Genomic DNA, 55483 nt, shown 5'->3' on the forward strand with positions numbered 1-55483 from the left:
TCTTCATGATGCTGGTGGTGCTGGGCCTGTCGCTGCCGATTGGCGTGGCCGCCTCGATCTACCTCGAGGAGTTCGCTCCGCAAAACAGGTTTACCGACCTGATCGAAGTGAACATCTCGAATCTGGCTGCGGTTCCATCCATCGTCTTCGGTATTCTGGGTCTGGCCGTGTTCATCCAGTTCATGCACTTGCCGCAATCTGCACCACTGGTTGGTGGTCTGGTCCTGACACTCATGACATTGCCAACGATCATCATCTCAACCCGCGCCTCGCTGAAGGCGGTTCCACCGTCCATCCGCGATGCGGCGCTTGGGGTAGGGGCCTCGAAAATGCAGGCTGTGTTCCATCACGTACTGCCACTCGCCGCGCCGGGCATCCTGACCGGTACTATCATCGGTCTGGCACAAGCTTTGGGTGAAACCGCGCCGCTGCTGCTGATCGGTATGGTTGGTTTTGTGGCCCGCGGTTATCCCGATGGCTTCCTCGCAGGCTTTACCGAGCCGAACTCGGCCATGCCCGCGCAGATCTACACTTGGGCCTCGCGCGCTGATGTCGGGTTTTACGAGAAAGCCTGGGGCGGCATCATCATCCTTTTGATGTTCCTGCTGACTATGAATATCATCGCAATCATCTTGCGCCGCCGCTTTGAACGCCGCTGGTAAGAGGGGGCAACAATGAACGACATGACACGAGTGGAGAGAGCCGTGGACTCCAAAGATATCAAGATCAACGCCAAAAAGGTTCAGGTCTATTACGGTGACACCCATGCCATCAAGGACGTGGATGTAGCGATCGAAGACAAGACCGTAACCGCCTTTATCGGCCCGTCGGGCTGCGGCAAATCCACGTTTTTGCGGTGTCTGAACCGGATGAACGACACGATCGATATCTGCCGGGTTGAAGGCGATATCCTGCTGGATGGCGAAGACATCTATGACAAGCGCGTTGACCCGGTTCAGTTGCGCGCCAAGGTGGGCATGGTGTTCCAAAAGCCCAACCCATTCCCCAAGTCGATCTATGATAACGTGGCCTATGGGCCGCGCATTCACGGTCTAGCTAAAAACAAAGCCGATCTGGATGATATCGTTGAAAAATCCCTGCGTCGTGGCGCCATCTGGGATGAGGTTAAGGATCGCCTGCACGCACCCGGGACCGGCCTGTCTGGTGGTCAGCAGCAACGCCTTTGTATTGCCCGTGCCGTTGCGACTGAACCTGAGGTTCTGTTGATGGACGAGCCGTGCTCGGCATTGGACCCGATCGCGACCGCGCAGGTTGAAGAACTGATCGACGAACTGCGAGCAAACTATTCGGTAGTGATCGTGACCCACTCGATGCAACAGGCAGCGCGTGTCAGTCAGAAAACCGCCTTCTTCCATCTCGGCAATCTGGTCGAGTTCGGAGAGACTGGCCAGATCTTCACCAACCCCGTAGATCCGCGCACGGAAAGCTACATCACCGGCCGCATCGGCTGAGCACAGGTATTCACAAATGTCCGATTTGACCGAACAACATATTGCATCCGTTTTCGACCGCGATCTCGAAGCGATCCAAGCGCATATCATGAAGATGGGCGGTCTGGTCGAGGCCGCTATAATGAGCGCGGCGCGCTCGCTGGAAACCCGCGACGCGGAACTGGCGCAGCAAGTGCGGCAGGGCGACAAAGCCATTGATGCGTTGGAAGATATCATCGACGAGGAAACGGCCCGCTTGATCGCGTTGCGTGCTCCCACAGCCAGCGATCTGAGATTGGTGCTTTCTGTGCTGAAAGTCTCAAGCAATCTTGAGCGGATCGGAGACTATGCCAAGAACATCGCAAAGCGCACCACGGTGTTGGTTGATGCCGGAGAGATCAACGGTAGCGCCGCAGCGCTGCGGCGCATGGCGCGCGAGGTCGAACGGATGCTGCGCGACGCGCTGGATGCCTATATTCAACGTGATGCGGAGCTGGCCACCGATGTCATCAATCGCGATGAAGATGTCGACCAGATGTACAATGGTCTGTTTCGCGAGTTCCTGACCTACATGGCTGAAGACCCGCGTAACATCTCATCATGTATGCACCTACATTTTATCGCCAAGAACATCGAACGCATGGGCGATCACGTGACCTCTATTGCCGAGCAGGTGGTTTATCTGGTCACCGGCGAACGTCCGGCCGAGGCGCGCCCGAAGGCTGACACCACCTCGCAAACCTTGTAGGAGACAACCAAGATGTCCGCAGAACAACCCACGGTTCTGGTGGTCGAGGACGAGCTGGCACAGCGTGAAGTCCTGGCGTACAACCTTGAAGCAGAAGGTTTTCGCGTGTCCAAGGCCGCAAGCGGCGACGAGGCCATGTTGCTGGTGGATGAAGACTGCCCGGATATCATCGTGCTGGACTGGATGATGCCTAATCTCAGCGGCATCGAAGTTTGCCGACGCCTAAAAAGCCGGCCCGAGACACGTTCGATTCCGATCATCATGCTGTCGGCGCGCACCGAAGAAGTCGACAAGGTGCGCGGCTTGGAAACGGGTGCGGACGATTACGTGGTCAAACCATATTCCGTTGTCGAATTGATGGCACGTGTCCGCACTCAGCTGCGCCGGGTTCGTCCGGCAACGGTTGGCATTCGGCTGGAGTTTGACGACATCGTTCTGGACTCTGAGACCCATAAAGTCAGTCGCGACAGCAAACCTCTGAAACTGGGTCCTACCGAATTCCGGCTGCTCAGCACTTTCATGGAAAAGCCGGGCAGGGTCTGGAGCCGCGAGCAGTTGCTGGACCGTGTTTGGGGCCGGGACATCTATGTGGATACCCGAACGGTTGATGTTCACATCGGACGGCTGCGCAAAGCGCTGACACAACATGGTGGTGAAGATCCTGTGCGTACCGTACGCGGCGCAGGGTATGCTTTGGGCTGAGCGCCATTGGTTCGAGTACAATGAGCGACGGTTCGGTGGAGCGAGGCAAGTACTTTCTCAGCCTGTTGTTTGTGTTCTCGACGGTGCCTTTCTGTCAGTGAGCCTGCGGGTCACAGAACCAGCTGTCCGCTCCGATCCTGCCTGCTCGACAGGGAAGTGTGCCATTTCTACTTTGCTAATGTGAGACATTCTAACATTGCAGCTGCAACTGGGTGTAACGGATAATTGGTATTATGGTAAAGGATTGCAAACTTGATTAACTTCATGCAAGCAGACATTGTTCCTGCACTCAAGCTGAGCGCCCTGGAACGTAAATGGACTTAGAAAACAAAACTGTTGTCGTAACTGGTGCCGCGCACGGCATTGGTCGAGGAATGGCAGAACGCTTTGCCCATGAAGGTGCACAGGTCGTGTGTTCAGATATCGACGATGCCGGCGCGCATACTTTGGCGGATCAAATCGGTGGCCATGCGTTTCCCTGCGACGTGGCCAACGAAGATCAAATCAAAGCACTGATCGACTTTTCAGAAGACACTGTCGGCCCAATTGATTTGTTTTGCGCAAATGCCGGAATTCTGACGCTTGGCGGTTTGGACGTACCGGATGAAGACTGGGAACGGATTTGGAAAATCAATGTGATGTCGCATATTTGGACAGCGCGGCATATGGTTCCACGCATGATTGCGCGCGGCGGCGGATACATTTTGACGACCGCGTCAGCCGCCGGTTTGCTGAACCAACCAGGTGCAGCTCCGTATGCTGTAAGCAAACACGCCGCCGTTGGCTTCGCAGAATGGCTTGCGTTAACATACGGATCGCACGGGATACGGGTCTCGGTTTTGTGCCCACAAGGTGTCCGGTCAAAAATGACCGAAGGACACGAAGTGTCAGTAGCATCGATTGACGGAATGCTTGACCCCAGTGATGTCGCCGAGGCTTGTATAGAAGCTATAAACGCCGAACAGTTTCTGGTTCTGCCGCATCCGCAAGTTTTGGACTACATGCAGCAAAAATCAGCGGATTATGACAGATGGCTATCTGGAATGATCAAGTTAAATCAGAAATTTAACAGCATCTCTTAACGATTTTTCTGAACCTTACGCATTAACCCTTCCTGAGCCACAGAGGCAATCAAAGTGCCGTCTTCAGAATAGATGGAGCCGCGATTGAAGCTGCGCCCCTGCCCCGTCCAAGGTGAATCCATCACATACAGATGCCAATTCTGAAACTGGACGGGCGCATGAAACCAAAGCGCGTGGTCGAGGCTTGCGCCATTGAACTCTCCGGTAAACCAACTCAGGCCGTGTGGTCGCAAGCCTGAGGACATGAGGTTCATGTCGGACGCATAGGCCAATAAAAGATGCTGTGTTCTCGCATCGGCGGAGGCCGCAGCGGCCATACGAAACCAGGTCTGGTTCCGGTCATCAGAGACTTTAGGGGTAAATGGGTCTAAATGGTCCACTTCGCGTACTTCTATTGGTCTTTCGCGCAACAACTCGCCGCGCAGGCGCTCGGGCACTCGGTCAACATAGGACTGCCGCAATTCGGAACGGGACGGATAGTTCTCGGGCGCGTTTACGGGTGGCATCGGATGCTGATGATCCCAGCCTTCATCCTGAACGTGGAACGACGCAGACATGTTCAGGATCTGCTTGCCGTGCTGAATGGCAACGACGCGGCGGGTTGTGAATGAACCTCCATCTCGCGCTCTATCAACTTGATAAATAACAGGTTGTTCAGGATCACCAGGTCGAATGAAATAAGCATGGAGCGAATGGCACAGACGGTCTTCCACAGTCCGGTACGCCGCAGCCAAAGCCTGCGCGATGACCTGCCCGCCGAAAATTCGCGTTGGTGTTTCACCGCCGGACCCCGTTCCACGGAACAAATCGACTTCAAGCCGTTCAATATCCAGAAGATCCAGTAAGATGCGTTCCGCTTCGGTCATGTTGTGCTCGCACAGTCAGTTACTCGACCCCCGGGTATCAGTCCGGTTGCGATCATTCAATCATGGCAGCGTGAACCAACGCCTTTAGCTCGGCCCGAGATGGGTAGGAACTTGACGGCGATAATTGGGTGAAAAACACGGCCGTCAGATCATTTTGCCAGTCGACCCAGAAGTAGGTCGAGGCCATGCCGCCCCAACTGAAATCCCCAATTGAACCTGGCACCCGCACCCGTCCCGGGTTCAAAACAACCGACCCTGCGAGGCCAAAGCCCATGCCCTCCATTGGCTGTTCCGCAAAACTCTTGGGGCCCATCGACGCGATATCGCCTGGTAAGTGATTGCGCATCATAAACTCTACGGTCTTAGGACCCAGCAAGCGGTGCCCGTTCCCAGTGCCGCGATTGCGCAGCATGTCTGCAAACCTGGCATAGTCATCAAGTGTTGAAATCAGCCCGCCGCCACCCGAAAAGGTCGTTGTGCGAATGAATGGCGACCCTTCATAGCTGTCGACCAATCGCAGGCTGTCACCCCCCTGATCAGCCGAATTGAGCGCCATGGCATCTCCTGCCAGAGGTGTGTAGAGCGACGCAAATCGGTCCCCTGCCCCAGATGGCACTGAAAAGCCGGTATCGCGCATATCCAGCAGTTTAAAAATGTGCTGCTGAAAGAACTGCTCCAGCGTCTGACCTGATACTACTTCTATCACGCGCCCCAGCACATCTGTGCCAACCGAATACTCCCAACGCGTCCCCGGCTGAAAGGCCAATGGTAACCTTGCCAGGTCTCGCACGCGATCTTCCAGAAGCCCTCGATCAGGCTTGAACATAAGATCTTGCTCTTCCATGGCTTCGGGCAGAGTTCCGGGGTTGAAGGGATAGCTGAAACCGCTGGTATGTGTCAGCACCTGATGCAAGGTTGGCGACGGCGCATGTTCCGTCTGATCCAAGGCTTCGGCCCTTGGAGCAAGCGCGCGCATGTGTTTGAATTCAGGCAAGAATTCCGATAACGGAGCATCCAGATGGAACGATCCGCGTTCAGCCAGCATCATCAAGGCAACCGACGTGATCGGCTTGGTCATGGAATAAATGCGCACCAGCGTGTCGCGTTGAAATGGCAGGTTGCTTTCCAGATTGCGCAGGCCGCTTTTGTGAAAAAAGACCTCGGACCCGTTTTGGCGCAGCAGAAAAGACGAACCTGCGTATTTCCGTTGCTCAACATAGCGGTCCATCCAGATCCGAATCCGATCCAAACGCGCCTGATCAAACATCAATTCTTGTTGCGGCATTAGACCTTTTCCATCCGGTTGTCCGTGCTGAGTGTGTCGGCTTGAGAGTTGAATTAACAGTGATATCTTACGCCAAAACTGGTTTCGTCTCAGACGAAGCAAGCCTGCCACACGTTGAAATGTTAGACTGTGTTAACCCAGATTCGCAGGGTGTGTTTTGGGACGATCACTCCAGACAACCGGAAAGGTAAAACATGACGCAAAATATCGATTTTGTTTATGACTTTTGCAGCCCAAACGCTTTTCTGGCGCTCAAAATGCTGCCCGATCTTGCGGCGCGGCACGATGTTCAGATCACCTTTGTTCCTGTTCTTCTACCTATCGTTTTCAAGGCGACCCACAACCAAAGCCCTTTTCAAGCCTTCTCAGAGAACCGCCAGAAAACGGCCTATTTGACTCATGACTTACACCGTTTCGCGCGGCGGCGCGGGTTGAGTTTTCATATGAGCCCACATTTCCCGATAAACACGAAATTTGCGATGCGTGGCGCACATTTTGCGCGAGGAAAATCATGGGAAACCAAATATATAAATGCTGTTTTTGATGCTATTTGGGTGCATGGGCAAAAGGCCGGCGAAATGGCCGTGCTTATAGACATTTTGCAGGAAAACGAATTGCCCGCTCGCAAAATCCGTGAGGCCATGACCAATCCTGAAGTTAAACAAGACTTGAAGGCACAAACCAAGGCCAATGTACGGCGCGGGGTGTTCGGTGTTCCCAGCCTTTTTGTTGGGTCTGAGATGTTTTTTGGCAAGAACAGTCTAACGAATGTCGAGATAGAGCTTTCGAAGAATAGTAGTGATTAACATCAGGCTGTTACGGCGTTATTCTTATGTGCCGCGCAGCGCTTTCAAACCATGCTGGGCAAAGAGTGGTACGTAGGCACCATACGCCTTGGCGCGTTCCGGGTCTGAGGCATTTCCGTCCAGCGCCCGCTTGTATACACCCTGCAATATTCCTGCCATGCGGAAGAAATTGAAAGCCAAGTAGAACCCGAAATTGTCGATGCCCCCCAAGCCGCGTTGTTTGCAATATCGGGCGACAAAGTCTTGGTCGCTGGGCAGGCCCAAGCTTTCGCGATCAATTCCCGCCAATCCGCGTCCTTGGTTTCCCGGAGGCAGCTGCCATTGCATGATCACGGCCGCCAAATCCGCATAAGGATGACCTATCGTTGACAGTTCCCAATCCAGAACACCGATGCAGCCAGTTCCATTTGATGCGAACATCAGGTTGTCGATACGATAATCCCCATGCACAAGCGTACGCTGCCCGTCATCTTCGGGTACCGAATTACCCAGCGCGGACACCAGAGCGTCCATGTCTTCAATCACCGAAGTCTCTGACGCGCGATATTGCTTGGTCCAACGTGCGATCTGGCGTTCATAGTAATTGCCCGACGGCCCATAGTCGGACAAGCCCACGGCATCAATGTCGACCATATGCAACTGGGCAAGAACCCTGTTCATCTCATCCATTACAGCCGTGCGCGTTTCGTTGCTTTCGCCTTGCAGGGTTGGTTCCGGAAAGACCCTGCCGTGCAGACGCTCCATCACATAAAAGGCTGAGCCGATAACGCTGTCATCTTCGCACAGCAGGAACATGTTGGGCACGGGCACCTGACTGCCTGCCAGCGCGCTTTGAACTCTGAACTCGCGATCAACTGCATGAGCCGATTTCAGCAGAACGCCGGGTGGCTTTCGCCGCAGCACATAGGTGTTGCCGGGCGTTCGAAGCTCAAAGGTCGGGTTGGACTGCCCAACCGCGAACTTCTTCGCCTCCAGCGGGCCTTCGTAACCGGAAAGATTTGCGCTGAGATACCTGTCTACCGCAGCAAGATCCAGATTGGTGTCAGTGCTCATGGCTTGTCTTCCACTCACAAGGCTTCTGCAAAGATGTTGCCCGCCGTCACCACGTTGATTCCGCCTGAAACCGGGATCACTGCTCCGGTCACATAACTGCCGCCGCGCCCGCACAGAAACAGCATGCAACCTGCAATGTCTTCGTCGCGCCCGACCCGGCCCAGCGGAACCGATTTGCCCACCTTTTCGCGGGTGCCCTCGTCCGCCGTGGCAAATGCTGTCATGCGAGAGACAAACGGTCCCGGCGCCAATGCGTTAACCGTTATGTGGTATGGCGAAAGCTCTTTAGCCATGATCTTGGTCAGATGCAGAACTGCGGCTTTTGAGGCCGAATAGCTATACGCTCCGTCCCCCATAGGCACTTCACCCATCACAGATCCCACATTGACGATCCTGGCAGGATCATCGGCTGTTCCAGATTTCATCAACAAAGGCAAAAGTCGCTGTGTCAGTTCGAAAATCCCTGCGACATTGACAGACATCACCTTACCCCAAGCGTCATAGGGAAACTGACCCAGCGGAGCACCCCAGGACACGCCTGAGTTATTCATAAGAATATCAAGCTTTTCCGTACGCTTTCGAATGTCAGAGACAAGGCTTGCGATACCTTCCTCGCTCCCGATATCTCCGGTAAAACCCTCGGCGCATCCCGGTGCATCCAATGCGTTCAGCTCAGCCGCCACCTCGGCGCACGCATCCCCTTTGCGCGAGGCGATCAAAACGCGCGCGCCAGCCCTGACCAACGCCTCGGCCGCCATGCGCCCGATCCCTGTCGCGCCACCTGTGACGAGTGCGGTCTTGCCCTCAAGAGAAAACAGGGTGTCTGGCGTCATAATTGTACTCCTCGCTTTAGTTTGTGCCTGTTAGAGCCTGTTATGACCCACCTATTGCCGTTACGGCAAACGGCGGTCGTTCACGTTGACAAACTCATCGTCGGCACCAAAACTTCCCAAAGACAAGTTACAGGCAGAACAGAGGTCGTATGCAAGCGTTACTCAGCGTCGCACCGGGCGGACCCGAAACACTGGAACTCACCACCTTGCCCGATCCGCAACCCGGTAAGGGGCAGTTGTTGGTTGCTGTCAAAGCGGCTGGCGTGAACTTCCCGGATACGCTGATTATCCGGGATCTGTATCAGATCAAACCACCTCGACCCTTTGCTCCGGGAGGTGAGATTGCTGGCGACGTGTTGGCGTTGGGTGAAAATGTCACTGGGTTCAAGGTCGGTGACCGCATTCTTGCTCTGACAGGACATGATGGTTTTGCGACCCACGCAACAATCCGGGCCGACAGTGCCATCAAGATACCTGACGCGATGCCCTATGATGAGGCCGCCTGCTTCATCTTCACCTATGGCACATCTTATCACGCACTCAAGGATCGGGCCAATCTGAAGACAGGCGAAACACTCTTGGTGCTGGGCGCAGCTGGTGGAGTGGGATCTGCCGCTATCGAACTTGGAAAAACCATGGGCGCCAAAGTGATAGCGGGTGTTTCTTCAGCGGAAAAAGCCGAGTTCTGCCGCCGGATTGGTGCGGATGAAGTCGTGATTTACCCGCATGATTTGGACAAAGATGCACAAAAAGCCTTTTCGGCGGAGGTCAAAAGAATTGCGGGCCCAAATGGTGTGGATGTGGTTTATGACCCAGTGGGAGGAGACCTGGCCGAGCCATCCTTACGCTGTGTGGCCTGGAATGGAAGGTACTTGGTTGTGGGGTTCCCTGCAGGCATCCCGCAGATTCCGCTGAACTTGCCCTTGTTGAAAGGCTGCCAGATCGTTGGTGTTTTCTGGGGCGCATCTGTCTTCCGTGATCCCAAAGGACATGCCAGGAACGTCAGTGAGCTGTTCGCGCAGTATGCCGCGGGGCTGATCAAACCCCACATCAGTGCGAGTTTCCCACTGACGCGGGCCCCTGACGCATTAGAGCATGTGTCGAAGCGCTCGGTCCTTGGAAAACTGGTTATAACGATGGAATAGATGCGTGTTACCAAGGCTGGCCTTAAAGCCTCAACCCTGGCCTGGTTGCGTTGAGACTGGTGGACATTCTGGCCTTTTGCCGTCTATGAACCATTAATGGGGATTGTGAAGACATGCATAAAGTACTGGTATTAAATGGCCCAAACCTCAATCTTCTGGGCACCCGTCAGCCCGAGGTTTACGGAAGCACGACTTTACACATGATCGAAGAACACTGCGTTCAGCATGGCGTGTCTGTTGGGTTAGAAGTGACGCATCTGCAATCCAACCACGAAGGTGTCTTGCTTGACGCAATTCACGCTGCACGCGGAGTTCAAAGCGGTCTGGTACTGAACGCAGGTGCGTTCACGCATACATCAATCGCGCTGATGGACGCCATTGCGTCAGTAGAATTGCCAGTGGTCGAAGTTCATTTGTCAAACATACATGCCCGTGAGGCGTTCCGTCACAAATCCTATATCGCTCCGGTCGCTCTGGGCCAGATCTGCGGATTTGGCGCGCAGGGTTACATCCTGGCCCTGGATGCGCTGGCCGTGCACTTGAGAGCAGGTGGTGCGGCATGACCCTGAAAGAATACCTGCGGTTTGTCAGCTACACCAAGACTTTGGAAGATCTTTGGGATGCGCACTGCCGACAAATGAATGAGTATGGGTTTGGGCGACTGATCTACGGCTATACGGTTTATAGAACGGCGACGTCCTTGGGCGACCCCGAGGATTTTGTGATCCTGACCAACCACAAACGCACGTATGTGGACGGGTTTCTGAAAGACGGACTTTATTTTCACGCCCCCATGCTGAAATGGGCGCTGAACAATGAAGGCGCTGCAAGCTGGAAGATGCTGCAGGATATGAAGTCCAGCGGCACTTTGACCAACGAAGAGCGCAGAGTATTCGAGTTCAACAAATCTATGGACGTTGTGGCTGGCTATACGGTTAGTTTCAATTCCGTCTCAATGCGTTCCAAAGGTGCGATTTCCCTTTCAGCAAAGAACGGGATGAGCCAGGAAGAGATTGACGCCATCTGGCAAGAGCATGGCGAAGACATCCTATTGATGAACAATGTGGCACATCTGAAAATTTTGACCTTGCCGTTCAACCCGCCAAACCGGGCTTTGACGAAACGGCAACGGGAAGCTCTGGAATGGGTCGGCGATGGAAAAACCACCCAGGACATCGCGCTGCTGATGGGGCTGACATCGGCCACCGTGGAAAAGCATCTGCGACTCGCACGAGAAGCACTGTCTGTCGAAACAACGGCTCAAGCCGTTCTAAAGGCATCGCTACACAATCAGATGTTCATAATGGAAGCCTGATCGCTACATTTTGACGCCATCCCGCGTCAGTTTACCCTAGGTAAGGAAAACACTACTTTTCAAAACTAGCCCAAAAGTTGCAAAGTGAGAGTGTTCCGTGAGTGGTGGCTTTAGCCTGGGAACATTCGGTTGGATCTTTGCAATACCAGAGCTCTCCAATCACTCTGACAAAGGGGCGTCTATTCATCAGCGCATCAGTGTCGGAATTTTGGGGGGCCCCGACCATCCCCATCAAGCGGGGCCCTCCATTTAAACTTCCCAAATCTCAGATCCGATACACAGCTTGTAGAAATCAAAAAAGGGTCACGCTTGGCGTAACCCTATTGTTTTTCGGGAAAAGGCCCCAAGCGGAGCGTTTTCGAAAAACGTTTAGCCTTGAGCGGCTTTTGCAACTTCGGCTGCGAAGTCTTCTTTTTCGACCACGATGCCTTCGCCAACTTCCAGACGGATGAAACCGGTGATGGTTGCGCCAGCTTCTTTAGCCGCGGCTTCAACGGTCAGGTCAGGGTTCACAACGAAGGACTGGTTCAGCAGAGTTGATTCGGCGACGAATTTCTTCATGCGGCCAACGATCATCTTTTCGATTACCTGCTCCGGCTTGCCGGATTCGCGGGCGATGTCCATCTGAACCTGTTTTTCTTTCTCGACAACCGCAGGGTCCATGTCCGCTTCGGACAGAGCCGCCGGGTTTACAGCTGCAATGTGCATTGCAACCTGCTTGCCGATGGCTTCGTCACCGCCCGACAGAGCAACCAGAACACCGATTTTGCCCATGCCGTTGGTGGCTGCGTTGTGGACGTAGGACACAACGGTGTCGCCAGACAGTTTGGCCATACGGCGCACGGACATGTTTTCGCCAATGGTGGCGATCTTGTCGGTCAGAGTGTCAGCAACGTTCTTGCCGCCCAGATCAGCTGCAAGCAGAGCTTCGACGTTGTCCACGCCTTCAGCTGCATACGCGATCTTGCCAACCATTTCCTGGAACTCTGCGTTTTTCGCGACAAAGTCGGTTTCCGAGTTCACCTCGACAGCAACACCATTGCCACCGTTAACGTGAACAGCGACCAGACCTTCGGCTGCGGTGCGGCCCGACTTCTTGGCCGCTTTGGCCAGACCTTTGGTACGCAGCCAGTCAACGGCCTCGTCCATGTTGCCGCCGGTTTCGGTCAGCGCTTTTTTTGCGTCCATCATGCCTGCGCCGGTCGAGTCGCGCAGTTCTTTAACCATTGCTGCTGTGATTGCCATCTTTGGCTCTCCTCAATTCAAACGGAATTGGGGCAGGTCATACCCTGCCCCATATGTCATTTACGTGACGGGCAGCTTACGCTTCGGCTTTGGCTTCCGTAGCGGCTTCTTCTGCAGGTGCTTCCTCAGCAACGGCTTCTTCAACCGGCGCTTCTTCGAAGGCACCCAGGTCAACGCCAGCTGCACCCATCTGAGCGGTCATGCCGTCCAGAGCGGCACGTGCGGCCAGGTCGCAATACAGAGAGATCGCGCGGGCTGCGTCGTCGTTGCCAGGGATGATATAGTCAACGCCATCGGGCGAGCAGTTGGTGTCGACTACAGCCACAACCGGGATACCCAGCTTGTTGGCTTCGGCGATGGCCAGTGCTTCTTTTTTGACGTCGATGACGAACAGCAGGTCCGGAACGCCACCCATTTCGCGGATACCGCCCAGCGAAGCCTGCAGTTTGCCCTGGTCACGTTCCATGCCCAGACGCTCTTTCTTGGTCAGGCCTTCGGCGCCCGATTCCATCGCTTCATCGATCTGGTTCAGACGGTTGATCGACTGGGAAACGGTTTTCCAGTTGGTCAGCGTGCCGCCCAGCCAGCGGTGGTTCATGTAGTACTGAGCCGATTTCTCAGCCGCTTCAGCGATCGGGCTTGCCGCCTGACGCTTGGTACCAACGAACAGAACGCGGCCGCCTTTTGCAACGGTGTCACGAACGGCCTGCAGAGCCTGATCCAGCATCGGAACGGTCTGGGTCAAGTCCATGATGTGGATGCCATTGCGCGAGCCGTAGATGAACGGGCCCATGCGGGGATTCCAACGCTGTGTCTGGTGACCAAAGTGAACGCCAGCTTCCAGCAGCTGACGCATGGAGAACTCGGGAAGAGCCATGCTATTTTCCTTTTCCGGTTTACGCCTCGGCGGGGGTGAAAGAAGCGGATGCTCCAACCGGCGGGCCAGATAGGGATTTCTCCCCTACAAAGCCCAAACCCCGCCTGCGGGTTTGAATGGCGCGCGTATACGGCAGGATTGAAAGCAGCGCAAGGGCCAATTGCCCTTATTTTTCAAGCAAAGCCAAAGCATGGGCGTGCCTGACCGCCTCTTCGCAGTGAGCGGCCAGCGCCTTTCGATTATCAAAGTCGCTGACCCGCGCAGGTGCGTGGTAGATCAACTCGACATACCCTTGTCTGCGCGCCCCGAGCGTCTTCAACAGATGCGGGCCGAACTCCATATCTCCCCACCAGCCATAAAACCGTTTGGGCTGCCCTTTGGGCGCGTGAAAGACGACCGAAACCGGCTGGATATACAAGAAATCGCGCAATTCATCTGCGAAGAACGCGGCAAAGAGCGTTGTTTTAAATGGTAAAACACGCAATCCATCCGTCGAGGTGCCTTCTGGAAAGAACAGCAGCTTGTGACCTGCTTTCAGACGGGTCTCAAACACTTTGGTCTGTTCTTTGGCCTTCGCCCGGTCTCGTTGGATGAACACGGTTCCGGTTGCACGCGCCAACCATCCGATTCCGGGCCATTTTGCAACCTCGGCCTTCGACACAAAATAGACCCTCTTACGCGCGTTCAGAGCGAAAATATCCAACCAGGAAGTATGGTTGGCCACCACTGCCCCCTGCTCTTTCATCAAAACGCCGGAGGTTTTGAACCCCATACCAAGAATACGAAATGCATTCCGGCAGACAAATTGCGAGATGAACGGCGTCACGGGCCGGTGCACCCCGCACAACGGATACTCGATCAACCGGACAGCCAAAAGAACGATCAAGCCGCCAAAAACCAGAAGAGCCAGCGGCACCCCGCGCACAATGACCAAAATCCAAAGGATCACTCCAGGGTCGACCGGATCTGGCGCATCCTCACTGTTCCAAGCCGGATCGTTCACGATTGTCAGGCTCCGCCATACATGCGGCGCTGCCGGTCGTTCATACGAGCGGTGTCTAGGATCAGGCACACATCGGTGGTGTTGAACTTATGATCTATAAAGGCACCCTCACCCACGAAACCGCCGAGTCTCAGGTAGGCTTTTATCAAAGCTGGCACCTGAACCATGGCAGCACGCCGATCCAACGAGTCTTTTGCGACCAAATCCATGGGCTGAAAAACGTCAGGTTGCGCTCTTACCCGCAACTCAGGCGGTGCTAGATGGTTGTGATGCAACATGGACAACGGCTGCGCCAATGCGGTGACATCCGTGCCGTGGAAACTTGCCACCCCGAACAGCACCTCAATCTCGCGCTCGGCGACATAGGCCGCCAGACCGTTCCACAGATGATACAGGGCGGTGCCGCCGCGATAGTCGGGATGCACACAAGACCGACCCAGTTCCAGCAACTTGCGGCCGCTGTTCTTCAGCACCGTCAGATCATATTCATCTTCCGAATAGAATTGACCCAAATCCGCCGCACGTTCGCCCGGCAACATCCTGTAAACACCGATGATTTCGCCCGTGCTGTCATCATAGGCCAACATGTGATCGAAATACGGGTCAAACCGGTCTTTCTCCAACTCCGCCTCGTGATCGACCAATTCGCCGCCTCCACCCAGCTCGCGCACGAAGACGTCATAGCGCAGGCGTTGCGCAGCTTGTATCTCCGCCTCGGTCTCAGCCAGCTTGATAGTGAAGGATGGGCCTGTATCCGGCATAAGGAGTGTGTCCGTTTTTCTTTTCGCCGCTGATACCGCAGTTGGTCAGTCGAAGGCAACAACTGCTGGTTTGGTCACAGTTGTTAACCTTTCCTAAACCAGTTTCACGGATCAAAGACCGGCATCAGGGCGATGCGCGTTCCGTCGATTACCACTTTCCCCTGCTCGCGAAAGTTCACGGTGATCTTGCCTGCGATGTTGGATTGAACCTGTCCAACGCCCCATTCGGGAAAATCCGGGTGGCGGACAAACATGCCCGGTGCAAGAATAGCATTCATGTCTGTCATAGGGGCTCCTGGTTCCGGTGGCAGATACAGCAGGAGGTACGCATGGGCGCTACAGACGTCAACCTGGCCGAGTTGATCGGCTCTCGGATCTGCCACGATCTGATCAGCCCTATTGGGGCCATCACCAACGGGCTTGAGCTGTTGGACATGGTTGGCGCGGTGCAAGGCCCCGAGATGGAACTGATCTCGGGCAGTGTGGGCAGTGCGGGCGCGCGCATTCGCTTTTTTCGCGTGGCCTTCGGCTCGGCCAGCGACCAACCGCTTGGGCGGGCCGAAATCACCGAACTGCTTAATGATGTAGAACGCGCGGGTCGTGTGCGGGTCAACTGGCACCTGACTAAGCCTGTCTCGCGCAATCAGGTCAAACTGGCCTTTCTGGCATTGATGTGTTGCGAAAGCGCCATGCCGCTGGGTGGCACGGTCGACATCACAAGCCAGGGTGAGGCATGGACCGTCACAGGTTCAGCAGACAAGCTGAACGTAGACAGCGACTTATGGAAACACGTAACCACGGGGCGTTTTCCGAACAAACTGACCCCAGCGCAGGTACAGTTTGCCTTGTTGCCGGAAACAGCCAAAGCGGTAGGACGGCGCATCGCGGTGGAAACCGCCGCAACGCGCGTTTCGCTCAGGTTTTAAGCCCGGGTCGTTCCATCCCCACGGACGAGATACTTGAAACTGGTCAGTTGCGCCGCGCCCACTGGTCCGCGCGCGTGCATCTTGCCCGTAGCTATCCCGATTTCTGCCCCCATTCCGAATTCACCGCCGTCTGCGAACTGTGTCGAGGCGTTGTGCATCAGGATGGCACTGTCGAGACGTTCAAAGAAGCGTGCCGCCGCCGAGTCGTCTTCGGTCATGATGCAATCGGTGTGGTTGGACCCAAATTGCCGGATATGTGCAATCGCCGCGTCAATATCTGCTACGGGTTTGGCCGCAATCACACTATCAAGGAATTCCTTACCCCAGTCGTCTGACGTCGCGGCCTGTGTGCCCTCAACCGCCAGCGCACCTTCGGCATGCACCTCGACACCGGCAGCTAGCAACGCCGAGATGACCTCGCGGCCCAGAGTTTCAACGACATCCTGATGTACCAACAGGCATTCAGCCGCACCGCAGATACCGGTTCGGCGGGTCTTCGCATTCAGAACGACATCCAGCGTTTTTTGCGGATCGGCGGCTTTATCGATGTAGATGTGAACAATGCCTTCCAGGTGAGCGAAGACCGGCACACGGGCCTCGCGCTGCACCAGACCCACCAACCCCTTGCCACCGCGCGGGACGATGACATCGACATAATCAGTCAGGGTCAGCAACTCCTGCACCGCCGCGCGATCTCGCGTGGGCACCAATTGAATGGCGTCCTCGGGCAAGTTGGCGGCCTTCAACCCTTCGACCAGGCATTCATGGATCGCGGTCGACGAATGAAAGCTCTCGGACCCACCACGCAAGATGACTGCATTGCCGGATTTCAGGCACAGAGCACCTGCATCGGCGGTCACATTGGGTCGGCTTTCATAGATCACGCCAATGACGCCCAAAGGCGTACGTACCCGCTCAATCTTCAATCCAGTGGGGCGTTCCCATTCGGCCAGAACCTCACCTACCGGATCGGCTTGATCCGCCACGGTGCGCAACCCATCGACCATGCCCTGAACACGGCCCTCATCCAGCATCAGACGATCCATCATCGCCGGGCTCAGGCCCTTTTCACGGCCAAACGCCAGATCCTTCTGGTTCGCTTCGATGATTTTTGCCCGATTAGCCCAAACCGCATCAGCTGCCGCAATCAAGGCGGCATGCTTGCGTTCGGCGCTTGCAAAAGCCAGATCACGCGAGGCCTCTTTGGCGCGTTTCCCAAGATCGGCCATCAGAGCGGGAATGCTGTCGAAATCTTTCATGTCGCGTGCCTTTCAGGTCGTCTTTCTCAGTGCTTACAGGGCCAGATCATCCCGGTGGATCAAGGCCGCGCGGCCCGGGTAGCCTAGCGTCGCCTCAATCTCGGAAGACTTGCGCCCCTTGATCGCGTCAGCCTCTTGCGCGGTATAGCGGCTGATCCCTTGGGCCAGTCTGCGGGCATTGGGATCGAGAACAGCAACCGGATCACCACGCCCGAAATCGCCAGTCACCTCGACAATACCTGCAGGCAGCAGGCTTTTGCCATTGGCCAGAGCATTCGCAGCCCCGTCATCCACTGTGATCTCTCCGCGTGGTTTCATCGCAGAAATCCAACGTTTTCGGGCGGCGTGAGGGTCCAGAGTCGCCGTGAACCAAGTTGAATTTGCACCGTTTACCAGCGATTTCAGTGGGTTCAGAGTCGATCCTTCAGTAATTGCCATTGCGCACCCACCCGCGGTGGCCATCTTGGCGGCCAGAAGTTTTGTCTTCATCCCACCCTTGGACAGGCCCGAGCCTGCATCACCTGCCATCGCCTCAATTTCGGGCGTGATCCGATCAATAGTCTCGAACCGCGTGGCCGAGGCGTCTTCGTTCGGATTGCCCGAATAGAACCCGTCTACATCGGACAGCAGGATCAGTTGGTCGGCCCCAACCGTTACCGCAATCTGCGCGGCCAGGCGGTCATTGTCGCCATATCGGATTTCGTCCGTAGCGACGGTGTCATTCTCGTTCACGATCGGAACAACACCAAGGCCCAGCAACGTTTCCAGAGTGGCTCGTGAATTCAAATAGCGACGGCGGTTCTCGCTGTCTTCCAGCGTCACCAGCACCTGTGCCGTTGTGATCTGATGAGGTGTCAGAGCCTCTTCATACGCCCGTGCCAGACGGATCTGACCCACCGCGGCGGCAGCTTGTGATTTTTCCAAAGGCAGCGCAGCCATCGGTAAGCCCAGCACACCGCGTCCCAACGCAATTGACCCGGAAGAGACCAGAATAACATCTGTCCCTTGCCCCTTGAGCCAGGCCACATCCTGAGCCAATGAAGTCAACCAGTCCGACCGAAGCAATCCGGTGTTGCGATCCACCAGCAAAGCGGACCCGATCTTCACCACCAGACGCCGCGCTGAGGTCAGGGCTGCCAAGACTGCGCCTCCTCAGCAGGTATCTGGCGCACACGATTGTCGTCAATCTGTGACCGCAACGCGCGCAGAACCTCGGTCACACCCAGATGCGCAACGCCCGACATGGTCATGACGGGGCCGCCAACAGCCTCTTTCAGTTCGGCTTTGGCTAATTCACGCTCTTCATCGTCCAGAGCATCGATCTTGTTCAGAACGGTAATTCGGGGTTTCTCAGCCAGTTCGCCACCATAGGCTTCAAGCTCGTGAATAATCGTACGGTAATCTTCGGCAACCGATTCCGAGGTGCCATCAACAAGATGCAACAGCACCGCGCAGCGTTCAACATGGCCAAGGAACCGGTCTCCGATGCCGCGGCCTTCATGCGCGCCTTCGATCAGACCGGGGATGTCGGCCACCACAAATTCCACGTTGTCGACACCCACAACGCCCAGATTGGGGTGCAGCGTGGTAAAGGGATAATCCGCAATCTTCGGGCGCGCATTCGACGTCGCCGCAAGAAAGGTGGATTTGCCTGCATTGGGCATACCCAACAATCCAACATCCGCAATCAGCTTGAGCCGCAGCCAGATGGTTCGGTCGATACCCGCCTGCCCCGGATTGGCGCGGCGTGGCGCCTGATTGGTGGCGGACTTAAAGTGCAGGTTGCCAAACCCGCCGTTACCACCTTTGGCCAGCAGAACCCGTTGCCCAACTTCAGTCAGGTCGCAGATGACGGTTTCTTCGTCTTCATCCAGAATTTCAGTGCCCACAGGGACACGCAGAACGATATCGTCACCGTCCTTACCTGTACGCTGCTGACCTCGGCCTGGTTGGCCGTTCTTGGCAAAGAAATGCTGCTGATAGCGAAAGTCGATCAGGGTGTTCAGCCCGTCCACAACTTCGACCCAGACGGAACCGCCTTTGCCGCCGTCCCCGCCATCTGGGCCGCCGTATTCAATGTACTTTTCGCGCCGAAAGCTGACGCACCCGCCACCGCCGGCCCCGGACCGGATGTAGACCTTTGCAAGATCGAGAAATTTCATGTGTGTCCCCTACTGCAAAGGCCCCATCGGCCACAAGTCAGAGTTTTTTACTGTATGTCCAGGTGGGCACATTCGCATCGCGCGCCACCGAATAGCTTTCTGCATCGCCAAGATACTGGAACCCGCAATGTGTCAGAACCCGAGCTGATGCCGGATTGTCCTGAAATACGCTGGCAAACATGGTGGCGTTCTCCAGCGGGTTGGCGTTTACCAGAGCTTCGACAGCCATCGAGGCAATGCCCGTATTCCAATAGATCGGAGCAACCCAATAGCCGACTTCGGACTGATTCCTATCCAGCCGCTTCAGCGTGATCAGACCAATCAGTTCCGGCCCGCCATCTTTGATGGCATCCATAACCCAGACATCTTCGTCCCGGTCTTCAGCCATTGAACGGGTCACAAAGGCCTCGGTCGAGCCGGGCGCCAGCGGATGTGCGATACTGGTCGTCATGCGCGCCACACGCTCGTCACCGGCGTAGTGCTCGATCAGTCCCATATCCGACCGACGCAAAGGGCGCAGATCGAACCGCTCGGTTTCTATGACCGGCTGATTTATTATTGCTTCAAGCTTCATTGGTGTGTTCCTCCTCCGAACAACACGAAAAGTACGGACGCAACCGTAAGGCCGGCCAACGTCCACATCAGATATTTTTCAACTGGCTGTCCTTCAACCGCGTGGGCAATTCTATCGCCCGCAAAAGTCCAGATTGGATGAAGAACCGCCTGACAAAACAACAAACAGAGAGCGATCGTAATCGTCGCTTCAAAAGTAGGTGTCCCCGCAGCCACAAACCCGGTGAACCCGGCGATGATCATGGCCCAAGCCTTGGGATTGAGCGGATGAACAATCAATCCGGCCAGAAACCCAGGGGCTTTCCCGTCAGCCTGTTGCCGCGACAAGCGCGTATTGGCAATTTTCCAAGCCAGCCACATTATATAGGCCGCCGACACGTATTTGAGCGCCGTAAACACCGCAGGTGCCTGCTCAGCGAGATGCAACAAACCAAAACCAACCGGCCAAATGATCAGCTGCTTGCCCAGAATAACACCGCCAACAAAAGGCAATGCTGCCCGAAACCCATAACGCGCACCTGTTCCTAGCAGGACCATATTGGCCGGTCCCGGCGTGCCGACCTGAGAGGCGGCAAAGATCAGGAAACTGGTGGTTGCGACTGTCATCGGTTTGTTTGATCACGACTTCGTTAAAACGAAAAAGGGACCGGCACTTTGTGCCGGTCCCCCATGAATTTTTCTTAAACCTTCTGGGTTTCGGCTTACTCTGCGGCCTCCGCCACTGGCAGGACCGAAATGAAGGTGCGGTTTTTGAGCCCCTTGTGGAACTTCACGGCGCCATCGACGGTTGCAAAGATGGTGTGATCTTTGCCAATGCCTACGCCTTCGCCCGGCCAGAACTTGGTGCCGCGCTGACGCACGATGATGTTGCCTGCGATGGCAGCCTGGCCACCATACAGTTTCACGCCAAGGCGGCGACCAGCTGAGTCGCGACCGTTACGGGAGGAACCGCCAGCTTTTTTATGTGCCATTCTCTCTCTCCTTAGCCTTTAGCCAGCTCTTTGGCCTGCTCAACCCATTCGGGTTTCACTTTGACCGTTTCGATAGCAGCAATCTGCTCGTCCGACAAGGCGGCCAGAGCGGCAAAGCTCTCGATACCGGCCTCGTTCAGCTTTTTGGCAGCGGCAGGGCCGACGCCGGTCAGCGCGGTCAGATCGTCCGCAGCAGCAGCGGCGGGTGCTTCTGCCTTGGCTTCTGCTTTCTTGGCAGGCTTTGCTGCCGGAGCAGCTTCGCCAGCAGGCGCGGAACCAGTAGCAGCTTTCAGGCCCGACTTGTCTGCGCCAGATGCCAGAATGTCGGTGATCTTGACCAGAGTCAGTTTCTGACGGTGGCCAACGGTACGCTTCGAGCTGTGCTTACGACGGCGTTTGACGAACTTGATGACCTTGTCACCTTTGATCTGTTCGATCACTTCGGCCTGTACGCCTGCGCCTTCAACGAAAGGTGCACCAACAACCGGAGCATCGCCGCCCAGCATCAGAACATCGTTGAATTGAACTTTTTCACCTGCGTCGGCAGCCAATTTTTCAACGCGGAGGATATCACCCGCCTGAACCTTGTACTGCTTGCCGCCAGTCTTGAGGACCGCAAACATGCGTCTTTCCTTTTCATTCCCGCGTTCTGTGGTCCCCTTCCGGGTGTTTCTGGCTTTCGCCACCTCGAACAGCGCGCCCTTTTTCGGGCTGTGTGACAGACCCTTTCGACATGTCTTAAGGGTCAAATAATAACGATACCCGGCGCGGATTACCGGCCGGGATGCGCGCTTATCCATAGATTGAAGGGAAAAGTCAACACCAAAGCAGCGTTACAAGTCCGACGCCCTGAGCGCACGTGCAACCGCTTGCCCCAACTGATAGGAAATATCGTTGAACATGCGATCAAACCCCTCAAATAACGCGTCGTTCAGGGCTTGTCCGGTATCCGTTCTGGAAAAGGCAATATTCTCTCGCATCTGTGTCTCGTCCAACGGGCGATAGGCCAGCAGCAGAAAGGCATAAAGCCAGGCTTCGGTGTCCTCTGCCCTGCTTTCCTTTTGGGACAAAAGCTCGGCCAACAAATCCTGCGTGTCGGCTCTGGACTCAACATCAAGACCGCGAAAGAAGTTGTAATCCGACGTCAACGACCCCTGAACATTCTTCTCAACCAGATCATTTGCTTCGATGTATTCCTCGACCAAAGCAAACCGTATGGTCGTACGCTCGGTCGCTTCAAATGCATCACGGGCCATATCTTCGATCGCGGGGTCCGACATGGCTTGACGGGCCGAGTTTTCCAGCGTCACGACGGTCTGACCAAGATCGCTTTCAAAAAACACGATGGCTTGATCAAGCTGCGCGTCCGACATACCCACCTCAAGCGCATCGGTCAGGTGGTCCTGCATCCAAAGCGGTTCGTAGATGTCGTTGACCTGAGCCTCGAAATACGCGCCACCCGAATTGTTCAGCAGCGTTTCATCCAGATTTTGTCGGTGCAGCTGCCCTTCCAGAACCAGAACTTCCATGACGTCGGACAAATGCATGGCCTGTGCCAGCCGGTCGATCCTTTCATTGGCCAACACGGGCGACCCCAACAGGGCAAAGACCAAGACCGGCGCAAAACTCCGCATCAAATATCCTGAGCGGGATGCATATCAGCCATCCGCGAGGCTAGAATCTCGAACCGTCTGGCCATGATCTCGAATTGTATGACGTTCAGAAGTTCATAGACTTCCTGCATCAATGGCTGTTCAAGCGCTTCGACATAGGCATCCACGTCTTCATCCGAAAAGTCCTGATAGGTGTAAGCCGCCCCTGCAAGGCTGGACAGTTGCAGCGACTGGCGCAACGCAGGCTCATTTCGCTTCAAAAACGCGCGCAACCCGTCTGCATCCAATTGCAGTTCGATCACCCCCGACGCGCTTGCCGCCAGAAGGAAGCGCAGCTGTATCTCCTGCCACGCCCGCACCGCTGTTTCGGTAGAATCGATTGCCGAATTCATCCGCTTGAAACTTTCGACCCGCTGCGACCCGTCTATGATAAGGTCTGAAATGATCTGCTGACCTTCCAATTGCTTGGCCTCGCCGTCCTCAATCATATGTGAAGCATTTTCCACTTCCACCAGACGCTGTCCCAGATCGGACGCATAGAATTCAACCGCATGTGTCAGGGCCTCGCTACTCAGTGTTTCCTCAAGGATGGAAACGGCGGTCTCATGCATGGTCTCAATGTCAAACACCTCATCCGTCAGGCGCGCCCAGTCCGAGCCGAACCCGTTCGGATCAATGCCCAGCATCTGAGGTGCAGAACGAGAGCTGAGCGCGATGCTTTCCAGCGCCACGTCAAATCCGGTTGTGGTCAGAAAAGCCTCGATCCGATCGCGGTTGGCCGCTGACAAAGGAGCAGCAGTAAGCAGAAACGCCAGGACCGGCGCCAAAAGAAGAAACGCAAAGCGATGTGCATGCTGTGTCATATCATTTAGAGTAGGTGTTTTCCGCGCGCAGGCAACGGAAAAACCCGGCTTTGACAAATTCTGGAATTTTCTGCTTGCACCCCTGCCCGTTCCTCACTAAATCCCCCCCTCACAGACCCCCGCGGAGAGGTGCCGGAGTGGTCGAACGGGGCGGTCTCGAAAACCGTTGTGGGTGCAAGCCCACCCAGGGTTCGAATCCCTGTCTCTCCGCCACTATCCCGAGACTAGCATAGTCCCCGAATTCGGTTTCGTAGCCTTAACCACGACCGAGTGCGCTCGTCGTTGAACAACAGACGGGTCTGCTTTCAGATAGATCAAAGTAGTTTTCATATTCTTTTCCCTAAAATATCTACCGAGCCCTGAATCCTCCTTCCCAATGGCTATTTCCGGACCCGAACCGGGCATTCGAAGTTGAGTTTTCTTCTGCAGCGCGGCTTGTTCTGACGTACTATTTTCAGAGTTTATCATTGCGGCACCAAAAGAAGGCAGTCGTACCTTAGGTGCGCCGTTTCTTATTCACTCAAACAGCATTCAGACTCTGGCTTTTTCAAAGGCTGTCCAAGAGGTTTCGAATGCTTCGAAATCAAACTCCGGATGACGGGCTGCATCCAAGACAATACGTTCTGTCGACAACAGCTTTTGCATTGCAGCTTCTAACTGATCGACGACGTCCTCGGGCACGACCAACGCACCATGACGGTCGGCATGAACCAACGCGCCCGGATTGACGGCCAGGCCAAAAACTGAAACCGGTGTATCAATCTCGCGGATGTGGACGAAGCCGTGGCTCGGCCCGACGGAGCCGGCAACAACCGGGAACCCCTCGGGCAAGTCCCCGAGATCGCGCATGACACCATTGGTTACAACACCGGAAATTCCGAACCCCTTGTGGACAGATGTATTGATCTCACCCCAATAGGCGCCGATGCAATCGGGAAAATCCAAGTCCTCAATCACAGCGACACTGGGACTGGTCGATTCGGCCATGTATTTGTAATAGGCCATGCGCCGGGTTTTGATGACGTCAGACGGTTCAGTCGGCGGATTGACTGCCGCGATCTTGGCCGTGCGTGCATAGCCGACGATCGCGGGCTCATCAGGCGCGGAACACAGCATGGTGCCGCGCGTAAAATCGTCGAACCCGCGCTTGCCTTGCGCCACTTCGATGGCATTGCAGACGGTGGGGGTGTCGACCTTGCGCAGCAGGGACAAAAGAGATGGCGTCATGTGTCCTCCAACCAGCGGATCAATGCCGCTGTGGTTAATTGTGGTTGTTCCAATGTCGGGAGATGCCCCGCACCTTCAATGATCTCCAGAGTGCTGTGTGGTAGCAGTTCGTGCATCATCTGGTGGCGCTCAACCGGGCACAACTTGTCTTCGCGTCCACACAGGACCAGAACGTTCCCGGCAAAAGCCTTCAGAGTTGCGCTTTGGTCCGGGCGGTCCATCAGCGCCTGTGACTGGCGCAAGAAAACGTCAGGACCCAAGTCGGAGGCCATCGCCATGCAAAGATCCAGTATAGCGCCCCGATTAGGCCCGTCGGCCAGATAATTGGGTTTCATCTCGTCTTGCATAACCAACCTCAGCTTGCCGTCGCGAACAGCCGCCATTTGGGGCGTACGACGGGCCTTTACCTCTGGAATTTCAGCGAGTGGGTTTGTGTCGAGCAAAGCCAGTCGCGAGACGCGTGCAGGAGACTGACGCAATACTTCCATTGCCACGATCCCTCCCATCGACAAGCCGGTCAGCGCGAAATCGGGTGGCGCATTTTTCAGGATATCATGCGCCATGGCCTGCACGCTGTCGTACCGGGACAAGGGGAATGTCATCACGGGCCTGCTGCCCGACAGAGCATTGATCTGCGGACCAAAGAGGCGGGCATCGCACATCATACCCGGCAAGAAGATTAAGGGTGTCATGCCGAGGCCAGCTTGGCCCCCTCAGATAACGCGGCCAACTTGGCGTAGGCGATCTGAGGGTCAACCGCGCCGAAGCCCGCAAAGGTTCCAAAGCCGCAATCGCTGCCTGCTATCACCCGGTCGGCGCCGACAATTCCCGTAAATCGTTCGATCCGTTGGGCCACAAGTTCGGGATGCTCGACAAAATTGGTGGTGGTGTCGACGACACCGGGGACCAGAACCTTGTCATTGGGTATCTCAGATTTGCGGTCACGGAACACGGTCCACTCGTGGGCGTGACGCGGGTTCGAGGTCTCAAACAGGACATAGCGCGATTTGGTCGCCATCAGGGTGCTGAATACCTTGTCCATCGCAATATCGCAGCAATGCGGACCCTCGTAGTTGCCCCAGCAGATATGCACCCGCACGCGATCCTGCGGGACGTTCTGAAGTGCGTGGTTCAGCGCCTCAACATGCATGTCGGCGATTTTGACGAACGCGTCGTCTGAAAGGTCTGTGAACAGCATATGACGCGACAGGGCCAGATCGGGGCAATCCAGTTGCAGATCCAGACCTGCGGCCACGATGGTTTCGTATTCCTCTTTCATGGCATCGGCCAGCGCCGCCAGATAGGCCTCACGTGTTGGGTAAAATTCGTTTTGCAAAAACAACGAAATCACGCCTGGTGACGCGGCGTTCATAAAGCCGCTCTCTGCCCCGTGCTGCTCCATCGCTGCTTTGAGGTTGGCAATGTCTTTCTGCAACTCACCCTGCCCTTTTGATCGCACCTCGCCGGTGCACATCGGTCGTGCGTATTGTGGCGTGCCACCATCATCGGCCAGTCGCTGCAGAAAACTTGGGAACATCTTCAAGTCTGCAGGCGCATTTCGGGGGCTCTCACCGGAAAAACCGGTGTATCGATCCTTGACATAGGTCGCGTAGGAAATCTTCGAGGTCTCGCCATCGCTGACAACGTCGACACCAGCTTCAACCTGTTTGCGCACTGTCTCAGAGACCGCATCGGTCATGCAGACGTCAAACGCCGCCGTGTCGTAGGTTTCAACATTTTCACGGGCGAATATGAAATCCACCACGTCTTGCGTTCGGGGCAGAGACCCAACATGTGTGGTTTTGATAGTCATCAGAGCCTCCTTAAATTTTGCGCGCCATCAGGATTGTGTGGCTTTGGGTATCTGGGTCTTCGGCAAGATACCCGGTCATATGTAGTCCGTTTTCCTCAAGACACGTCGCGTAGCCGGCCGGGGACAGCGAGGCGTGATAGACAAGCTCTGATCCCACCGTGCCGCTGACTTCTCCGGCCCGAGGTCCGACGGTCAGCATGAGCATTCCACCGGGTCGCAAATGACGCGACATGCGCGCGATACAGTCTTTTTGTTCATCTGCGGTCAGATGAAAAAAGCTATTCCAAGCGATAATGCCGTCGAATTGCTGGTCCAGCTCGAATTCCCGCATATCAGCATGCCGCCAATCCCCATCAGGCCAGCGGTCACGGGCAATGGCCAGCATCGCATCGGCAAAATCGACACCTGTTACTGCGAACCCCTCAGCCATGAACCAGCATGCGATCGGGTCGCCTGTGCCGCAGCCCAGATCCAGCACATGTTCCCCTGGCTTGAGGCTGGCCGTGAAGCGCGCCAGCCAGCGCGCTTCGAACAGGGCCTTGGATCGACGCTTGTCATACTCCGTCGCTTGCCGCTCATAGACGGCATGGGTGTCGTTAGGGTCAGCGTTCATCCTGTCCAGGTCGCTCCTGCCGGGTCATCGGTTGCGGTAATCCGATACAGGCCCGCCTGTCCGGTCATCGAAGGTTGCACGCTATAGGATTCACCGGAAAGAACCAAAGCCGTGTCGCCGTTGGACAAAGTGGTTTCTTGATCGTCGATCGAAACACGCCAGTGTCCGCTGGCTGGCATAAGAACCACAGGTTTTTCTGCCACAACCGGTTCGGTCACAGAGGATCCTCGCCCAAGGAAATCAACCTCGAACCCGGGTTTATCCATGATCATTCCGTTTTCCCCGATCACCTGTGCGGGTTTGTTGGCCGACAGGGCCATCAGGTCCCAATACCGCGCGACGTATTTACCGACGACCTCTTCAACCGGAACCTCGGGGTAGACTTTCAACTGCTCTTCGGTCAGCAAAGGCATCGGTCGGACATTGTGAGGCAGTTCCTGCCCCTTTTTGGAGTCGTAAAGCACGCCATTGTCGCCCAGCATCAGCCCATGTGCCTGCGCATCTTCAATAACTTGAGGTGCCCATGTCACTCCGCCGCCCGCGTCGTCACCGCCCAAGATCGACATGATCATCCCATAATCCTGACCGACGTTTTCAAAACCCCGGAAGATACCGGTCGGGATGTTGAAGATATCGCCCTCTTCGGCGATGAATTCACCGGCGGTACCATAGCGGCCCCAGAAAAAACGCCAACGACCTTTGGCGACAAAGAAGACCTCGGCCGTAGTGTGGCTGTGCAGAGAGTTCCGGCATTTTGGCGGCTGGCCCGCAGCACCGATGTTGAAGCCGATCTTGTCAGTGATATGCACATGCTGATCCGGAGATTCCGAGACCCCCCCGCCGACGATTGTGAAGTTCTCTTTCTGATCGCTGCCCGGCGTGTGGGCGTCGATAAATGCGGTTTGGCACGGCCGGAGTTCACCATAGTGAACAATGCGGGAAGAGATGGTTGATTTCGACATTTTGCAAGTTCCGATACTACGTTTTCAGGAGTGGTGGGTTGCGTGCTTGTACGGCACGCTCTCTCACTCTCCCGGCGGACGCAGGTTCAATCGCCGTGAACGCAGGCTTTGACGGTGCATATGGTAACGCCGAAGGACCCCGGTCTCATTCAGACCATCCACAAGAATGCGATATGCGACCGGGCGCGCCATTCAGACCTCACCGCTCTGCAACAGGATCTGCTTCCAGACCGAGGTTTCATCAAACAGAGTATACTCGCGGCGCAACTGCGGCTGGCCGCCAATCAGGGCGCCAAACTCGGCGTGGCTGATGCCGAGGACATAAACCTGTGCACCTGTCGGCGCACCAAACACGCCCCAGCCGTCATGTTTGCCCCAAAGGCTCCAGCGGATCGCGGCGCGGGGTGGCATATCCGGGTCGTCGCGCCCGATCTGATGCTCGATCTTGAAATCAGCATTCGGGAAGCTCGCCCGCAGACCCATCCAGAAACGGTCGACCGCATCCCAGCCATGACCAGTCATGCCGCCCACATATTCTGACTGAACGGCCCGGTCATACTCGGCGTCGATCGCACCCATATCGGCATTCATGATCCGGGTCAGAATGTCGGCATAGCGCTGCCCCCACTCGTTATCGTTTCCACGGCCCTTGTACGGCCCAGATTGATCGATTTCGGGGGTCAGAGGCTTGACGCAGTTCTCCTTACCTCCTTCGCGGGTAATCAAATCGGCGGCGTATTCCTTCGGGGCCCATCCCATCTGGCGGACGATGGCGCCTTGATCGCGGATGAGCCATTCGTCGTTGATCTGATTGTTTATAGCGTGACAATCCGCCAGAATCCGGTAACGCAGTTTGGTTCCGGTTGGCTTGCCGTAAACACCCTCGGCCAGATGCGTGGCCGTCGAAAGGATACGGTGAGAACTCAGCATCCCTTTTTCGGGGGTGCCGGACCAGATCACATCTTCGCCCAGTAACTGCCGATCGGGAAACTCGGCCAGCGTCGCCATGGTCGCGCCGATCACGTTCTGATTGCCCAGAACCACCGAACCGGGCGAGCGTACGACGATATCTTCGCTGTAATAGTCGTGCAGGGTCGCAATACCCCGGTCTTCCCAAATCTCTTTGGTGATACCGATGATATATTCGGGGAAGTCCCGAAACTTGGGATCAAAGCCCTTCATGTTTTCATCCTTTGCGGCGTCCAGCCTTTTGGCAGCCGTGCCGATGTGCGCACGATTAGAGGCCCATCAATCGCGACCTTGCGTGCCGTGGCGGCTGCCGGGTTTTCAATATGGTCCAGCAATGCGTCAACGGTCTCGGCAACCATCAGGTTGGCCCGCTGACGAATGGTGGTGAGGTTATAGGCAAGCCAAGCTGCCTGCGGGACGTCATCGTATCCGACGACAGAAACGTCTTCGGGTACTTGCATTCCCAACTCGAACCGGATGACGTCCATCACGGCAAGCGCCATGTGGTCATTGGCAACGAAAACCGCGTCGGGCCGCTTCTGCGGCTCGACATCGAACATTCGACGTGCGGCCAAGCGCGCATTCTCGGTGTGAAACTCTCCGATCTCATGAGCGTACAGGTCCTGGCCTGTATCGCTGAGCGCCGCGCGGAAACCTGCTTCGCGGTCTCGCTGAGTTGAGGCACCCTGCCATCCGGCAATGTAAGCGATACGGCTGTGACCGGCTGCGATAAAGAACTCGGCCACCTTGCGACCGCCCGCATAGTTATCGGAGGTGACCGACGTGATCCCATCGATGTCCTGACTACGGTTGAACAGCACCACCGGCACACCGGCCTGTTGGCACCGGGTTGCTATATCGGACGACATCGCGACCGAGGCCAGAATGACGCCATCAACCTGATAATCGAGGATTTCCTCCATCACGTCGTCGATGTTTCCGGCTGTTCTGGAGGCCATGAAGATCAGGACGTGATAGCCCTGCTCCTGCAACTCGTTCGACAATTTCTCGAGCGCTTCGGGATAGAAATAGTTATCCAGATAGGCGACCACCAAACCGATGATGCGGCTTTTGCCTGACACCATCGCACGCGCCAGTACATTGGGGCGATAACCCAGTTCGGCAGCGGCCTTGCGCACCTTCTCTTCGGTCTTCTTGCTGACCGAAGCCCCGGGCGTGAAGACTCGGCTAACCGCAGATTGGCTAACCCCTGCAAGCTGAGCGACCTGAAGTGATGTTACTTTCTCAGCCATCAGTCTGCCGTCCAACCTCCGTCAATCAACATCGAGGTGCCTGTAACCAGCGCTGAGGCGTCGGAGGCGAGGTAGCGTACCGCACCCATGATATCTTCGACCTCGCCCACGCGACCCAGTTTGATCTTGTCCATGATCCATGCGGCGCGTTCCGGATTGTCAAAGGTAGATTGAGTCAGAGGCGTTCGAATAAAAGTCGGGCAGACCGTGTTGATCCGGATGCCCTGTTTGCCCCACTCGATGGCCATCGATTTGACCATCCCCTCAAGCCCGTGCTTAGTCGCACAGTAGAGCGCCCGTTCGACCCCTCCAACATGCCCCATTTGGCTGGAGATGTGGATAATCGAACCCGGCCTGCCAGCCTCGATCAAAGCACGAGCGGCATAGGCCGATAGGAAGTAGGCCGAACGCAGATTGACGCCGGTGACAACATCGAAATCCTCTGGCGTTGTCTCAATAGCAGCACTGTGCCGTGCAACCCCGGCGGAATTCACCACGACATCAAAGCTGCGCGGTTCGAAAACCTGCTTTAGCGCATCCAGCTCGCCCTGATCCAGAACCAGCGCCTCGACCGACCACCCCTTTGCCCGCAGAGCAGTGACAGTTGCATTCAATCGATCTTCGCCTCTGGCCGCACAGACGACATGCGCGCCCGCCTCGGCCAGCGCAACGGCACAGCCCTGCCCAATGCCTGAAGAGGCACCAGTCACCAGGGCGGTCTTTCCTGTCAGGGAGAACGAAGGGGTGCGCGGCAGTTCGGTCATCAGCTCATTCCATCCGGTATTTCAATGCGACCCATGTTTCGGGCCTTATTGAATTCCCTCAGACGGGCAAAGACGTCAACGCCAAGCTGCCGGTAGGCATCCAGCAAATCGACCAAGACCCAGTTTTCGCGGATGCGCCCGTTTTCCAACCGCCAGAAATCGAGGCTGCGCATGGTGATCTTCTTGCCTGAAGGGGCGATCCCCAGCCAACCGTCGTGAGTCACAGTCTGGATCATGTTGGGCCAGCCAGTCACGGCTGCGTATTCGCCATCACCGAAGAAGTGATAGGTGATGTCATCCACGTATTGCCCCCGGTCCGGCATCCCGTTCAGGAACGGGATCTGATGCCAGTTGCGAAAGCCCGAATACCCGCGCCCGGTACCGATGCCCGAAGGACCGTACCAGTTCATCCGCGGATGCCAGAACCGGTCCATCTCCATCACCTCGGGGCCGCCTTGCGAAGGGTGTTTCTTGAGATGTTCCAGCATGTCGATGATGTGCTGGCAGGTCGCCCTGCCCTTGGCTGCGTCATAGGGACCGGGTACGAAACCGTCTTGCGTTGCCGGTCCGGGCACATGCCATTCGCGCCCCAGGCTGGGTGCCATCGGCCATGCACCGGCCTGCATCATCACCTCGGGGATGTCCCAAAGCGCTTGCATTTCAACAACCTTACCGTCCTCGAACCGATAGAATTCGTGGAACCGCATGGTGACCTGATGGCCAGTTGGAGGAATATCCAGCCACGGGCCAGTGAACGTACCTGTGTAGTAACCGCCGCAGCCGACCCAGTCCGCGCCATCTTCGTCCGGCCCGGCCATGACGATGTAATCGCGGCGCTCCAGATCAGGCCAGGCGGTTAACAGGTTCTTGAAGGCACAGTCATAGAAAGCATCGCTGCCGATGCTGTCGCCGAAGGGATGGCACAGGTGGAACACGACGTCCTGCGCCGTCACCCCGGCCAGTGCCGTGCGAACACCGGCCTCGGAAAAGTCGTACATCGCGGCCCTGAGCGGAGCAATCAGGGCTTTGTGTTGGGTATGCCTGTCACTCATTCAGCAGCATCCCGATACGGCGCCGGCTCGCCATAGGGCACGTTGATGCCGCCATAACGCCGTACGCGAACATTGCACTGCTCCGCATGGCCCACGAAACCTTCCAGCATGCAGAGGCGCGAGCCGTATTCGCCAATCAACGTCGCCGCGTCATCGGTCAGAACCTTCTGATAGCTGTGCGTTTTCAGGTACTTCCCTACCCACAACCCACCGGTATAGCGACCTGCCTTTTTCGTTGGCAGCGTGTGGTTCGTACCAATCACTTTGTCCCCGTTCGAAACATTGGTACGCGGCCCAAGAAACAGCGCGCCGTAGCAAGTCATATTCTCAAGGAACCAATCGTCGCGATCCGTCATCACCTGAACATGTTCCGAGGCAATATCGTCAGCGACTTGCAGCATCTCATCATACGTGTCGCAGACGATCACTTCGCCATATTCTTCCCAGGACACTTTTGCGGTGTCGGCGGTTGGCAGGATACCCAACAGACGGTCCACCTCGATTAGTGTCTCTTCGGCGAGTTTGCGAGAGTTGGTCAGCAACACACAGGGGCTGTTGTAGCCGTGTTCGGCCTGCCCCAGCAGGTCGGTTGCGCACAGCTCAGCATCTGCTGCAGTCTCATCCGCGATGACCATCGTCTCAGTGGGGCCTGCGAACAGGTCGATGCCGACACGCCCAAACAGTTGGCGCTTGGCTTCGGCCACAAATGCATTGCCCGGGCCGACCAGCATGTGAACCGGGTCGATGGTCTCGGTTCCCAGCGCCACCGCTCCGATGGCCTGAATGCCACCCATGACATAAATCTCATGCGCGCCACCCAGATGCATCGCCGCAATCACCGCCGGGTTGGGCTTGCCTTTGAACGGAGGCGTACAGGCGATGATGCGCGGCACACCCGCAACCGAAGCCGTCGCCACCGACATATGCGCCGAAGCCACCATTGGAAACTTGCCGCCGGGCACGTAGCAGCCCACAGACTGAACGGGGATGTTTTTGTGGCCAAGAATGACACCGGGCAGGGTCTCGACTTCGATGTCCAGCATTGAATCCCGCTGAGCCCGCGCAAAGTTGCGCACCTGCTCCTGCGCGAACTTGATATCGGCCAATTCACGGTCGGACAATTGCCCGATCAAGTCATCAATTTCTTGTTGGCTTAGGCGGAACGAGGCGGGCGAGTAGTTGTCGAACTTCTCACTCAACTCACGCACCGCAGCATCACCGCGGGTTTCGATGTCTTTCAGCGTCGCCTCAACCACGGCGCGGGTCTTGGCATCGTCTTCAGCCCGGTCCGCATCGGATTTGCCGCGTTTAAGATACTCGATTGCCATGTTTCCAATCCTCAGTTTTCAGGCCGAGGTGGACATTTTTCACCCCGGTCAAATGCTTCCCAGCCTTCGCCGTTGAACAGGTCCACGCCCAGCTGAGCCGCAACGTGGGCAAAGTCGACATTCACCCAGTTGTCGACAATCTTGCCGTCGACTACTTTCCAGAAGTCCATGTACCTAATCTCGACACGCTTGCCGGTGGGGGCGATGCCCAGAAACTCACCGGAATGCGTGGCTTCCTGACGGCCAAAGGCGGCTGCCCATTCCCCCATGTAAAGACGCGCCTCGTCTATGCAGGTCTTGTCCGAAAACGCCGCTTGGAATGGACGCTGCCAGTTATCCTGAAACTCTTTCAGACCGGTTTTGGTTCCGCAGCCTTGATTACCCATCCAACGGAAGCCCTGGGTGAAAAATTCCCCAATATCGTTGATGCGGTGGTCATTTAGACCATCCACCATGGTTTCGATCACGCGGCGCGTGTCTTCGGTTTTGCTCATGTCCGTGCCGCGAGTTAGAACCGCTTGTTCGGGGCGAGAACCTTTCATGCCTATATCCTTTCAGGTTGCCAGTGGGAGAGTTTGGAGGTCGCAGCCCCAGTACCCAGAAAGTCCCTCGGCAACCTGTTCAGCGCTGGGTGGCGCGACATGGCGTTATGTCTGGCATGATTGCTCATTAGCCCTTGACCGCTCCGGCTGTCAGGCCACTGACGATCTGGCGCTGGAAGATCAGAACAAGGAAGATCAACGGCGCGGTGATCGAAACGGCGGCGGCCACGGCAACCACTTGGTCTGTTGTGGTCGTCTCGCGGTTGAACATGCCGACGATGGCGGGAACCATTGTCTGATTTTGTGCATCCAACAGCAACGAAGTCACAAGGATGTCGTTGTAGGCCAAAAGGAAACTAAACAGCCCGGTGGTGATCACCCCCGGCCACATCACAGGCATGATCACCCGGCGGAAGGCCTGAAAATGGTTGCAGCCGTCCACACGTGCGGCCTCGTCCAGCTCGGCCGGAATGTTCTGGAAGAAGGAGCGCAGCATCCAGATTGTGAACGGCTGGTTGATCGCCACCAAAACCGCGATCACGGCGAAAGGCTTACCATAGAGCGTGGGTGCGTTTTCACCCAGGATCGGGGCCAACCATTCGGATGAGCTGATGAAGACCGGCAGGTAGCTGGCAACCAGTGCCGACGGCGGCAAGGCACGGAAGATCAAAGCGACGATCAAAAGCCAGAAAGCCAAATTCGACCCCGACCGCGCCAGCCCATAACCCGCCAGAGTCCCGACCGACAGTGACAGGATGACAACGCCCGAGGTCACGATCAGCGAGTTCTTGAAGTTGTTCGAGAAGCCTCGGTCGATCCAGACTGTTTTGTAGTGTTCAGTTGTCAGACCCAGTATGTCGCGCCCCAACGGGCCTAAGAGCGGGTTCAAAACGTTCAAAATGGCGGGCAGGATCACGAAGAATACGACCAGAAAGCCCACTGCGGCAGCCAGAATTCCGATTACCCAGCCAAACCATTCCTGACCTTCCCTGGAATAAGCTGAGATCATTGCCGGCATCTTCTTGAATACCAGAGCAATAGTGCCCCAAATCACCGCTATGCCGAGGATGATATCCAGCAGTGACAGCCCGTTTCCGTTGGACAGAGTCGTTGGCCCGAAGATCACGTTGAGGGCGTTGCTGTCAAAGGCGTCGACCGGGGATTTGAAGCTCATCACCGTTATCCAGAAGATCGGGAAGATGGCAACAAGGCACCAAAAGGCCAGGAAGATGTTCGAGGTCAGCCGCAGGCTGAGCGGTTGGCGAAGCGCGCGCGAGGACATGTCAGTGACCTCCTTTGTGATCGCGCCATGTCCGGCGCAGCGGGAAGATTAGCAGTATGGCAATGCCGATCATGGTCAGCATGGCGCTGGCCGAGGCTCGGCTGATCGAGCGGTTGCCCGCCTGATCGGGCACCAGGAAGTCATAGGTCAGCCATTGCAGCGATATGACATACCCTTGGCTGGCGAACCCGACGATCTCTTCGAACACTCGGTAGCTGTCCATCAAGTGGATCATCGACACAAAGATGATCAGCGGCATCAGGTGTGGGATGACGATGTACTTCATCCGCTGCCAACGGGTCGCACCGTCGATCACCGCGCTTTCCAGGCTGTCCTGATTGACCGTTTGCAAACCGGCATAAAACACGATGGCGGCAAAGGGCGCGACGTGCCAGACGCGATAGAGCATCATCAGGACTTCAATGGTCCAGGCCTGCGCAAACAGGGCGATATCGCGATTCAGCCACCATTCCAGCAACGCAGTCAGGATACCATCACCACGAAACAGCCAGTTGACCGACAGCACCCCGATCACAGGTGTTATGATAAAGGGTAGCAACGAGATGAAGATCACCGGCCCTCGGATCGCATGTGCGGCGTTGTTGATCATAACCGCAATCCCCAGTCCGCAGACGATGACTAAAGGCAAAGTGATCAGCGTGAAGGTCAGGGTAAACCGAAGCGCTTTCCAGAAATTGATGGTGGACAGAACGTTCCAGTTACCATCACTGATCGCACGCCAGGCCCGTTCCGGCTCCAGTACGTTGCGATAGCTTTCCCACCCCACATACTGGGTTTGGGTGATGACCTTGCCTTCCTCATCCAGTCTTGGCTGTGAGACCGTTTCGGTCACACAGGTCTGTGTCAGAAACCCCGGGGTGCAGGTTTCCTTTTCGACCGTCTCATAGATCGGCTGGGTGACGTAAAAGCTTTGCTTGAACACGCTGATCAGCGGAAACGCGATGAAGAGAAGCATCATAAAGACAGAGGGGCCGACAAAAGCGGCAAATGTCCGGAAATTCATGGCTCTGCCTTTCTCATGGTTCTCGGGGGGAAGGGTTGGGAGGGCCGTAGCCCTCCCGTGGGAGGATCAGTTGCTGATCAGACCGGCTTCTTTCGCGGCGGTGATGTAGTCCGCCTCGATATCGGCCAGCGTTGTCGGTGCATCCTTGGCACCGGTCAGGTAGTCGGCCAGACCGTTGCCCAGTGAGGTGTGCATGATGCCCATCGGACCAGAGGCCGGGTACGCCTTGGCACCGCCTTCTGCAGATGCTGCAGCACCGGCCGCCAAGTCGCCCGCGGAATAGGCCGGGCTTAGCCAGACGGCGACATCGTTGTTTGCGCTGACCATGTCCGTATCCATGCCTTCAAGTGCTACACGGAAGGCGGCATCTGCTTCTTCGTCGCTCATGTTCGACGCCAGAACGATACCGTCCCACCAGATCGTTGTCGCTGGCACTGCGGATCCCATCGGCGCCGCAGCCATCGTCACCTTGCCAACGACCTGGCTTTCGGCCTCATCGTTCATCGCGGCTGCACGGCTGGCCCACAGGTTCGCCATCGCGATCTTGCCCTGCTGGAACTGCTGCTGCACATAGGTCGAGTCAGAGACCAGGTATTCCGGGTCCATGTAATCGGTCATGGCCTTCAGAGTCTCAAGCGCCGCCACGCCTTGCTCGTTGTTGATCGCAGGCATGTTGCCGTCACCAAAGAACGCTCCGCCCTCGCCCAAGTACATGTTGACGAATTCCTGGCCGAGGTTCCAACCGGTTTTGAACGTACCGCCAATGGGATAGTCCATGACGCCGGCTTCCTTGATCTTGGCAGCCGCGGCCAGAACGTCGTCATATGACTTCGGCTCTTCGATGCCCAGTTCGGCCAGAACATCATCGCGATACATCAGATGCTGCGCATTCACCATCATCGCGATAGCCATGGTCTTGCCATCGACTTTGATCAACTGATTGGGCAGCAGATCCTGGCCGTATTTCTCGACCAGATCATCCAGCGGGCGGACCGTGCCTGCGTTCAGCAATGGAACCAGAGTGGCGTTCGAAACACCGCCGATCTGATAGAGCGCGGGATCAGCCGCAAAAGCCTCGGGCTGTTTTTCGCGGAACTCCTGGTCCAGCGAGGCACTAAAATTGCCGCACTCGGCCATCGCATCTGTAACCGCTTTCCAGGCTTCGAACCCTGCCGAAAGCGACTTGAGCGGCACATCATTTTCAAAGGCACAATCAGCCCATGCACCGGTGGCGGCGATGGACATGGCACCTGCCATGAGGATCGTCTTGAGTTTCATGCGTTTCTCCCTGTCAGGATCGGTCCGTCGTCGACGTCCGGACCGGTGTTAAGCCCGTTTGGGCTGTTCGTGGGGTTGTTTCTCCCCGATCCGCGCACCGCTTTCAGCTTCAAAGAGGTGACAGATTTCTGTTGGCACCGAGAACGAGACAGGCTCGCCAATTTCGGCGCGGAAGGCTTTGTCCGCTTTGACCGAGACCAGTGCACCACCGACCCGGACCGAGATCATGGTCGCGTCGCCCAGCAGTTCCAGCGTGTAGATCGGTGCGGTTACTTGGCCCTGCCCTTCGGCAAGGCTGGCGTCTTCGGCCCTGAAGCCCAGCGTCATCGGGCCGTCCGGCGCATCGACCGGAATTTCGACATGGTCGGCACGGAACACGCCGGCCGAAACCTCACCATCCATCAGGTTCATCGCGGGCGAGCCAATGAAGCTGGCCACGAAAGTATTCGCCGGACTGTCATAGATTTCGGTCGGGCTTCCGACCTGCTGCACCACACCCTGCTTCATTACCACGACACGGTCGGCCAGCGTCATGGCTTCGATCTGGTCATGGGTCACATAGATGGTCGTTACCGCCAGTTCGTGGCTGAGGTTCTTTATCTGCGCCCGTGTCGAAACCCGAAGCTTGGCATCCAGATTCGAGAGCGGCTCATCCATCAGGAACACGTTCGGCTCGCGCACAATGGCGCGGGCCAGTGCCACACGCTGTCGCTGACCGCCCGACAATTCGGCAGGCTTCCGGTGCAGGAAATCGTCCAACTCGACCATTGCGCTGGCACGGCGCACCTTGTCGTCGTGCGTCGAGGGGTCGATTCCACGAACCTTCAGCGGAAAGCGGATGTTTTCATAGACGTTCATGTTGGGATAAAGCGCATAGCTCTGGAACACCATCGCTACGTCGCGGTCTTTGGGCTCAAGGTCGTTGACCACCTTGCCGTCGACCAGGATTTCGCCCTCGGTCACGTCCTCGAGACCGGCGATCATGCGCATCGTGGTGGTCTTGCCGCAGCCCGAGGGGCCGAGCAGCACCAGAAACTCGCGATCCGCGATCGTCAGGTCGAAATTGTGAACCCCAATGAATGATCCCCATCGCTTACCGACGTTCCGCAATTGAATTTCCGCCATGGTGCCCCCTGCAAGGAATCGGTTTGCATACGTTTGCAAAACAGTAATTCGCATATACCAAATCAGGCAAGACTTTTTTGCATACGTATGCAAACGTGCTACTGATATCCGACTCGCACCGGCCTCGCGCCTCTCCTAAAACCCTGATTACAATGGTAACCGCCGTGAACTTTCAGACAGAAAAAAAGCTGGTCTCCGCGTTTCATACTGACCTGGAGTCCGCGTCAGAACACGAATCCCCGACCGTCATGAGCCGATTCTGTGCTCCGGACCTGAAGTGGCGCGGCTTTCATCCGTTCGACGAAATCCGCGGCGCCGAACAGGTTGCCCAGCAATTCTGGCAGCCGCTGAAAAGCAGCCTTACCCACATGCAAAACCGTGTGGACATCATGTTTGCGGGGGAAAACTCACTGAGTGACGAAGCTGACGTCTGGGTCGTGTCCATGGGGCATTTGATGGGCCTGTTCGACCGACCGTGGTTGGGCATTCGCCCAACCGGTAAATTGGCATTCCTGCGATATTGCGCATTCCACAAAGTCGTCGGTGACAGGATCGTCGAAACAGCAATGTACTTCGACTTACCGCACCTAATGGTGCAAGCCGGACAGAACCCCTTTCCTCCACAAACAGCGGCGCATTTGGTGCAACCTGGACCACGGCCCCGTGACGGCCTGCTGTTCAACGAACAACCCGTTGAAGAAGGCGAGAAGACACTGGCGGTCATCAATGCGATGATCTCGGATCTCGGCCAATGGGACAGTGGTGTGTCGCTTGAGGATGAATTGGCCCGAACCTGGCACAAGGACATGATTTGGTGGGGCCCCGAGGGGATTGGCGCGACCTATACGATAGAACGCTATGCCAAGCAGCACTCGGGCCCTTTCCGTGCGGCTTTCAAAGACCGATCAAAAACCAAACATATTTGCCGCCTGGCCGAAGGGCATTATGGCGGCTTTTTTGGTTGGCCCAACTTCACCGCTACCCCTTCAGGCGGGTTCATGGGAATGCCAGCCACTGGTAAACCCGGCGAGTTTAGGGTGATCGATATCTATCGCCGCGCTGGTGACAAACTGGCCGAAAACTGGATCTTCATCGACCTGCTCCACTTCTGGCAGGGTCAAGGCGTTGATATTCTGGCACGCACCACAGGGATCGAAAAACCATGAAGATAGATGCACACCACCACCTGTGGAACCTTTCGGTAGTGAATTACCCTTGGCTCATGGAGAAAGGCATCGTTCGTTTTTTCGGCGACCCGTCTTCTATCCAGCGGGACTATTTGCTGCCGGAACTTCGTGCAGATGCCGAAGCCATGGGCTTTGGCGCTTCGGTACACATTCAGGTCGGTGCGGCAGACCCCTGGGCCGAAGCTCAGTGGGTGCAATCCGTTGCGGACCAGTTCCCTGACTGGCCGTTGGTGCAAGTGGCATTCTGCGATCTGACATCTAATGATCTGGACGAACAACTCGATTGTCTTCAAACGCTGCCCTCGGTGCGTGGTGTGCGTCAGATTGTTGGCCGGGCTCCGGGCGAAGATGCCTCAACCGGCACGAATTCACTTCTAAAAGACCCAAAATTCTTGGCTGGTTTGAAGCAACTGGGCGCTCGCGGCCTTTCCTTTGACCTTCAGCTGCTGCCTGAACTAATGGAGCAAGCCGCAGATGTTCTTGCGCAATCTCCGGAAACCCGAATAGCCCTGTGCCACGCTGGTTCGCCACACGACCGGACACCACAAGGTTTGCGAAGGTGGGCAGATGAATTGACAGCATTGTCGAGCCTGCCGCAGGTTTATTGCAAACTCTCCGGCCTCGGAATGTTCGATCACAACTGGAGCGCTGAAAGCGTCGCGCCTATCGTTTCAAACTGCTTATCCCAGTTTGGCGCCGATCGCTGCATGTTCGGATCGAATTTCCCGGTCGATAACCTCACTTCAACTTACAAAGAGGTTGTTTCCCGGCATCAGGAACTTATCCCGATTTCAAGCCACGAATACGTGTTCCATGGCACATCAAAACGCTTCTATCGCATTTAATAGCGAAGAAGCACACAAGCCAAAGGTCTTTGGCACCATTTCAAAACATCTGCTTTGCCGTCGCGGCAAAAGACAGCTTCCCGCCCTTCGGAACCTCAATGCGCTTTCAGTAACCGCCGAAGAAGTTCACTCATCCGAAATCACTATGACGCTTTCCTATGACACCCCTACCCGCTTTCCGTGCCAAGCCTGCCTATCTTGCAGCCGCAAAGCCATTGTTTTACTGATATAAAGACCTTTGTTTTGATGTAGAAAACGGTCTCGAAAACCGTTGTGGGTGCAAGCCCACCCAGGGTTCGAATCCCTGTCTCTCCGCCACGATCCATCGATAGTTGCAGACGTGAAAAACAGGCCCCAAAGGCACGATCACGGTTTGGTCAGGTTTCCAGAACTGTAAATCGGCCTCAGCCGCTTGAACCGTTCTCGTTCAACGGGTCTGCCATTTGCGGGATCGGAACGTCAAAACCGATAAGTTGCGCCCAAAAGAGGACCGGACTGATCGAACTTGAAATCATTCCCATTGATCACATGATCGAAAGAGATATAGCGGTACCCACCCCGCAACAGCCATCGATCATTAATCGCGTAGTCGGCGGTCAACAGAATCTGCCAGGTCTCACTTCCGCTTCTGAAGCCGCCATAATCCACAAACCCTGACCCCGACCATTTATCTGAAAAGCGGACCCTTGCCCGTGCCCCGATAACTGGATCGGTCCAGTTGTCATCGGCCGTTGCGCTGCGTCCAGGCGCCGTTCCGGGTTGTAGGGTGAATTGAGTACTGGTGCTGAACCATCTGAAACCACCTGCAAGATCAACGCTTATTGTCGGCGCCTCATAAACACGATAGCCGACATAGCCGCTGAAGAACTTTATCGTGGCCGAGGTATCAACGCTGGAGATGGCCGGGCCCGGCGTGCCATTGCTGAATGACAGGTTGGTGTAATTGGTGTAATCGGCCAAGAACAGCCATCGCCCATCAGAAGCAGCAAACGCAGCCATGAACGCAAAATCCAGAATATCCAGCGCGTCCGAAAAACTGAGTGTCCCGTCGATTGTTCCATTCGGCGTGGCCAGCGACAAGTCCGTTTCAGGCATAAACAGATAGACCGTAGCCTCATATGACCAATCGGACTGCTGCGCGGATACCGTTGACCCAATGCCCGCCGCCAGAGCAAACCCAAAAGCCGTCCCTATTTTTAAAGCTGTGGCCATCACACATCCCCCTTTGAAATCTATTAATCTTTTTCCGTCGGTTTATCATTCATTGCCCCTTATCGCTGATCCCGCGGATTTTGCGAGGGTTCAGCGAAACGCAATTTCTCAGGCAGCTGTTTCCTTTGATTGTGCCGCATTGTCTTTGATACGATTGATATCGGTTTTTGGGAAAAACTCGGACCAGACGTGCCAAAACACTCCGGCTCGCAAGGTTTCAACCCGTTGCAACTGACCCTGATCAGACTTGCCCCAGAAATCGCATTGGGACACAGGCTGACCGCTGTCATTGTACCAAACGCCCAAGCTTTCAAACTTGGGATCAAGACTGACAACAACATCGCGTCCGCCGACCTTAGCATTCACGATCCAATCGTTGTCGACGACAAAGTCATCGGTCCAGCACGTGGCATCTTGCCCGATGCTGATGCCCCAAACATAGGTCTTGTTCGGCAGCCGGTCGTCGGTACGGTCCATGTTGTCCATCACCGGTGCGTCTTCCTGATGCTGTCGACTGATGCCCCACCCAAAGGTGATTTCCGTCACCATGTCCAACAACCGCAAAATCGGGTTCGAGGACGGCCGGTTCAGATACACCTCGCCATTCGGGAAGGCTTTTTGAAATCCTCGGAAGGTCATCCGATAGGTTGGCCAAGGTTTCATCTGCGCCTCAGGGCGAAGAGGGCAAGCCGGGCCATCCGGGTTTGGATCACGGTCCGCTTCGCGAAACCCATAGATGTGCTGTATGGGCTCACCGGTTTCATTGTCCCGCAGGATCAGATTGTTGCCATGCTGTGCCAGAACCTCCAGATTCAGGCGCTGGCCTTCGATCCGAGGCACATAACCCTGCCCCAGATTGGCCATGGCGCAATAGGTCATGACAACGTCTTCTCCGTCCAATCCCTGCGCATCGCCGGCCAGGTGGGGCCGCATGATCTGAGCGTCCGGGTGCGCCCGGGCATGACCGTTGTTGTCAATGACAATGACCGGAGCGGTCGGGCCCACAAATTTCCGCGCCTCTTCGATGGAAACGTATTGCGCGTCATTCAACTGATTGCGCAGCCCGAGGTGGACCCAGACGTAGGGAAACCCATAAAGAAACGCCACCAGCACGGCGCTTGTCAGCCAAAGCCAGAAAGGAGCACCGCCAAGCGCAAAGTGTGCAAGCGTCGCCAGGGCAAACCCGCACAACCCGACTGCGATCAGACGGTATTCATTGCGAATTAAGCGCACCATGTTCTCGCGCTTCACCTTCAGCACCATCTGAGAGACGTCCCCGAGGTCTCGGAAATAGACAAAGCCAATCCCAAGTGAGACGATCAGGCCAAGTGCAAAAACTATCGTTACCAACATGTGTCCATCCTAAAGTCCATACGTTCAGTTCTTAACAACGCGGTGGCGATGACCGCCGCGCTATTGCAGTGGAGACTGGCGTTTCACACCAAACGCTTCGACCGCCTGTTGTGTTTCCGGGCGAATGTTTTCGATCCCTTCATAGGGCATTCCAAAGGCCGGAGGCGTATCTGGAAACTTCTCTTTACGCGCATTGTGGCGCCCCAATATGCGAACGAATTCCTGACCGCCCCACGCTCCGACCTCGGTCGAAACCGAATACTCCTCGCGCGTATCGCGAAACAGATCGAAGAACTTCGCGAGAATTGCGCTCTCACCCGGTCCGGGAAGTTTGAGCTTTAGCTGATCTTTGACAATGGCCTCGGGTTTTGCGACCGAGTAGATGATGACATGGTCGCGCCGTGCCTTTGTTTCATCTGAAAACAACAGTGCTGCGGACTGATCTACACCGTCAACAAGACGATCACGGGGGATGTATTGATCCGCTCCTGCAAACCGCGACAAAGTGGTGTAAAGATCCGAGACATGGATGATGCTGTTCAGCAATCCATCTGCTTCAATTACCCCCGGCCAGCGTATGAACGCATCCACGCGCACACCCCCTTCTGTCGTATCCCCCTTGCCACCCGCAAATATCATCGGAGTAAACCCGGACTGCGGTGCATATTTGGTAAAATGCCCGTTGTCTCCCATGACGACAACGATCGTGTTCTCAGCGACCCCTAACGCTTCCATTCTATCGAACAAATCGCCCAGCCACTCATCCAGCAACTGCATCTTGTCCACGTAGAGCCCGCCATTGGCACTTTCAGGACCGCTGCGCCCGGCGCGCGTGTTGTCCAGCGGGATCATCGGCCAGTATTGCAAAAAGAACGGCTCCGCACCGCTGCTGAGCCGATCCAGTTCCTCCAATGTTTTGACCTGAAAAGCCTCGTTCATTTCATCGTACTTGGCCGCGTTCCAACGCTCTCCGGCTTCCATCCGGATTTCGCGGATCGGGCCGCCTGCCTCGCCCTCAATAACGGTCATCATGGCCGAGGCATCGGGGCGGAACCAATCGTCCAACGTGTACTTGTCATCAAAATCCCGGATTCCCACCGAAACCTGTTCCTTGATCGCGTCGTCGTTAAAGATCGTCAGTTGCCCCTGCTGGTGCACAGCCATTTGGGCATAATCGAACCCCTGGTTCATGGCCCAGCTTTCGGAAATATCGCCCATATGCCACTTGCCCACATGGCTTGTGGCGTAACCCGCTTGCTTCAGAATCTCCGCCAGCGTCACCTCGTCCTCAGGCAGCCCGAAACCCGCGATGTCGACAGTTGTGTCCCCCATGCCCATGCGTACAGGTAGGCGTCCGGTCATTTGGGCCACGCGCGTCGGTGTGCAGGACGGTTCGGTATACATTCGAACCATGCGCATCGCCTCGTCGGAAAAGTCGTTGATGTTCGGTGTTTCATATCCGCGAACGGCATTCAGTTCCGGAATACCCATGTCACCAAAGCCAAGATCATCGATCAGAACGCTAACGATATTAGGCGGTTTTCCGTTGTTGGCGTCACGAAACGCCGCCAGGGCCTCATCCACTGCAGCGTCGTCCTGAGCCCATTGCTCGCCATGCTGGTCTTTCAGAATGTAGAACTCTGCATCATGTTGAATGGGGTCTTGTTGAGCATATGCTGCCGAAGCCAAACTGCCAGTCGCCAGAACCAATACCCTAAGACCTTTCATCGCAATCCCCCCAAAACTGTTCCAAAGCGCGTTTCACAATACATGTCCCGCCCCTCATATTGACACATTAGTATATATTATCGAGAGTTTTTATCCTTAGTCACTGCCAACTCATGAAGACATCCCGGGTCAGCTCCGTTTCCGGGCGCAGATTTTCGATGCCTTTATAGGGTTCACCTTTTGCGATCTCGGAATGCGGGTATTTTGCGATCATTTTCTGATGACGTTTGATCATGTCCTGAAACGATGCACCGGCCCATAGCGAGTATCCAACCAGCGGGTGTTCCTCGCGCGGGTCCCGATAGATGTTATAGGTCGGGGCGGCAGCACCGGGCTGACCTGGCGCCGGCAGGTGCATCTTGAACTCCTGTTTGACGACCGACCGCAACACCGGTCCTTCGTAGACATAGACGTAATCCCGCCGGCCATGGCCCTCGCCATTCAGAAGCAAAGCTGTCTGATCGATCCCGTCAATCACCCGGTCACGTGGGATATGGTCCGTTGCCCCGGCAATCCGTGCCATTGTGGTGAAAATATCTGAGACGTGAAAAATATCACCGGCCGCGCTGTTGGCTTCGATCACACCAGGCCAGCGGATGAAGGCATCGGTGCGCACACCTCCTTCCAGGTGCTGGGTTTTTCCGCCGCGATAGATCAGCTGATTGAGTCCGGACGTTCCCTCGTAATGATACATCAGACCATTGTCTGCCATCACCATGACGATGGTGTTGTCGGCTTTGCCGGTTTCCTCCAATTTGGCCAGAACATCCCCGATCCAACCATCCAGCAATTGCAATTTGTCCGCGTGGAAACCGCCATTTCGTGAAATCGCTTGTTCAGGGTAGACAAAATTCAGCGGGTACAAGGGCCAGTATTGCAGGAAAAATGGGGCGTCTTCCGCCGCAACGCGTTCGATTTGCTCCAGCGCCTGACGCTGGTAGCGTTCATTCATCTCTTCGTATTTGGCTTGCGTCCAGGTTTCGCCTGCAGCCATATCCACTTCACGCGCCATCCCTCCGGCGACAGCTTCAACACCTGTGACCAGACCATAGGGCTTGAACCTTTCGTCCAACTGGAACTGGTTGCTTTGTCCTTCGGACACATAGCCCAGCATAGTGTTGGATCGCATCGCCTCGGGGATCATGAGGCTTAACTGCACCTGCTGATGCAGCGGGAATGCGGCCCAGTCGAAGCCCTGATTGTGCGGGTAGGCCTCTTCGATATCGCCCTGATGCCACTTGCCTACATGGGCTGTTGAATAGCCGACCTGTTTCAGGAGTTCTGGAAGCGTCACCTCGCTGGCCGGCAGGCCCTCACCCACGAGGGCAACCTTGACCTCTTCCACTCCGGCACGCACCGGATGGCGTCCAGTCAGCATCGCGGTTCGGGTCGGGGTACAAGAGGGTTCGGTATACATGCGCATCAACGAAAGCCCCTCGGCTGCGACCTGGTTGATGTTCGGCGTATCAATCCCCGTGACGTAGTTTAGCCTGCGGTCCCCCATTTGGCCAAAACTGACATCGTCGACCAGGATGTACAGAAAGTTAGGGGGGTTCCCTCCATTCGATGCGCGTATCTCAGCCAACCTGGCGTCGATGCCCGCGTCCTGCGCATCCCATACCTCTCCGAATTGTGCGCGCAGGAACTGAAACTCTCCATCGTGAATGATCGGATTGTCCTGCGCCAGAACCGGGTTAGCGCAAAGAAAAAATGCGGGCAGGATACGATTAAGCAACATGTCAGGATTCTCCAATGTTGTAAGATCTATCGGCCAACTCGACACCTTGCGCGGCCAGCCGCTTTTCTATCGTGCTGCGCAGATCCGACAGGCTTTCGGCCAGATCCGCGATGTATCGAGATTGTGGTACTTCCTTGGCTTGTGGTTGCTTTGACAGCTCCGCAAAAAGCTCGAGGTAGTCTGTGCAGATCTGGTCAAACTCTTTGTCTCGGGCGCGCATTTTCTTCAGCAGCGGCACTGCCTTGGGAAACTGAGCATCAAAGAAATCATCGTCGATCATAATCGGCAAAACCCATAAGCTTGCTGGCTAAATATGCACGGGAAGCAATGTGTCTTGTACGTAATACGGCGCATGCTACCGTAGCAGAGCGGAACCAAATCTTTGTGGAAAAAGGATAGTTCTTGATGGGCGCGGACAGCGAAACACAGCAGACAGATAAGCGGTCGGCCTCAACTGCCGAGATCGAAACCGCGCTGAAACATGTTTTGCAGTCAGACGAATTCCGAGGATCCAGCCGTATGCAGTCCTTTCTGACTTACGTGGTCAAAGAGGCGCTTTCAGGACGAGCCGAGAATATCCGCGCAAAGACGATCGCAATGGATGTGTACGGCTATGACGTAAACGAATTGTCCAAGCGCGAAGGTGTTGTTCGGGTGGACGCGGGTCGCGTACGTCGTAAACTCGACGCGTATTATGAAAGAAACGGAACCTTGGATCCGGTCATCATATCTCTGCCGGTTGGCGGCTATGCGCCGGAATTCACCCTTCGCACAAATGCACGTCGCGGTGCACGCAGGCCTCTGTTCGCTGCTTTCTTGCTGACGCTTTCCGCGTTCCTTATCGCCTCGATTGCAGGGTTCTATGTCTGGTATGGCTCCTCTTCGACCAGACTAAGCAAGGATAGACCGATCATCTACGATGTCGCTCCTGCGCGCATAGAGGCCATGAACCTGTGCAACGCGGGCCGCGAATTGATTTTTCCGGTTGTCACCCTGTCACGCTTGCGTCCTGCGTTGCAGATTTTCGAAACCGCAGTTGCACGCGACCCGGACTATTTTTGCGGCTACGCGGGAGCAGCCCAGGTTGAAACAATGCTGGCGCTTCTTCAACCTGAACGCCCTGACATAGAGATTCTGTTGCAACAGGCAGAGAAGAACAGCGCCCGCGCCATAGAGTTTGCGCCGGACGACCCTTGGGCCATGTCTGCTCGGGCCTGGTTCGAGTTCGGGTCCGGGAACTATGACCGCGCGCTGACGCTTTCGGGTCGGGCTGTGCAAATGGCGCCTCAGGACCCTCATATTGCGGAATTTGATGCGTTGATCTTGTTGTACACATCCCGCTTTGATCAGCTTCTTGAACAATCCGACCACTACAAACAATTGGCCAAATCGGGTGGCGGTCTAGTTTTCGATAACGCGCTTGGCTCGGCCCAGTTTCACAGTGGCGAATATGCGGCTGCCATTAAAACCTTTGAAACCACCATTGCACGGGGCGGCCCCTTTGGCCCAATCTCAGCCGCCTATCTCATGGCCGCACATTGGAAGAATGGGGAACGGAAAGAGGCCCAAAGACTGGCCGGCATGTTCAATCAGACTTGGCCGGATTTCCCGCTGGAGACAATCAAAAGGCGCGCATTTTCAACAGCTGAACCTGTGGAGTCTTTGATTGATGCGATGAAAGCTGCGGGATGGACGCAGCAACCAGACTAAATGATCGCATACATAGCGATGTTTACGTGCAATTGACGAATGCCCACCACCTTAACCTCTTAACGTTAGCAACAATTCGAGCAAGGCAACCCTTCACAGACGGATCACTGAGCATTTCCGCCACGGCTTAGCCAAAGCAGCGTGATCTTGCCACATGCAGTATGCCCGATCAGCGCGGCCTGGCCCAAAACTCTATTCTGCTGAGAATTCACAAGAATTCCCCTTTGTCTCTGCGTTAGTTTTGCATCATCCCGGCGACACAAATTCCAAAGGAGATTCACATGTCGCGTACTCTTATTTTGATCATAGTCCTCGCCGCAATCGGCGTTGGCGGTTACTATTACCTGAACCAACCTGAGCCAACTCCGGCAGAACGTTTGCAATCGGCGGCAGAGGACGCTGGTGACGCATTGTCCGATGCGGCCACTGCGGCACAGGACGCTGCATCCGACGCAGTTGACGCCGCAACCGAGCAAGCCGCGGAAGCGGCTTCATCTTTGACCGAGCAGGCATCCGAGGCGGCCTCATCCGTTGCCGATCAGGCATCTGAAACTGCGCAACAAGCGGGCGATCAGGTTGCTGCGCTGGCCGGTCAGGGACAAGAACTGCTGAGTTCCTGGATTCAGGAGGGCAAGCTGGACGTAACCAATTTCGACTATGACGGCATCATGACTTCGCTGGAAGAAAGCACTCTGGCCGCCGATCTGAAAGAGCAAGCGATCAAGATCGTGAACGACATCAAAGAGTCGCCCGAAACCATCGCTCAGAAGATTCAAGAACTAACCAACCTGTTGACTCAACAATAAAATACCTGGGGCTGACCTTTTGGGTTGGCCCCACCCCATGGGCGTATCTTGGGTGCCCCCACGTTATTTCGGCATTGAATTGACGCCCTAAGCCGCATTTGATTGGCTCATTCCAACGCTTAGCTCGCGCCACGCCTCTTTAGGGCACTTGTTTCAATAAGGCGCGTGTGACCCTGTTTGATCGAGGATGACCACATGACAGATTTGCCGCAGACCATGTTTGCCACCCTTTTAAAACATGACGGATATTCCGGCACATCCAGCGGGCCGGTCATCGCAGATGCAGCTGAATGGCTGGAACCCGCAGAAATCCCTGTGCCACAGCCAGGACCTGGTCAGGTTCTGATCAAGTTGAGAACAGCGTCGGTCAATCCATCGGACCTGCATTTCATCAAGGGAGAGTATGGTCAGCCGCGTGTAAAAGGATCCCCTGCCGGGTTTGAAGGATGCGGTGACGTCGTGGCCACCGGCAAAGGCGCCGAAGCCCTGCAAGGTCAGCGCGTCGCGTTTGTCGCCGCCGGATCGGGGGCGTGGGCGGAGTATGTCGTCACGCAGATGCAGATGTGCATTCCCCTGAGGCCGGATATCTCAGACGATGACGGGGCCGCACAGATCGTAAACCCCCTGACCGCGATGGCGATGGTGGACATGGCTAAGGCCGACGGCGATGCGTTTGTTGTGTCTGCCGCAACCAGCCAGCTTGGAAAACTCATGTGCAGCCTGGGGCGCGATCTGGGGCTGAAACCCATTGCGTTGGTGCGGCGCGCCGAGACGATAGACATGCTCAAAGACCTGGGTGCATCCGAAGTATTGGTAACGACAGACTCGGATGTGGTCGCACAGCTCGCGGAACTTAGCGCATCTCTGAAACCACGCGTTTTCCTGGACGCCGTGACAGACCAACTTTCGGAAAAGCTGTTCTGCGCCATGCCGAACCGTGCACGTTGGATCACTTACGGCAGGCTCTCAACCGAAGCGCCGACTCTGACCCAGACCGGCCAGTTGATCTTTATGGGCAAGCGGATCGAAGGCTTTTGGCTGACGCAATGGATGATGTCGACACCGCCTGCAGATCAGATGCGGGTGGTGACCGAAGTGCAGGCACGTTTTGCGGACGGGCGCTGGAAAACAGATGTTTCTGAACACCTTACGCTCAGGAATCTGGTGCCGAATTTGGCCGACGCGCTGAAAAAGAGTGACGGAAAGGTGATAATCACGCCATAGTAGAAGAACCCCACGCAACCCGAGAACCTGCGTGAGGCTGACGGCATCGGTTGGTCGTTGGAGGGAGGACAGTTTGGATAACGCACAGCTGCTGATCAGCGGGCTGGCGAATGGCTGCGTCTATGGCCTGATCGCACTTGGCTTTGTTCTGATCTACAAGGCAACCGAGGCGGTGAATTTCGCGCAGGGCGATTTCATGATGTTGGGGGCCTTTGTGACCATCGGTCTTACGAATACCCAATATATGGGCCTGCCCTTCTGGCTGGCCTTGCCGATCTCACTGGGGATTATGGGCGCTCTGGGCTATCTGCTGGATCGACTGATCATCCGGCGACTGTTCGGTGAAAGCCAAACCGCCGTCGTCATCCTGACCATCGCTTTGGGGTTCGTGATCCGCTTTGTGGCAGGCCTTATCTGGGGGCATGAGCCGCAAACGCTGCAAAACCCGCTTGCAGGCAAAGAAGCCCGCTTTGGCGGTCTGGTGCTGGGGATGGAGGATGTTGCGGTGATTGTCGTCACGATCCTTCTGACCGGGGCGCTCTATGTCTTCTTCAGCCGCACCAAACTGGGTCTTGCGATGCAGGGTGCGTCGCAAAACCAATTGGCGGCGTATTATATGGGCATTCCGGTCAAACGCGTTCAGGGCTTTATCTGGGCACTGGCCGGGGTTGTTGCCGGGATCGCCGGTATCCTCTTTGCCGCCAAGGGTGCGGTGGACCCGACGACCGGTTTGCTGGGCATCAAGGCCTTTGCAGCGGCGGTCATTGGCGGCTTTGGCAGCCTGCCGGGTGCATTGGCAGGAGGGCTGATCGTGGGTGTGATCGAACCCTTTTCCAGCCGTTATATTGCTGCGGGCTACAGTCAGGTTGCGCCCTATGCTCTTCTTCTTGCCGTACTGATTTTCCGGCCCAACGGGCTGTTCAGTCAGGTTCGGGTCAAAAAGGTCTGAGCCATGCGGATTGTTTTCAAAACCAATTACATGCAGGATATTCGGCCTTGGAAAGACCGGTATCAACTTAGCCTGTATCTGATCCTGCTGGCCGTTGTCGCCGCTGCCCCCTGGTGGTTGGACGCGTTCTATCTGGGTGAGCTGACAAACGTTCTGATCTGGGCCATTGCCGGGCTGGGCCTGATGATCCTGACCGGACATACCGGGCAAGTCAGCCTGGGGCACGCCGCTTTTCTGGCTTTTGGCTGTTATGCCAATATTGCACTGATCGAAGCAGGGGTTCCTTTTCTGATCGCCTTCCCGCTGGCCGGGATTCTAACCGGCATCGCGGGCGTGACGGTGGCGATCCCTGCCCTGCGGCTGCACGGCATCTATCTGGCCATCTTCACTATGGCCCTGTCGATCCTGATGGACGACATCATCGTTCTGTCCGAACCAATAACCGGAGGCGTCGCGGGCAAGTATGTCGGAGGGGTCGAGATCTTTGGCCATCTGGTAGACCGCTGGGGTACACCGGATCAATTCTTCTGGCTGGTGCTGATCGTCACTGTTCTGGTCACATTGGGCTATATCAACCTGCTACGTGCGCCGCTGGGGCGCAGCTTTATCGCTGTGCGTGACTCAGAGGTTTCCGCGCAGGCAATGGGCATCGATATCGCGCGGACCAAGATGATCTCATTCGCCTTGTCCTGCGCTGTGACGGGCTGGGCCGGGGCGCTGATGGGACTGTTTGCCGGAGCTTTCAACAACGAAACCTTCAGCGTTCTGATTTCGATCCAGTTGCTGATGATGATCGTGATCGGCGGGCTGGGGTCGATCCACGGGGCATTTCTGGGCGCGATCGTGATCGGGTTCCTGCCCCAATTTCTGTCAATTTCGAAGGAATACGCCGGTGCCCTGTTCGGCGGCAATACCGTCGCCATTCCGGGGCTGGAATTCGGCATCTTCGGTATGATCCTGATCGCCTTCATTCTGTTCGAACCCATGGGCCTTTATGGCCGCTGGCTTAAAATCCGGACCTGGTTCGAGCTGTTCCCCTTCTACCGAAAGGACATGTTTAAACGGCAAAAATCTTATCTGAGGACGGAGCGCCTGAGATGAGCTTGCTGGAATTTGAAAACGTGACCCTGAAATTTGGCGGCCTCACTGCGGTTGATGACCTGTCATTCGAGGTTCTAGAAGGCGAGGTTTTTGCCATTGTAGGTCCCAACGGCGCCGGAAAATCGACAGTGTTCAACCTGATCTCGCGATTTTACGACCCCTATGCCGGGTCGATCCGGTTTGATGGCCATGATCTGCTGCGTGTCAAACCCTCGGGCGTCGCAGCTTACGGCGTGGCGCGGACGTTCCAGAATATCGAACTGTTTGAGCACGCAACCGTTCTGCAAAACCTTCTGGTCGGGCGACACCAGCACCGAAAAACAAACCTGCTGTCCGAATTGTTGTTTCTTCCATCCGCCCGACAGCAGGAAATAGAGAACCGCGAGAAGGTTGAAGAGATCATCGATTTTCTCGATCTTCAGGCCTATCGTGACAAGATGATCGCGGGGTTGCCCTACGGTGTGCGAAAGGTGGTTGAGGTCGCGCGTGCCTTGGCAACCGATCCCAAATTGCTGCTGCTGGACGAACCGGCCTCGGGTCTTTCAGTCGAAGAAACAAGTGATATGCGGTGGTGGATCGATGACATCCGGCGTCAGATGGGTATCACCGTTTTGATGGTGGAACACGACATGGGCCTGGTCTCGGGCGTGTCGGATCGGGTTTTGGCCATGGCCGACGGCGCTAAACTGGCGCTCGGCTCTCCGGCCCAAGTACAATCCCACCCGGCCGTGATCGAAGCTTATCTTGGGAAAGCCTCATGAGTGCGCCGATCCTGAGAATCCGCAATGTCGAAAGCTTTTATGGCCCCATCATGGCCATTCGCGGCGTTTCCTTGGACGTGCACGAAGGGCAGATCGTCTCGATCCTTGGGGCAAATGGCGCGGGAAAGACGACGCTGATGAAAACCGTCTCGGGCGTGATGGACCCGGAGAAGGGTCAAATCACCTTTGATGGCGATGACATTCAGGGGGCCGAGCCGCATAAGGTCGTTCAGCGCGGTATCGTACACATTCCAGAAGGGCGCGAGGTCTTTCCACTTCTGACCGTTGATGAGAACCTCAGCCTCGGTGCTTATTCCCGCAAGGATAAACACCAGATCGAGCAGGATCGTGAACTGGTCTTCAGCTATTTTCCGGTCCTCAAAGACCGACGTGGGCAAGAGGCTGGCACCTTGTCGGGTGGTCAGCAGCAAATGTTGGCCATCGGGCGTGGACTAATGGCCCGGCCTCGTATCATGTTGCTGGATGAACCCTCGCTGGGCTTGTCGCCGATGCTGGTGCAAGAGATTTTCGAGATCCTAAATCGTCTCAACCAAGAACAGCAGATGACTATGATGCTTGTTGAACAAAACGCTCATGCGGCACTGGATCTCGCCCATCATGGCTATGTGATGGAGGTTGGTCGCATCGTCATGGACGGGAGCGCTGAAGTTCTGTTGAAGTCCGTGGACATCCAGAACTTCTATCTTGGGGTGCAGGAAGACGGCGCGCGGGAAAACCGGCGCTGGAAGCGGAAAAAGACGTGGAGGTAAGACGGATGGACGCCACCCCCCTGCCCCCGCAGACCACCATCAACGGCGTGCGCTTTAACGCAACGACGGGTCAGCGGCCGCTAAGGGTCGATGGCTGCATCACCATCAGCGAATTGTTTCAACACCGATGTGCCGAGTTGGGCGACCGCACCGCGCATCGGGAAAAAGATCTGGGCATCTGGAAATCCTACTCCTGGGCCGATTACTGGCAACACGCCAAATGGATCGGTTTGGCGTTGCGCAATCTGGGGCTGGAACGCGGCGATGTGGTCTCGATCCTGTCCGAGGACCGCAAGGAATGGGCTTGGTTCGACATGGGTATTCAGGGTGTCGGAGGGATAGCCTCGGGCGTTTACACCACAGACTCTGCCAGTCAGCTGCAATACCTGATCAATGACAGTGGCAGCAAATTCCTGATCGTCGAAGATGAAGAACATCTGGACAAATTCCTGGAAATCGAGACTGAGGTTCCGGATCTGATCAAGGTGATCATTCTGGAAGACGAAGGTCTGCACGACCTCAAACACCCACGCGGCATGATGATCGACGACCTCTACGCGCTTGGCCAGCAGGTCGAGGCCACCGATCCCGGTCGGTTCGAGGCCGAAATCGCGCTGGGGAAACCGCAGGATACCGCCCTACTTGTCTATACCTCGGGCACCACCGGGCAGCCCAAGGGCGCGATGCTGAGTCACGAAAATATCCTGGCCGCTATCGAATCCGGCGCACGAGCCTTGCCGGTTCTGGCCAGCGATGAGCAGCTTTGCTTCTTGCCGCTCTGTCATATTCTGGAACGGGACGTGTCGGTCTATTTTCCGCTTGCGGCGCGCTGCACGGTGAATTTCGCAGAAAGCCCGGAGACCGTCTTTTCCAATCTGCAAGAGGTCTCGCCCTCGACCTTCACCGCTGTGCCGCGCGTGTGGGAAAAGATTTATGCGCATGTGCAGATCCTGACGCAGGAGGCCACACCATTGGGGCGCGCGGCCTTTGGTATGGCATTGAAAGCTGGCGCGCGTCGCGCCGATTACATAGCGGCAGGAAAACCTGTTCCTGCCAGTATCACCGCCCAATTCTGGGTATGGGATCAACTGGTCCTGAAGAACCTGCGCCGCATGTTGGGAATGGACAAGCTACGTCGGGGCGGGACCGGCGCTGCACCGATTTCGACTGACCTGTTGAAATGGTACTGGGCCATCGGTGTGCCTTTGGTCGAAGGTTTTGGGATGACTGAAACCTCGGGGCTTGCCACGCTCAATACCGTTGAAAGCAACAGGATCGGGACCATCGGCAAGGTCGTTAAAGGCTGCGACATTCGCATCTCAGACGAC

General features: G+C 56.0%; 58 protein-coding genes, 1 tRNA gene and 1 pseudogene (1 of these 60 cut by a window edge). 21 read left to right on the forward strand and 39 right to left on the reverse strand.

Features of this window, described 5'->3' with window-relative positions; genetic code table 11:
• The 4 genes from pstA to phoB all read left to right on the forward strand — a co-directional run.
• On the forward strand, positions 1-662 hold a 662-nt coding region (gene pstA / locus AC2FJZ_RS18845), incomplete at its 5' end, for a phosphate ABC transporter permease PstA (RefSeq protein ID WP_496779558.1).
• 12 nt (positions 663-674) lie between these two features.
• On the forward strand, positions 675-1472 hold the full coding sequence (gene pstB / locus AC2FJZ_RS18850) for a phosphate ABC transporter ATP-binding protein PstB (RefSeq protein WP_496779560.1): 798 nt from the start codon (positions 675-677) through the stop codon (positions 1470-1472).
• Positions 1473-1497: 25 nt separating this feature from the next.
• Positions 1498-2199 (forward strand): phosphate signaling complex protein PhoU, encoded by a 702-nt coding sequence (phoU, locus tag AC2FJZ_RS18855; RefSeq protein ID WP_050602579.1) that lies wholly within the window; start codon positions 1498-1500, stop codon positions 2197-2199.
• Positions 2200-2211: 12 nt separating this feature from the next.
• Positions 2212-2901, forward strand: coding sequence for a phosphate regulon transcriptional regulator PhoB (phoB, locus tag AC2FJZ_RS18860; RefSeq protein WP_050602472.1), 690 nt, complete (start codon positions 2212-2214; stop codon positions 2899-2901).
• A 25-nt stretch (positions 2902-2926) separates the two neighbouring features.
• Here phoB and AC2FJZ_RS18865 read toward each other — a convergent pair.
• Positions 2927-3037, reverse strand: a pseudogene (locus tag AC2FJZ_RS18865) (IS30 family transposase); the annotation flags it as partial.
• 178 nt (positions 3038-3215) lie between these two features.
• On the opposite strand from AC2FJZ_RS18865, the gene AC2FJZ_RS18870 reads away from it, so the two are divergent.
• Complete coding sequence (locus AC2FJZ_RS18870; RefSeq protein WP_496669915.1) at positions 3216-3983, forward strand: SDR family oxidoreductase; 768 nt, start codon at positions 3216-3218, stop codon at positions 3981-3983.
• Here AC2FJZ_RS18870 and AC2FJZ_RS18875 read toward each other — a convergent pair.
• Positions 3980-4849, reverse strand: coding sequence for an acyl-CoA thioesterase (locus AC2FJZ_RS18875; protein ID WP_496779562.1), 870 nt, complete (start codon positions 4847-4849; stop codon positions 3980-3982). The genes AC2FJZ_RS18870 and AC2FJZ_RS18875 overlap by 4 nt on opposite strands.
• Before the next feature lie 52 nt (positions 4850-4901).
• Positions 4902-6134, reverse strand: a complete 1233-nt coding sequence (locus AC2FJZ_RS18880) for a serine hydrolase domain-containing protein (RefSeq protein WP_496779564.1) — start codon at positions 6132-6134, stop codon at positions 4902-4904.
• Between the two features lie 194 nt (positions 6135-6328).
• Between AC2FJZ_RS18880 and AC2FJZ_RS18885 the strand changes: the two genes are divergently transcribed.
• On the forward strand, positions 6329-6940 hold the full coding sequence (locus AC2FJZ_RS18885; RefSeq protein WP_496779566.1) for a 2-hydroxychromene-2-carboxylate isomerase: 612 nt from the start codon (positions 6329-6331) through the stop codon (positions 6938-6940).
• A 24-nt stretch (positions 6941-6964) separates the two neighbouring features.
• Here AC2FJZ_RS18885 and AC2FJZ_RS18890 read toward each other — a convergent pair whose 3' ends face one another.
• Together AC2FJZ_RS18890 and AC2FJZ_RS18895 are read right to left on the reverse strand one after the other, a co-directional pair.
• Positions 6965-7993 (reverse strand): phosphotransferase family protein, encoded by a 1029-nt coding sequence (locus tag AC2FJZ_RS18890; RefSeq protein WP_496779568.1) that lies wholly within the window; start codon positions 7991-7993, stop codon positions 6965-6967.
• Between the two features lie 14 nt (positions 7994-8007).
• Positions 8008-8826: an SDR family oxidoreductase gene (locus AC2FJZ_RS18895; RefSeq protein WP_496779570.1), complete on the reverse strand. Its 819-nt coding sequence runs from the start codon at positions 8824-8826 to the stop codon at positions 8008-8010.
• 149 nt (positions 8827-8975) lie between these two features.
• Between AC2FJZ_RS18895 and AC2FJZ_RS18900 the strand changes: the two genes are divergently transcribed.
• From AC2FJZ_RS18900 to AC2FJZ_RS18910, 3 genes are all read left to right on the forward strand, one after another.
• Complete coding sequence (locus AC2FJZ_RS18900; RefSeq protein WP_496779572.1) at positions 8976-9971, forward strand: NADPH:quinone oxidoreductase family protein; 996 nt, start codon at positions 8976-8978, stop codon at positions 9969-9971.
• 113 nt (positions 9972-10084) lie between these two features.
• Positions 10085-10534: a type II 3-dehydroquinate dehydratase gene (gene aroQ, locus AC2FJZ_RS18905; protein ID WP_050602465.1), complete on the forward strand. Its 450-nt coding sequence runs from the start codon at positions 10085-10087 to the stop codon at positions 10532-10534.
• Positions 10531-11286, forward strand: a complete 756-nt coding sequence (locus tag AC2FJZ_RS18910) for a LuxR family transcriptional regulator (RefSeq protein WP_496779574.1) — start codon at positions 10531-10533, stop codon at positions 11284-11286. Before aroQ ends, AC2FJZ_RS18910 begins: the two co-directional genes overlap by 4 nt.
• 369 nt (positions 11287-11655) lie before the next feature.
• Here the strand turns inward: AC2FJZ_RS18910 and tsf are convergent, their stop codons facing one another.
• The 5 genes from tsf to AC2FJZ_RS18935 form a co-directional block, all read right to left on the reverse strand.
• Complete coding sequence (gene tsf / locus AC2FJZ_RS18915; protein ID WP_496669905.1) at positions 11656-12531, reverse strand: translation elongation factor Ts; 876 nt, start codon at positions 12529-12531, stop codon at positions 11656-11658.
• 76 nt (positions 12532-12607) lie between these two features.
• Entirely contained in the window at positions 12608-13408 is an 801-nt protein-coding gene (gene rpsB, locus AC2FJZ_RS18920) for a 30S ribosomal protein S2 (protein ID WP_050602462.1), read from the reverse strand.
• 166 nt (positions 13409-13574) lie between these two features.
• Positions 13575-14411, reverse strand: coding sequence for a lyso-ornithine lipid O-acyltransferase (olsA, locus tag AC2FJZ_RS18925; protein ID WP_496779576.1), 837 nt, complete (start codon positions 14409-14411; stop codon positions 13575-13577).
• 5 nt (positions 14412-14416) lie between these two features.
• Positions 14417-15172: an L-ornithine N(alpha)-acyltransferase gene (gene olsB, locus AC2FJZ_RS18930; RefSeq protein ID WP_496779578.1), complete on the reverse strand. Its 756-nt coding sequence runs from the start codon at positions 15170-15172 to the stop codon at positions 14417-14419.
• A 104-nt stretch (positions 15173-15276) separates the two neighbouring features.
• Positions 15277-15459, reverse strand: coding sequence for a DUF3553 domain-containing protein (locus AC2FJZ_RS18935; RefSeq protein WP_050602459.1), 183 nt, complete (start codon positions 15457-15459; stop codon positions 15277-15279).
• Between the two features lie 42 nt (positions 15460-15501).
• On the opposite strand from AC2FJZ_RS18935, the gene AC2FJZ_RS18940 reads away from it, so the two are divergent.
• The gene (locus AC2FJZ_RS18940; RefSeq protein ID WP_496779580.1) at positions 15502-16098 is read left to right on the forward strand and encodes a histidine phosphotransferase family protein; all 597 of its coding nucleotides are present in this window, start codon (positions 15502-15504) and stop codon (positions 16096-16098) included.
• On the opposite strand, the gene AC2FJZ_RS18945 is transcribed toward AC2FJZ_RS18940, so the two are convergent.
• The 9 genes from AC2FJZ_RS18945 to AC2FJZ_RS18985 form a co-directional block, all read right to left on the reverse strand.
• On the reverse strand, positions 16095-17357 hold the full coding sequence (locus AC2FJZ_RS18945; protein WP_496779582.1) for a glutamate-5-semialdehyde dehydrogenase: 1263 nt from the start codon (positions 17355-17357) through the stop codon (positions 16095-16097). The genes AC2FJZ_RS18940 and AC2FJZ_RS18945 overlap by 4 nt on opposite strands.
• Positions 17358-17390: 33 nt before the next feature.
• On the reverse strand, positions 17391-18497 hold the full coding sequence (gene proB, locus AC2FJZ_RS18950; protein WP_496779584.1) for a glutamate 5-kinase: 1107 nt from the start codon (positions 18495-18497) through the stop codon (positions 17391-17393).
• Positions 18485-19519 carry a GTPase ObgE gene (obgE, locus tag AC2FJZ_RS18955; RefSeq protein ID WP_496779586.1) on the reverse strand — a complete coding sequence of 345 codons (1035 nt, stop codon included), beginning with the start codon at positions 19517-19519 and terminating at the stop codon, positions 18485-18487. The genes proB and obgE overlap by 13 nt, the downstream gene beginning before the upstream one ends.
• Before the next feature lie 37 nt (positions 19520-19556).
• On the reverse strand, positions 19557-20093 hold the full coding sequence (locus AC2FJZ_RS18960; protein WP_050602454.1) for a GNAT family N-acetyltransferase: 537 nt from the start codon (positions 20091-20093) through the stop codon (positions 19557-19559).
• On the reverse strand, positions 20090-20698 hold the full coding sequence (locus tag AC2FJZ_RS18965; RefSeq protein WP_496669894.1) for a LysE family translocator: 609 nt from the start codon (positions 20696-20698) through the stop codon (positions 20090-20092). The genes AC2FJZ_RS18960 and AC2FJZ_RS18965 overlap by 4 nt, the downstream gene beginning before the upstream one ends.
• Before the next feature lie 95 nt (positions 20699-20793).
• Positions 20794-21063 carry a 50S ribosomal protein L27 gene (gene rpmA, locus AC2FJZ_RS18970; protein ID WP_050602452.1) on the reverse strand — a complete coding sequence of 90 codons (270 nt, stop codon included), beginning with the start codon at positions 21061-21063 and terminating at the stop codon, positions 20794-20796.
• A gap of 11 nt (positions 21064-21074) precedes the next feature.
• On the reverse strand, positions 21075-21686 hold the full coding sequence (locus AC2FJZ_RS18975; RefSeq protein WP_050602451.1) for a 50S ribosomal protein L21: 612 nt from the start codon (positions 21684-21686) through the stop codon (positions 21075-21077).
• A 210-nt stretch (positions 21687-21896) separates the two neighbouring features.
• The gene (locus tag AC2FJZ_RS18980; protein WP_496669893.1) at positions 21897-22697 is read right to left on the reverse strand and encodes a DUF2059 domain-containing protein; all 801 of its coding nucleotides are present in this window, start codon (positions 22695-22697) and stop codon (positions 21897-21899) included.
• Positions 22697-23539, reverse strand: a complete 843-nt coding sequence (locus AC2FJZ_RS18985; RefSeq protein WP_496779588.1) for a DUF2059 domain-containing protein — start codon at positions 23537-23539, stop codon at positions 22697-22699. The genes AC2FJZ_RS18980 and AC2FJZ_RS18985 overlap by 1 nt, the downstream gene beginning before the upstream one ends.
• 123 nt (positions 23540-23662) lie before the next feature.
• Here AC2FJZ_RS18985 and AC2FJZ_RS18990 point away from each other — a divergent pair.
• Positions 23663-23752: transfer RNA gene (locus AC2FJZ_RS18990), tRNA-Ser, on the forward strand.
• Between the two features lie 318 nt (positions 23753-24070).
• Here AC2FJZ_RS18990 and AC2FJZ_RS18995 read toward each other — a convergent pair.
• The 15 genes from AC2FJZ_RS18995 to AC2FJZ_RS19065 form a co-directional block, all read right to left on the reverse strand.
• Complete coding sequence (locus AC2FJZ_RS18995; protein WP_496669891.1) at positions 24071-24766, reverse strand: RraA family protein; 696 nt, start codon at positions 24764-24766, stop codon at positions 24071-24073.
• Positions 24763-25458 carry an alpha/beta fold hydrolase gene (locus tag AC2FJZ_RS19000; protein WP_496669890.1) on the reverse strand — a complete coding sequence of 232 codons (696 nt, stop codon included), beginning with the start codon at positions 25456-25458 and terminating at the stop codon, positions 24763-24765. Before AC2FJZ_RS19000 ends, AC2FJZ_RS18995 begins: the two co-directional genes overlap by 4 nt.
• On the reverse strand, positions 25455-26579 hold the full coding sequence (locus AC2FJZ_RS19005) for a cobalamin-independent methionine synthase II family protein (protein ID WP_496779590.1): 1125 nt from the start codon (positions 26577-26579) through the stop codon (positions 25455-25457). The genes AC2FJZ_RS19000 and AC2FJZ_RS19005 overlap by 4 nt, the downstream gene beginning before the upstream one ends.
• Before the next feature lie 10 nt (positions 26580-26589).
• Positions 26590-27192 (reverse strand): class I SAM-dependent methyltransferase, encoded by a 603-nt coding sequence (locus AC2FJZ_RS19010; RefSeq protein WP_496779592.1) that lies wholly within the window; start codon positions 27190-27192, stop codon positions 26590-26592.
• The gene (locus AC2FJZ_RS19015; RefSeq protein ID WP_496779594.1) at positions 27189-28154 is read right to left on the reverse strand and encodes a cupin domain-containing protein; all 966 of its coding nucleotides are present in this window, start codon (positions 28152-28154) and stop codon (positions 27189-27191) included. Before AC2FJZ_RS19015 ends, AC2FJZ_RS19010 begins: the two co-directional genes overlap by 4 nt.
• Before the next feature lie 192 nt (positions 28155-28346).
• Positions 28347-29336: a nuclear transport factor 2 family protein gene (locus AC2FJZ_RS19020; protein WP_496779596.1), complete on the reverse strand. Its 990-nt coding sequence runs from the start codon at positions 29334-29336 to the stop codon at positions 28347-28349.
• Positions 29333-30376, reverse strand: coding sequence for a LacI family DNA-binding transcriptional regulator (locus tag AC2FJZ_RS19025; RefSeq protein ID WP_496779598.1), 1044 nt, complete (start codon positions 30374-30376; stop codon positions 29333-29335). Before AC2FJZ_RS19025 ends, AC2FJZ_RS19020 begins: the two co-directional genes overlap by 4 nt.
• Positions 30376-31140 (reverse strand): SDR family NAD(P)-dependent oxidoreductase, encoded by a 765-nt coding sequence (locus AC2FJZ_RS19030; protein ID WP_496779600.1) that lies wholly within the window; start codon positions 31138-31140, stop codon positions 30376-30378. The genes AC2FJZ_RS19025 and AC2FJZ_RS19030 overlap by 1 nt, the downstream gene beginning before the upstream one ends.
• Positions 31140-32192 (reverse strand): ester cyclase, encoded by a 1053-nt coding sequence (locus tag AC2FJZ_RS19035; RefSeq protein ID WP_496779602.1) that lies wholly within the window; start codon positions 32190-32192, stop codon positions 31140-31142. The genes AC2FJZ_RS19030 and AC2FJZ_RS19035 overlap by 1 nt, the downstream gene beginning before the upstream one ends.
• Positions 32189-33520: a histidinol dehydrogenase gene (hisD, locus tag AC2FJZ_RS19040; protein ID WP_496779604.1), complete on the reverse strand. Its 1332-nt coding sequence runs from the start codon at positions 33518-33520 to the stop codon at positions 32189-32191. Before hisD ends, AC2FJZ_RS19035 begins: the two co-directional genes overlap by 4 nt.
• An 11-nt stretch (positions 33521-33531) precedes the next feature.
• Complete coding sequence (locus AC2FJZ_RS19045; protein ID WP_496779606.1) at positions 33532-34062, reverse strand: ester cyclase; 531 nt, start codon at positions 34060-34062, stop codon at positions 33532-33534.
• A gap of 127 nt (positions 34063-34189) precedes the next feature.
• Positions 34190-35344: a carbohydrate ABC transporter permease gene (locus AC2FJZ_RS19050; protein WP_496779608.1), complete on the reverse strand. Its 1155-nt coding sequence runs from the start codon at positions 35342-35344 to the stop codon at positions 34190-34192.
• Position 35345: 1 nt separating this feature from the next.
• Complete coding sequence (locus tag AC2FJZ_RS19055) at positions 35346-36368, reverse strand: carbohydrate ABC transporter permease (protein ID WP_050602436.1); 1023 nt, start codon at positions 36366-36368, stop codon at positions 35346-35348.
• Positions 36369-36434: 66 nt separating this feature from the next.
• Positions 36435-37646 (reverse strand): ABC transporter substrate-binding protein, encoded by a 1212-nt coding sequence (locus AC2FJZ_RS19060; protein ID WP_496669879.1) that lies wholly within the window; start codon positions 37644-37646, stop codon positions 36435-36437.
• 48 nt (positions 37647-37694) lie between these two features.
• Complete coding sequence (locus AC2FJZ_RS19065; protein WP_050602576.1) at positions 37695-38771, reverse strand: ABC transporter ATP-binding protein; 1077 nt, start codon at positions 38769-38771, stop codon at positions 37695-37697.
• A 152-nt stretch (positions 38772-38923) separates the two neighbouring features.
• Between AC2FJZ_RS19065 and AC2FJZ_RS19070 the strand changes: the two genes are divergently transcribed.
• On the forward strand, positions 38924-39937 hold the full coding sequence (locus AC2FJZ_RS19070) for a nuclear transport factor 2 family protein (RefSeq protein ID WP_496779610.1): 1014 nt from the start codon (positions 38924-38926) through the stop codon (positions 39935-39937).
• A complete protein-coding gene (locus tag AC2FJZ_RS19075; protein WP_496779612.1) occupies positions 39934-40803 on the forward strand; it encodes an amidohydrolase family protein in 870 nt (289 codons plus the stop codon). The genes AC2FJZ_RS19070 and AC2FJZ_RS19075 overlap by 4 nt, the downstream gene beginning before the upstream one ends.
• A gap of 459 nt (positions 40804-41262) precedes the next feature.
• Here AC2FJZ_RS19075 and AC2FJZ_RS19080 read toward each other — a convergent pair whose 3' ends face one another.
• The 5 genes from AC2FJZ_RS19080 to AC2FJZ_RS19100 form a co-directional block, all read right to left on the reverse strand.
• On the reverse strand, positions 41263-42015 hold the full coding sequence (locus tag AC2FJZ_RS19080) for an outer membrane protein (RefSeq protein ID WP_496779614.1): 753 nt from the start codon (positions 42013-42015) through the stop codon (positions 41263-41265).
• 108 nt (positions 42016-42123) lie between these two features.
• Positions 42124-43368: a DUF3179 domain-containing (seleno)protein gene (locus AC2FJZ_RS19085; RefSeq protein ID WP_496779616.1), complete on the reverse strand. Its 1245-nt coding sequence runs from the start codon at positions 43366-43368 to the stop codon at positions 42124-42126.
• 60 nt (positions 43369-43428) lie between these two features.
• Positions 43429-45096: a sulfatase-like hydrolase/transferase gene (locus AC2FJZ_RS19090; RefSeq protein ID WP_496779618.1), complete on the reverse strand. Its 1668-nt coding sequence runs from the start codon at positions 45094-45096 to the stop codon at positions 43429-43431.
• Between the two features lie 100 nt (positions 45097-45196).
• Positions 45197-46834, reverse strand: a complete 1638-nt coding sequence (locus AC2FJZ_RS19095; protein ID WP_496779620.1) for a sulfatase-like hydrolase/transferase — start codon at positions 46832-46834, stop codon at positions 45197-45199.
• Position 46835: 1 nt separating this feature from the next.
• Positions 46836-47114, reverse strand: coding sequence for a hypothetical protein (locus AC2FJZ_RS19100; RefSeq protein ID WP_496779622.1), 279 nt, complete (start codon positions 47112-47114; stop codon positions 46836-46838).
• Between the two features lie 125 nt (positions 47115-47239).
• On the opposite strand from AC2FJZ_RS19100, the gene AC2FJZ_RS19105 reads away from it, so the two are divergent.
• From AC2FJZ_RS19105 to AC2FJZ_RS19140, 8 genes are all read left to right on the forward strand, one after another.
• Entirely contained in the window at positions 47240-48544 is a 1305-nt protein-coding gene (locus AC2FJZ_RS19105) for a tetratricopeptide repeat protein (RefSeq protein ID WP_496779623.1), read from the forward strand.
• A 281-nt stretch (positions 48545-48825) separates the two neighbouring features.
• On the forward strand, positions 48826-49350 hold the full coding sequence (locus tag AC2FJZ_RS19110) for a hypothetical protein (RefSeq protein ID WP_496779625.1): 525 nt from the start codon (positions 48826-48828) through the stop codon (positions 49348-49350).
• 195 nt (positions 49351-49545) lie between these two features.
• The gene (locus AC2FJZ_RS19115) at positions 49546-50574 is read left to right on the forward strand and encodes an alcohol dehydrogenase catalytic domain-containing protein (protein WP_496779627.1); all 1029 of its coding nucleotides are present in this window, start codon (positions 49546-49548) and stop codon (positions 50572-50574) included.
• A 73-nt stretch (positions 50575-50647) separates the two neighbouring features.
• Complete coding sequence (locus tag AC2FJZ_RS19120) at positions 50648-51523, forward strand: branched-chain amino acid ABC transporter permease (protein ID WP_050602424.1); 876 nt, start codon at positions 50648-50650, stop codon at positions 51521-51523.
• A 3-nt stretch (positions 51524-51526) separates the two neighbouring features.
• Positions 51527-52624, forward strand: a complete 1098-nt coding sequence (locus tag AC2FJZ_RS19125) for a branched-chain amino acid ABC transporter permease (protein ID WP_496669868.1) — start codon at positions 51527-51529, stop codon at positions 52622-52624.
• On the forward strand, positions 52621-53385 hold the full coding sequence (locus AC2FJZ_RS19130) for an ABC transporter ATP-binding protein (protein ID WP_496669867.1): 765 nt from the start codon (positions 52621-52623) through the stop codon (positions 53383-53385). Before AC2FJZ_RS19125 ends, AC2FJZ_RS19130 begins: the two co-directional genes overlap by 4 nt.
• The gene (locus AC2FJZ_RS19135; RefSeq protein WP_496779629.1) at positions 53382-54155 is read left to right on the forward strand and encodes an ABC transporter ATP-binding protein; all 774 of its coding nucleotides are present in this window, start codon (positions 53382-53384) and stop codon (positions 54153-54155) included. The genes AC2FJZ_RS19130 and AC2FJZ_RS19135 overlap by 4 nt, the downstream gene beginning before the upstream one ends.
• Positions 54156-54160: 5 nt before the next feature.
• Positions 54161-55483, forward strand: the 5' portion of a protein-coding gene (locus tag AC2FJZ_RS19140; protein ID WP_496779631.1) for an AMP-dependent synthetase/ligase. 564 nt of this gene lie beyond the right edge of the window; only the first 1323 of its 1887 coding nucleotides appear in the window; it begins with the start codon at positions 54161-54163; the stop codon falls past the right edge of the window.

It is taken from the genome of Ruegeria sp. CDSA079, assembly GCF_059612245.1.

What these genes read in the sequence shown, in the direction of transcription:
- pstB (WP_496779560.1), top strand. Translation starts at nt 675, where the DNA reads ATGAACGACATGACACGAGTGGAGAGAGCCGTGGACTCCAAAGATATC.
- phoB (WP_050602472.1), top strand. Translation starts at nt 2,212, where the DNA reads ATGTCCGCAGAACAACCCACGGTTCTGGTGGTCGAGGACGAGCTGGCA.
- AC2FJZ_RS18870 (WP_496669915.1), top strand. Translation starts at nt 3,216, where the DNA reads ATGGACTTAGAAAACAAAACTGTTGTCGTAACTGGTGCCGCGCACGGC.
- AC2FJZ_RS18875 (WP_496779562.1), bottom strand. Translation starts at nt 4,849, where the DNA reads ATGACCGAAGCGGAACGCATCTTACTGGATCTTCTGGATATTGAACGG.
- AC2FJZ_RS18880 (WP_496779564.1), bottom strand. Translation starts at nt 6,134, where the DNA reads ATGCCGCAACAAGAATTGATGTTTGATCAGGCGCGTTTGGATCGGATT.
- AC2FJZ_RS18885 (WP_496779566.1), top strand. Translation starts at nt 6,329, where the DNA reads ATGACGCAAAATATCGATTTTGTTTATGACTTTTGCAGCCCAAACGCT.
- AC2FJZ_RS18890 (WP_496779568.1), bottom strand. Translation starts at nt 7,993, where the DNA reads ATGAGCACTGACACCAATCTGGATCTTGCTGCGGTAGACAGGTATCTC.
- AC2FJZ_RS18895 (WP_496779570.1), bottom strand. Translation starts at nt 8,826, where the DNA reads ATGACGCCAGACACCCTGTTTTCTCTTGAGGGCAAGACCGCACTCGTC.
- AC2FJZ_RS18900 (WP_496779572.1), top strand. Translation starts at nt 8,976, where the DNA reads ATGCAAGCGTTACTCAGCGTCGCACCGGGCGGACCCGAAACACTGGAA.
- aroQ (WP_050602465.1), top strand. Translation starts at nt 10,085, where the DNA reads ATGCATAAAGTACTGGTATTAAATGGCCCAAACCTCAATCTTCTGGGC.
- AC2FJZ_RS18910 (WP_496779574.1), top strand. Translation starts at nt 10,531, where the DNA reads ATGACCCTGAAAGAATACCTGCGGTTTGTCAGCTACACCAAGACTTTG.
- tsf (WP_496669905.1), bottom strand. Translation starts at nt 12,531, where the DNA reads ATGGCAATCACAGCAGCAATGGTTAAAGAACTGCGCGACTCGACCGGC.
- rpsB (WP_050602462.1), bottom strand. Translation starts at nt 13,408, where the DNA reads ATGGCTCTTCCCGAGTTCTCCATGCGTCAGCTGCTGGAAGCTGGCGTT.
- olsB (WP_496779578.1), bottom strand. Translation starts at nt 15,172, where the DNA reads ATGCCGGATACAGGCCCATCCTTCACTATCAAGCTGGCTGAGACCGAG.
- AC2FJZ_RS18935 (WP_050602459.1), bottom strand. Translation starts at nt 15,459, where the DNA reads ATGACAGACATGAATGCTATTCTTGCACCGGGCATGTTTGTCCGCCAC.
- AC2FJZ_RS18940 (WP_496779580.1), top strand. Translation starts at nt 15,502, where the DNA reads ATGGGCGCTACAGACGTCAACCTGGCCGAGTTGATCGGCTCTCGGATC.
- AC2FJZ_RS18945 (WP_496779582.1), bottom strand. Translation starts at nt 17,357, where the DNA reads ATGAAAGATTTCGACAGCATTCCCGCTCTGATGGCCGATCTTGGGAAA.
- obgE (WP_496779586.1), bottom strand. Translation starts at nt 19,519, where the DNA reads ATGAAATTTCTCGATCTTGCAAAGGTCTACATCCGGTCCGGGGCCGGC.
- AC2FJZ_RS18960 (WP_050602454.1), bottom strand. Translation starts at nt 20,093, where the DNA reads ATGAAGCTTGAAGCAATAATAAATCAGCCGGTCATAGAAACCGAGCGG.
- AC2FJZ_RS18965 (WP_496669894.1), bottom strand. Translation starts at nt 20,698, where the DNA reads ATGACAGTCGCAACCACCAGTTTCCTGATCTTTGCCGCCTCTCAGGTC.
- rpmA (WP_050602452.1), bottom strand. Translation starts at nt 21,063, where the DNA reads ATGGCACATAAAAAAGCTGGCGGTTCCTCCCGTAACGGTCGCGACTCA.
- AC2FJZ_RS18975 (WP_050602451.1), bottom strand. Translation starts at nt 21,686, where the DNA reads ATGTTTGCGGTCCTCAAGACTGGCGGCAAGCAGTACAAGGTTCAGGCG.
- AC2FJZ_RS18980 (WP_496669893.1), bottom strand. Translation starts at nt 22,697, where the DNA reads ATGCGGAGTTTTGCGCCGGTCTTGGTCTTTGCCCTGTTGGGGTCGCCC.
- AC2FJZ_RS18985 (WP_496779588.1), bottom strand. Translation starts at nt 23,539, where the DNA reads ATGACACAGCATGCACATCGCTTTGCGTTTCTTCTTTTGGCGCCGGTC.
- AC2FJZ_RS18995 (WP_496669891.1), bottom strand. Translation starts at nt 24,766, where the DNA reads ATGACGCCATCTCTTTTGTCCCTGCTGCGCAAGGTCGACACCCCCACC.
- AC2FJZ_RS19000 (WP_496669890.1), bottom strand. Translation starts at nt 25,458, where the DNA reads ATGACACCCTTAATCTTCTTGCCGGGTATGATGTGCGATGCCCGCCTC.
- AC2FJZ_RS19005 (WP_496779590.1), bottom strand. Translation starts at nt 26,579, where the DNA reads ATGACTATCAAAACCACACATGTTGGGTCTCTGCCCCGAACGCAAGAC.
- AC2FJZ_RS19010 (WP_496779592.1), bottom strand. Translation starts at nt 27,192, where the DNA reads ATGAACGCTGACCCTAACGACACCCATGCCGTCTATGAGCGGCAAGCG.
- AC2FJZ_RS19015 (WP_496779594.1), bottom strand. Translation starts at nt 28,154, where the DNA reads ATGTCGAAATCAACCATCTCTTCCCGCATTGTTCACTATGGTGAACTC.
- AC2FJZ_RS19020 (WP_496779596.1), bottom strand. Translation starts at nt 29,336, where the DNA reads ATGAAGGGCTTTGATCCCAAGTTTCGGGACTTCCCCGAATATATCATC.
- AC2FJZ_RS19025 (WP_496779598.1), bottom strand. Translation starts at nt 30,376, where the DNA reads ATGGCTGAGAAAGTAACATCACTTCAGGTCGCTCAGCTTGCAGGGGTT.
- AC2FJZ_RS19030 (WP_496779600.1), bottom strand. Translation starts at nt 31,140, where the DNA reads ATGACCGAACTGCCGCGCACCCCTTCGTTCTCCCTGACAGGAAAGACC.
- AC2FJZ_RS19035 (WP_496779602.1), bottom strand. Translation starts at nt 32,192, where the DNA reads ATGAGTGACAGGCATACCCAACACAAAGCCCTGATTGCTCCGCTCAGG.
- hisD (WP_496779604.1), bottom strand. Translation starts at nt 33,520, where the DNA reads ATGGCAATCGAGTATCTTAAACGCGGCAAATCCGATGCGGACCGGGCT.
- AC2FJZ_RS19045 (WP_496779606.1), bottom strand. Translation starts at nt 34,062, where the DNA reads ATGAAAGGTTCTCGCCCCGAACAAGCGGTTCTAACTCGCGGCACGGAC.
- AC2FJZ_RS19050 (WP_496779608.1), bottom strand. Translation starts at nt 35,344, where the DNA reads ATGTCCTCGCGCGCGCTTCGCCAACCGCTCAGCCTGCGGCTGACCTCG.
- AC2FJZ_RS19055 (WP_050602436.1), bottom strand. Translation starts at nt 36,368, where the DNA reads ATGAATTTCCGGACATTTGCCGCTTTTGTCGGCCCCTCTGTCTTTATG.
- AC2FJZ_RS19060 (WP_496669879.1), bottom strand. Translation starts at nt 37,646, where the DNA reads ATGAAACTCAAGACGATCCTCATGGCAGGTGCCATGTCCATCGCCGCC.
- AC2FJZ_RS19065 (WP_050602576.1), bottom strand. Translation starts at nt 38,771, where the DNA reads ATGGCGGAAATTCAATTGCGGAACGTCGGTAAGCGATGGGGATCATTC.
- AC2FJZ_RS19070 (WP_496779610.1), top strand. Translation starts at nt 38,924, where the DNA reads ATGGTAACCGCCGTGAACTTTCAGACAGAAAAAAAGCTGGTCTCCGCG.
- AC2FJZ_RS19075 (WP_496779612.1), top strand. Translation starts at nt 39,934, where the DNA reads ATGAAGATAGATGCACACCACCACCTGTGGAACCTTTCGGTAGTGAAT.
- AC2FJZ_RS19080 (WP_496779614.1), bottom strand. Translation starts at nt 42,015, where the DNA reads ATGGCCACAGCTTTAAAAATAGGGACGGCTTTTGGGTTTGCTCTGGCG.
- AC2FJZ_RS19085 (WP_496779616.1), bottom strand. Translation starts at nt 43,368, where the DNA reads ATGTTGGTAACGATAGTTTTTGCACTTGGCCTGATCGTCTCACTTGGG.
- AC2FJZ_RS19090 (WP_496779618.1), bottom strand. Translation starts at nt 45,096, where the DNA reads ATGAAAGGTCTTAGGGTATTGGTTCTGGCGACTGGCAGTTTGGCTTCG.
- AC2FJZ_RS19095 (WP_496779620.1), bottom strand. Translation starts at nt 46,834, where the DNA reads ATGTTGCTTAATCGTATCCTGCCCGCATTTTTTCTTTGCGCTAACCCG.
- AC2FJZ_RS19100 (WP_496779622.1), bottom strand. Translation starts at nt 47,114, where the DNA reads ATGATCGACGATGATTTCTTTGATGCTCAGTTTCCCAAGGCAGTGCCG.
- AC2FJZ_RS19105 (WP_496779623.1), top strand. Translation starts at nt 47,240, where the DNA reads ATGGGCGCGGACAGCGAAACACAGCAGACAGATAAGCGGTCGGCCTCA.
- AC2FJZ_RS19110 (WP_496779625.1), top strand. Translation starts at nt 48,826, where the DNA reads ATGTCGCGTACTCTTATTTTGATCATAGTCCTCGCCGCAATCGGCGTT.
- AC2FJZ_RS19115 (WP_496779627.1), top strand. Translation starts at nt 49,546, where the DNA reads ATGACAGATTTGCCGCAGACCATGTTTGCCACCCTTTTAAAACATGAC.
- AC2FJZ_RS19125 (WP_496669868.1), top strand. Translation starts at nt 51,527, where the DNA reads ATGCGGATTGTTTTCAAAACCAATTACATGCAGGATATTCGGCCTTGG.
- AC2FJZ_RS19130 (WP_496669867.1), top strand. Translation starts at nt 52,621, where the DNA reads ATGAGCTTGCTGGAATTTGAAAACGTGACCCTGAAATTTGGCGGCCTC.
- AC2FJZ_RS19135 (WP_496779629.1), top strand. Translation starts at nt 53,382, where the DNA reads ATGAGTGCGCCGATCCTGAGAATCCGCAATGTCGAAAGCTTTTATGGC.